53 protein-coding genes (1 of these 53 cut by a window edge) are annotated in these 55,477 nt (G+C 73.6%); 29 read left to right on the top strand and 24 right to left on the bottom strand.

Annotated elements, in window-relative coordinates; genetic code table 11:
* The 10 genes from M1O15_RS10705 to M1O15_RS10660 all read left to right on the top strand — a co-directional run.
* A protein-coding gene (locus tag M1O15_RS10705) for a Rossmann-like and DUF2520 domain-containing protein (protein WP_248633248.1) crosses the window boundary here: on the top strand, window positions 1-1,038 show its 3' portion. It extends 45 nt beyond the left edge of the window; 1,038 of the gene's 1,083 nt are visible here — the last part of the coding sequence; its start codon lies off the left edge, out of view; its stop codon occupies window positions 1,036-1,038.
* Window positions 1,035-2,174 (top strand): pantoate--beta-alanine ligase, encoded by a 1,140-nt coding sequence (gene panC / locus M1O15_RS10700; RefSeq protein ID WP_248633247.1) that lies wholly within the window; start codon window positions 1,035-1,037, stop codon window positions 2,172-2,174. The genes M1O15_RS10705 and panC overlap by 4 nt, the downstream gene beginning before the upstream one ends.
* Window positions 2,171-3,895: an L-aspartate oxidase gene (locus tag M1O15_RS10695; protein WP_248633244.1), complete on the top strand. Its 1,725-nt coding sequence runs from the start codon at window positions 2,171-2,173 to the stop codon at window positions 3,893-3,895. The genes panC and M1O15_RS10695 overlap by 4 nt, the downstream gene beginning before the upstream one ends.
* A 54-nt stretch (window positions 3,896-3,949) precedes the next feature.
* Window positions 3,950-5,020, top strand: a complete 1,071-nt coding sequence (nadC, locus tag M1O15_RS10690; protein WP_248633243.1) for a carboxylating nicotinate-nucleotide diphosphorylase — start codon at window positions 3,950-3,952, stop codon at window positions 5,018-5,020.
* Window positions 5,020-5,826, top strand: a complete 807-nt coding sequence (locus M1O15_RS10685) for a type III pantothenate kinase (RefSeq protein ID WP_248633242.1) — start codon at window positions 5,020-5,022, stop codon at window positions 5,824-5,826. Before nadC ends, M1O15_RS10685 begins: the two co-directional genes overlap by 1 nt.
* Before the next feature lie 112 nt (window positions 5,827-5,938).
* The gene (locus tag M1O15_RS10680; protein WP_248633483.1) at window positions 5,939-6,559 is read left to right on the top strand and encodes a hypothetical protein; all 621 of its coding nucleotides are present in this window, start codon (window positions 5,939-5,941) and stop codon (window positions 6,557-6,559) included.
* Between the two features lie 19 nt (window positions 6,560-6,578).
* The gene (locus M1O15_RS10675) at window positions 6,579-6,767 is read left to right on the top strand and encodes a hypothetical protein (protein ID WP_248633235.1); all 189 of its coding nucleotides are present in this window, start codon (window positions 6,579-6,581) and stop codon (window positions 6,765-6,767) included.
* Between the two features lie 176 nt (window positions 6,768-6,943).
* A complete protein-coding gene (locus M1O15_RS10670) occupies window positions 6,944-7,393 on the top strand; it encodes a BlaI/MecI/CopY family transcriptional regulator (protein WP_248633233.1) in 450 nt (149 codons plus the stop codon).
* A 9-nt stretch (window positions 7,394-7,402) separates the two neighbouring features.
* The gene (locus tag M1O15_RS10665; protein WP_248633231.1) at window positions 7,403-7,954 is read left to right on the top strand and encodes an amino-acid N-acetyltransferase; all 552 of its coding nucleotides are present in this window, start codon (window positions 7,403-7,405) and stop codon (window positions 7,952-7,954) included.
* 198 nt (window positions 7,955-8,152) lie between these two features.
* Window positions 8,153-8,494, top strand: coding sequence for a histone-like nucleoid-structuring protein Lsr2 (locus M1O15_RS10660; protein ID WP_248633229.1), 342 nt, complete (start codon window positions 8,153-8,155; stop codon window positions 8,492-8,494).
* Here the strand turns inward: M1O15_RS10660 and M1O15_RS10655 are convergent.
* Window positions 8,473-9,285, bottom strand: a complete 813-nt coding sequence (locus tag M1O15_RS10655) for an SCO3374 family protein (protein ID WP_248633227.1) — start codon at window positions 9,283-9,285, stop codon at window positions 8,473-8,475. The genes M1O15_RS10660 and M1O15_RS10655 overlap by 22 nt on opposite strands.
* Before the next feature lie 408 nt (window positions 9,286-9,693).
* Between M1O15_RS10655 and M1O15_RS10650 the strand changes: the two genes are divergently transcribed.
* Complete coding sequence (locus tag M1O15_RS10650; protein ID WP_248633225.1) at window positions 9,694-12,216, top strand: ATP-dependent Clp protease ATP-binding subunit; 2,523 nt, start codon at window positions 9,694-9,696, stop codon at window positions 12,214-12,216.
* A gap of 95 nt (window positions 12,217-12,311) precedes the next feature.
* On the opposite strand, the gene dacB is transcribed toward M1O15_RS10650, so the two are convergent.
* The 3 genes from dacB to M1O15_RS10635 are packed head-to-tail and all read right to left on the bottom strand — an operon-like array spanning window position 12,312 to window position 14,846.
* Entirely contained in the window at window positions 12,312-13,928 is a 1,617-nt protein-coding gene (gene dacB / locus M1O15_RS10645) for a D-alanyl-D-alanine carboxypeptidase/D-alanyl-D-alanine endopeptidase (RefSeq protein WP_248633224.1), read from the bottom strand.
* A gap of 55 nt (window positions 13,929-13,983) precedes the next feature.
* Window positions 13,984-14,535, bottom strand: a complete 552-nt coding sequence (locus tag M1O15_RS10640) for an ATP-binding protein (RefSeq protein WP_248633222.1) — start codon at window positions 14,533-14,535, stop codon at window positions 13,984-13,986.
* Window positions 14,532-14,846 (bottom strand): recombinase family protein, encoded by a 315-nt coding sequence (locus tag M1O15_RS10635; RefSeq protein WP_248633220.1) that lies wholly within the window; start codon window positions 14,844-14,846, stop codon window positions 14,532-14,534. Before M1O15_RS10635 ends, M1O15_RS10640 begins: the two co-directional genes overlap by 4 nt.
* A 221-nt stretch (window positions 14,847-15,067) precedes the next feature.
* Here M1O15_RS10635 and M1O15_RS10630 point away from each other — a divergent pair, with 221 nt between their 5' ends.
* Both M1O15_RS10630 and M1O15_RS10625 read left to right on the top strand, forming a co-directional pair.
* The gene (locus tag M1O15_RS10630) at window positions 15,068-15,946 is read left to right on the top strand and encodes a helix-turn-helix domain-containing protein (RefSeq protein ID WP_248633218.1); all 879 of its coding nucleotides are present in this window, start codon (window positions 15,068-15,070) and stop codon (window positions 15,944-15,946) included.
* Complete coding sequence (locus tag M1O15_RS10625; RefSeq protein WP_248633217.1) at window positions 15,943-16,149, top strand: DUF397 domain-containing protein; 207 nt, start codon at window positions 15,943-15,945, stop codon at window positions 16,147-16,149. The genes M1O15_RS10630 and M1O15_RS10625 overlap by 4 nt, the downstream gene beginning before the upstream one ends.
* A 457-nt stretch (window positions 16,150-16,606) precedes the next feature.
* On the opposite strand, the gene M1O15_RS10620 is transcribed toward M1O15_RS10625, so the two are convergent.
* The 7 genes from M1O15_RS10620 to M1O15_RS10590 all read right to left on the bottom strand — a co-directional run bounded on the left by M1O15_RS10620 (window position 16,607) and on the right by M1O15_RS10590 (window position 22,849).
* A complete protein-coding gene (locus M1O15_RS10620; protein ID WP_372499433.1) occupies window positions 16,607-16,867 on the bottom strand; it encodes a hypothetical protein in 261 nt (86 codons plus the stop codon).
* A gap of 42 nt (window positions 16,868-16,909) precedes the next feature.
* Window positions 16,910-17,473 carry a hypothetical protein gene (locus M1O15_RS10615; protein WP_248633215.1) on the bottom strand — a complete coding sequence of 188 codons (564 nt, stop codon included), beginning with the start codon at window positions 17,471-17,473 and terminating at the stop codon, window positions 16,910-16,912.
* Window positions 17,460-17,936 (bottom strand): hypothetical protein, encoded by a 477-nt coding sequence (locus M1O15_RS10610; RefSeq protein ID WP_248633211.1) that lies wholly within the window; start codon window positions 17,934-17,936, stop codon window positions 17,460-17,462. Before M1O15_RS10610 ends, M1O15_RS10615 begins: the two co-directional genes overlap by 14 nt.
* A 148-nt stretch (window positions 17,937-18,084) precedes the next feature.
* The gene (locus M1O15_RS10605; protein WP_248633209.1) at window positions 18,085-18,696 is read right to left on the bottom strand and encodes a TetR/AcrR family transcriptional regulator; all 612 of its coding nucleotides are present in this window, start codon (window positions 18,694-18,696) and stop codon (window positions 18,085-18,087) included.
* Window positions 18,697-18,783: 87 nt separating this feature from the next.
* The gene (locus M1O15_RS10600) at window positions 18,784-19,173 is read right to left on the bottom strand and encodes a hypothetical protein (protein ID WP_248633207.1); all 390 of its coding nucleotides are present in this window, start codon (window positions 19,171-19,173) and stop codon (window positions 18,784-18,786) included.
* 95 nt (window positions 19,174-19,268) lie between these two features.
* Window positions 19,269-19,844, bottom strand: coding sequence for an HAD domain-containing protein (locus tag M1O15_RS10595; RefSeq protein ID WP_248633205.1), 576 nt, complete (start codon window positions 19,842-19,844; stop codon window positions 19,269-19,271).
* Window positions 19,841-22,849 carry an NACHT domain-containing protein gene (locus M1O15_RS10590; protein WP_248633203.1) on the bottom strand — a complete coding sequence of 1,003 codons (3,009 nt, stop codon included), beginning with the start codon at window positions 22,847-22,849 and terminating at the stop codon, window positions 19,841-19,843. The genes M1O15_RS10595 and M1O15_RS10590 overlap by 4 nt, the downstream gene beginning before the upstream one ends.
* 526 nt (window positions 22,850-23,375) lie before the next feature.
* On the opposite strand from M1O15_RS10590, the gene M1O15_RS10585 reads away from it, so the two are divergent.
* Window positions 23,376-23,975 (top strand): M23 family metallopeptidase, encoded by a 600-nt coding sequence (locus M1O15_RS10585; RefSeq protein ID WP_248633201.1) that lies wholly within the window; start codon window positions 23,376-23,378, stop codon window positions 23,973-23,975.
* Window positions 23,976-24,048: 73 nt separating this feature from the next.
* On the opposite strand, the gene M1O15_RS10580 is transcribed toward M1O15_RS10585, so the two are convergent.
* A complete protein-coding gene (locus tag M1O15_RS10580) occupies window positions 24,049-24,612 on the bottom strand; it encodes a TetR/AcrR family transcriptional regulator (protein WP_248633199.1) in 564 nt (187 codons plus the stop codon).
* Window positions 24,613-24,730: 118 nt separating this feature from the next.
* On the opposite strand from M1O15_RS10580, the gene M1O15_RS10575 reads away from it, so the two are divergent.
* The gene (locus M1O15_RS10575; RefSeq protein WP_248633197.1) at window positions 24,731-26,335 is read left to right on the top strand and encodes an MDR family MFS transporter; all 1,605 of its coding nucleotides are present in this window, start codon (window positions 24,731-24,733) and stop codon (window positions 26,333-26,335) included.
* Between the two features lie 63 nt (window positions 26,336-26,398).
* Here the strand turns inward: M1O15_RS10575 and M1O15_RS10570 are convergent, their stop codons facing one another.
* The 7 genes from M1O15_RS10570 to M1O15_RS10540 all read right to left on the bottom strand — a co-directional run bounded on the left by M1O15_RS10570 (window position 26,399) and on the right by M1O15_RS10540 (window position 33,737).
* On the bottom strand, window positions 26,399-27,787 hold the full coding sequence (locus M1O15_RS10570) for a phytase (RefSeq protein WP_248633195.1): 1,389 nt from the start codon (window positions 27,785-27,787) through the stop codon (window positions 26,399-26,401).
* A gap of 219 nt (window positions 27,788-28,006) precedes the next feature.
* Window positions 28,007-29,596: a two-component system sensor histidine kinase CseC gene (cseC, locus tag M1O15_RS10565; protein WP_372499456.1), complete on the bottom strand. Its 1,590-nt coding sequence runs from the start codon at window positions 29,594-29,596 to the stop codon at window positions 28,007-28,009.
* A 39-nt stretch (window positions 29,597-29,635) separates the two neighbouring features.
* Complete coding sequence (gene cseB / locus M1O15_RS10560; RefSeq protein WP_248633192.1) at window positions 29,636-30,340, bottom strand: two-component system response regulator CseB; 705 nt, start codon at window positions 30,338-30,340, stop codon at window positions 29,636-29,638.
* Between the two features lie 128 nt (window positions 30,341-30,468).
* Window positions 30,469-31,098: a hypothetical protein gene (locus M1O15_RS10555; protein WP_248633481.1), complete on the bottom strand. Its 630-nt coding sequence runs from the start codon at window positions 31,096-31,098 to the stop codon at window positions 30,469-30,471.
* Window positions 31,099-31,190: 92 nt separating this feature from the next.
* Window positions 31,191-31,805: a SigE family RNA polymerase sigma factor gene (locus M1O15_RS10550; RefSeq protein WP_248633190.1), complete on the bottom strand. Its 615-nt coding sequence runs from the start codon at window positions 31,803-31,805 to the stop codon at window positions 31,191-31,193.
* A gap of 227 nt (window positions 31,806-32,032) precedes the next feature.
* On the bottom strand, window positions 32,033-33,058 hold the full coding sequence (locus tag M1O15_RS10545; protein ID WP_248633188.1) for an iron-sulfur binding domain-containing protein: 1,026 nt from the start codon (window positions 33,056-33,058) through the stop codon (window positions 32,033-32,035).
* Between the two features lie 25 nt (window positions 33,059-33,083).
* Window positions 33,084-33,737, bottom strand: a complete 654-nt coding sequence (locus tag M1O15_RS10540; protein WP_248633186.1) for a phosphatase PAP2 family protein — start codon at window positions 33,735-33,737, stop codon at window positions 33,084-33,086.
* 254 nt (window positions 33,738-33,991) lie between these two features.
* On the opposite strand from M1O15_RS10540, the gene M1O15_RS10535 reads away from it, so the two are divergent.
* Window positions 33,992-34,858, top strand: a complete 867-nt coding sequence (locus tag M1O15_RS10535) for a hypothetical protein (protein WP_248633178.1) — start codon at window positions 33,992-33,994, stop codon at window positions 34,856-34,858.
* Between the two features lie 57 nt (window positions 34,859-34,915).
* Here the strand turns inward: M1O15_RS10535 and disA are convergent, their stop codons facing one another.
* Complete coding sequence (disA, locus tag M1O15_RS10530) at window positions 34,916-36,040, bottom strand: DNA integrity scanning diadenylate cyclase DisA (protein ID WP_248633176.1); 1,125 nt, start codon at window positions 36,038-36,040, stop codon at window positions 34,916-34,918.
* A 349-nt stretch (window positions 36,041-36,389) separates the two neighbouring features.
* Complete coding sequence (gene radA / locus M1O15_RS10525) at window positions 36,390-37,814, bottom strand: DNA repair protein RadA (RefSeq protein ID WP_248633168.1); 1,425 nt, start codon at window positions 37,812-37,814, stop codon at window positions 36,390-36,392.
* 113 nt (window positions 37,815-37,927) lie between these two features.
* On the opposite strand from radA, the gene M1O15_RS10520 reads away from it, so the two are divergent.
* From M1O15_RS10520 to M1O15_RS10510, 3 genes are all read left to right on the top strand, one after another.
* On the top strand, window positions 37,928-38,509 hold the full coding sequence (locus M1O15_RS10520) for a YciI family protein (RefSeq protein ID WP_248633160.1): 582 nt from the start codon (window positions 37,928-37,930) through the stop codon (window positions 38,507-38,509).
* 7 nt (window positions 38,510-38,516) lie between these two features.
* A complete protein-coding gene (locus M1O15_RS10515; protein ID WP_248633479.1) occupies window positions 38,517-39,323 on the top strand; it encodes a class I SAM-dependent methyltransferase in 807 nt (268 codons plus the stop codon).
* Between the two features lie 166 nt (window positions 39,324-39,489).
* A complete protein-coding gene (locus tag M1O15_RS10510; protein ID WP_248633158.1) occupies window positions 39,490-41,262 on the top strand; it encodes a BACON domain-containing protein in 1,773 nt (590 codons plus the stop codon).
* Window positions 41,263-41,392: 130 nt separating this feature from the next.
* Here the strand turns inward: M1O15_RS10510 and M1O15_RS10505 are convergent, their stop codons facing one another.
* Window positions 41,393-42,280, bottom strand: coding sequence for a DUF3109 family protein (locus M1O15_RS10505; protein WP_248633156.1), 888 nt, complete (start codon window positions 42,278-42,280; stop codon window positions 41,393-41,395).
* Between the two features lie 39 nt (window positions 42,281-42,319).
* Here M1O15_RS10505 and M1O15_RS10500 point away from each other — a divergent pair, with 39 nt between their 5' ends.
* The 4 genes from M1O15_RS10500 to ilvD all read left to right on the top strand — a co-directional run bounded on the left by M1O15_RS10500 (window position 42,320) and on the right by ilvD (window position 46,978).
* Window positions 42,320-43,252 (top strand): Ppx/GppA family phosphatase, encoded by a 933-nt coding sequence (locus M1O15_RS10500; protein WP_248633154.1) that lies wholly within the window; start codon window positions 42,320-42,322, stop codon window positions 43,250-43,252.
* 109 nt (window positions 43,253-43,361) lie between these two features.
* The gene (locus M1O15_RS10495; protein ID WP_248633152.1) at window positions 43,362-44,189 is read left to right on the top strand and encodes a sugar phosphate isomerase/epimerase family protein; all 828 of its coding nucleotides are present in this window, start codon (window positions 43,362-43,364) and stop codon (window positions 44,187-44,189) included.
* Entirely contained in the window at window positions 44,186-44,893 is a 708-nt protein-coding gene (locus M1O15_RS10490) for a TetR/AcrR family transcriptional regulator (RefSeq protein WP_248633150.1), read from the top strand. Before M1O15_RS10495 ends, M1O15_RS10490 begins: the two co-directional genes overlap by 4 nt.
* Before the next feature lie 231 nt (window positions 44,894-45,124).
* Entirely contained in the window at window positions 45,125-46,978 is a 1,854-nt protein-coding gene (gene ilvD / locus M1O15_RS10485) for a dihydroxy-acid dehydratase (RefSeq protein WP_248633149.1), read from the top strand.
* A gap of 42 nt (window positions 46,979-47,020) precedes the next feature.
* On the opposite strand, the gene M1O15_RS10480 is transcribed toward ilvD, so the two are convergent.
* Entirely contained in the window at window positions 47,021-49,246 is a 2,226-nt protein-coding gene (locus M1O15_RS10480) for a serine/threonine-protein kinase (RefSeq protein WP_248633147.1), read from the bottom strand.
* Between the two features lie 180 nt (window positions 49,247-49,426).
* On the opposite strand from M1O15_RS10480, the gene M1O15_RS10475 reads away from it, so the two are divergent.
* The 6 genes from M1O15_RS10475 (at window position 49,427) to proC (ending at window position 53,719) form a co-directional block, all read left to right on the top strand.
* Window positions 49,427-49,741 (top strand): SH3 domain-containing protein, encoded by a 315-nt coding sequence (locus M1O15_RS10475; RefSeq protein ID WP_248633146.1) that lies wholly within the window; start codon window positions 49,427-49,429, stop codon window positions 49,739-49,741.
* A 127-nt stretch (window positions 49,742-49,868) separates the two neighbouring features.
* A complete protein-coding gene (locus M1O15_RS10470; protein WP_248633144.1) occupies window positions 49,869-50,411 on the top strand; it encodes an MFS transporter in 543 nt (180 codons plus the stop codon).
* A 34-nt stretch (window positions 50,412-50,445) separates the two neighbouring features.
* Complete coding sequence (locus M1O15_RS10465) at window positions 50,446-51,192, top strand: class I SAM-dependent methyltransferase (protein ID WP_248633142.1); 747 nt, start codon at window positions 50,446-50,448, stop codon at window positions 51,190-51,192.
* Window positions 51,193-51,252: 60 nt separating this feature from the next.
* Window positions 51,253-52,065, top strand: coding sequence for an ABC transporter ATP-binding protein (locus tag M1O15_RS10460; RefSeq protein WP_248633140.1), 813 nt, complete (start codon window positions 51,253-51,255; stop codon window positions 52,063-52,065).
* Window positions 52,062-52,799 (top strand): ABC transporter permease, encoded by a 738-nt coding sequence (locus M1O15_RS10455; protein ID WP_248633139.1) that lies wholly within the window; start codon window positions 52,062-52,064, stop codon window positions 52,797-52,799. Before M1O15_RS10460 ends, M1O15_RS10455 begins: the two co-directional genes overlap by 4 nt.
* An 89-nt stretch (window positions 52,800-52,888) precedes the next feature.
* Complete coding sequence (gene proC / locus M1O15_RS10450; protein ID WP_248633137.1) at window positions 52,889-53,719, top strand: pyrroline-5-carboxylate reductase; 831 nt, start codon at window positions 52,889-52,891, stop codon at window positions 53,717-53,719.
* A gap of 107 nt (window positions 53,720-53,826) precedes the next feature.
* On the opposite strand, the gene trpS is transcribed toward proC, so the two are convergent.
* Window positions 53,827-54,888, bottom strand: a complete 1,062-nt coding sequence (gene trpS / locus M1O15_RS10445) for a tryptophan--tRNA ligase (protein ID WP_248633133.1) — start codon at window positions 54,886-54,888, stop codon at window positions 53,827-53,829.
* Window positions 54,889-55,477: the final 589 nt, after the last annotated feature.

Below are 55,477 nucleotides of genomic sequence, written 5' to 3'. Positions count from 1 at the left end.
CTCGCCGGGCACCACCCGGTGGCCGTCTCCGCCGTCTCGGACGCCTCGGTACGCCGGGCCGGCGAGCTGCTGCCGGAGGTGCCGATCGTCGAGCCCGCCGAGGTGCTGGCCCGCGCCGAGCTGGTGCTGCTGACCGTCCCCGACGATGTGCTGCCCGCACTGGTGCAGGGGCTCGCCGACACCGGAGCGGTACGCCCCGGGCAGCTGCTGGTGCACACCTCCGGGCGGTTCGGCGCCGGGGTGCTGGACCCGGCGCGGCGGGCCGGTGCGCTGCCGCTGGCCCTGCACCCGGCGATGACGTTCACCGGGACCTCGGTGGACGTCCAGCGGCTGGCCGGCTGCTCATTCGGCGCCACCGCCCCCGAGGAGCTGCGGCTCGCCGCCGAGGCGCTGGTCATCGAGATGGGCGGCGAACCGGAGTGGATCGCCGAGGAGGCCCGCCCGCTCTACCACGCCGCCCTCGCGCTCGGCGCCAACCACCTGGTCACCCTGGTCGCCCAGTCGATGGAGCTGCTGCGCACCGCGGGGGTCACCGCCCCCGACCGGATGCTCGGCCCGCTGCTGGGCGCCGCCCTGGACAACGCCCTGCGCTCCGGGGACGCCGCGCTCACCGGGCCGGTCGCCCGCGGCGACGCGGGCACGGTCGCCGCGCACGTCGCCGAGCTGCGCCGGCACGCCCCGGCCGCGGTGGCCGGCTACCTCGCCATGGCCCGTACGACGGCGGACCGCGCCCTCGCCTCCGGGCTGCTCAAGCCGGAGCTGGCCGAGGACCTCCTCGGCGTCCTGGGCCGCGCCCCCGAGGACCGGGGCCAGGGCCCGGAGGGACGCGAGGACCCGCACGGCCCCGGCCCCGAGGGCCCCGTGGACCCGGAGTCCCCGCGCACCGGCCCCGCGGGCTCCGCGGACCCGGGATCCCGGCGCACCGGCTCCGCGGGGGGCCGTGACGAGGACCCCGAAGACCCGTACGGCCCCGGTCCCGGTCCCGGCCCCGGCCATGACGGCCCCGAGGACGACGCCCAAGGAGACGGTGACCGATGAACCACGACACCGCCCCGACCGCCGGGGCCGCCGCCTCTCCCGACCCTGTCCCGGAGACCGCCCCCGCCCCCGACAACACCCCCAACACCCCCAACGTCCCCGACTCCCTCGCCCTCCTCCGTACCCGGGCCGAGCTGGACGAGGCGCTGGCCGCCGCCCCCCGCGGCCGTACCGCCGTGGTGATGACCATGGGGGCGCTGCACGAGGGGCATGCCACGCTGGTGCGGGCCGCGCGGCGGTATGTGGGGCCGGACGGGTTCGTGACCGTCACCGTCTTCGTCAACCCGCTCCAGTTCGGCGCCGGCGAGGACCTGGACCGCTATCCGCGCACCCTGGACGCCGACCTGGCGACCGCCGCCGGGGCCGGAGCGGACGCGGTGTTCGCGCCCGGCGTGGACGAGGTCTACCCCGGCGGGGAGCCGCAGGTGCGGATCACCGCGGGCCCGATGGGGGAGCGGCTGGAGGGCGCCACGCGGCCCGGGCACTTCGACGGGATGCTCACCGTCGTCGCCAAGCTGCTCCACCTCACCCGCCCCGACTCCGCGTTCTTCGGCGAGAAGGACGCCCAGCAGCTGGCGCTGATCCGCCGGATGGTCCGCGACCTGAACTTCCCGGTGGAGATCGTCGGCGTGCCGACCGTACGGGAGCCCGACGGGCTGGCCCTCTCCAGCCGCAACCGCTACCTCTCCGCCCCCGAGCGGCGCACCGCCCTCGCCCTGTCCGCCGCGCTGTTCGCCGCCCGCGACCGGCTGGCCGCCCAGTACGCGCTGCTGGAGCGGGCCGGGGCGGCGCCCGCCTCGGAGAGCCGGGCCGAGGCGCTGTCCAAGCTCGGCGAGTCCCGGGCCGCGGCGGACGCCCACGCGGTGGCTATCGCCGGACCGGGCGGGGCAGACGCGGTCCGGGCCGCCGCCCGCGCGGTGCTCGCCGACGCGGAGAAGGCCGAACCGGCGCTGGTCCTGGACTACCTGGCCCTCGTCGACCCGGCCGACTTCCGCGAGGTGCCCGGCGGCCACAGCGGCCCGGCGATCCTCGCGGTGGCCGCCCGGGTCGGCACCACCCGGCTGATCGACAACCTGCCCCTCACCCTCGGCCCCGCCCCCGCTGCCGCCGCCGAAGACCTCGGAGCACCCGTATGACCGGCACCCGCACCACCGCCAGCCGCACCCCCGGCACCGGCATACGCCTGAACGCCCCCGCCCCCGGCTGGGCCATCGAGGCCGACGTGGTCGTGGTCGGCTCCGGGGTCGCCGGGCTCACCGCCGCGCTGCGCTGCACCGCCGCCGGACTGCGTACCGTCGTCGTCACCAAGGCCCGGCTGGACGACGGCTCCACCCGCTGGGCCCAGGGCGGCATAGCCGCGGCGCTCGGCGAGGGCGACACCCCCGACCAGCACGAGGCGGACACCCTGGTCGCCGGGGCCGGGCTCTGCGACGAGCAGGCGGTGCGCGCCCTGGTCACCGAGGGCCCGGACGCGGTGCGGCGGCTGATCGACACCGGCGCCCGCTTCGACACCTCCCCCGAGACCGGCGCCATCGAGCTGACCCGCGAGGGCGGCCACCACCGCCGCCGGATCGCGCACGCCGGCGGGGACGCCACCGGCGCCGAGATCTCCCGCGCCCTGGTCGACGCGGTCCGCGCCCGGGCCGTGGACACCATCGAGAACGCCCTGGTCCTCGACCTGCTCACCGACGCCGCGGGCCGTACCGCGGGCGTCACCCTGCACGTCATGGGCGAGGGCCAGCACGACGGCGTCGGCGCGGTGCACGCCCCGGCGGTCGTCCTCGCCACCGGCGGCATGGGCCAGGTCTTCTCGGCCACCACCAACCCGGCCGTCTCCACCGGCGACGGCGTCGCCCTCGCGCTGCGGGCCGGCGCCGAGGTCAGCGACCTGGAGTTCGTGCAGTTCCACCCCACGGTGCTGTTCCTGGGCCCGGACGCCGAGGGCCAGCAGCCGCTGGTCTCGGAGGCGGTACGGGGTGAGGGCGCCCATCTGGTCGACGCGGACGGCGTCCGGTTCATGGTCGGGCAGCACGAGCTGGCCGAGCTGGCCCCCCGGGACATCGTCGCCAAGGGCATCATGCGCCGGATGCGCGAGACCGGCGCCCCGCACATGTACCTGGACGCCCGGCACTTCGGCGCCGGGATGTGGGCCACCCGCTTCCCGACGATCCTGGCCGCCTGCCGGGCCCACGGCATCGACCCGGTGACCGAGCCCATCCCGGTCTCGCCCGCCGCGCACTACGCCTCCGGCGGCGTCCGCACCGACCTGCGGGGCCGCACCACCGTCCCGGGCCTCTACGCCTGCGGAGAGGTGGCCTGCACCGGGGTGCACGGCGCCAACCGGCTGGCCTCCAACTCCCTCCTGGAGGGCCTGGTCTTCGCCGAGCGGATCGCCGACGCCATCGCCGAAGACGTGCGCGGTCAGGCGGCGGCCCCCGCCCCGCATCCGGCACCCCGGGTGCTGCCGCTGCTGGACCCGGCCCTGCGCACCCGCGTCCAGCAGGTGATGACCGCCGGAGCCGGGGTACTGCGTTCCGAGGCCAGCCTCGCCGAGGCGGCCGGACTGCTGGACGTCCTGCGCACCGAGGCGGTGGCCGCCGGCGACCCGCTCGACGGGGCGGTCAAGGCCGCCGAGCCGGGCGTGGACGCCTGGGAGACCACCAACCTCCTGTGCGTGGCCCGGGTGCTGGTGGCCGCCGCCCGCCGCCGCGAGGAGACCCGCGGCTGCCACTGGCGCGAGGACCACCCCGAGCGGGACGACGACGGCTGGCGCCGCCATCTCGTCGTACGGCTGAGTCCGGACCGCACCCTGGACGTCACCGCCACCGCCACCCAGGATTTCCCTCCGACGACATAGCACCACGCAGCACCTGTACCGACCTTGCCCAGCACGCCCCAGGGAGCCGTAACCGTGAGCACGCCCGAAGAACGTCCGCAGCCCGTGGACGTCCCTCTGATCAGCATCGGCGCCCCCGCCGCCCAGGGCTGCGGCGACGGCTGCGGCTGCGGTGAGGCCGGCGAGGAGGTGTACGAGTGCGGGCTGGACCCCGCGCTCGCCGCACTGCTGGTGAACGCCGGACTCGACCCCGTACTGGTCGAGGACGTCGCCTACCGCGCCATCGAGGAGGACCTGGACGGCGGGGTGGACGTCACCTCCGCCGCCACCGTCCCCGAGGACGCCGTGGCCACCGGTGACTTCACCGCCCGCGAGGCCGGCACCGTGGCCGGCATCCATGTCGCCGAGGCGATCCTCTCCGTGGTGTGCGAGGAGGAGTTCGCCGTCGAGCGGCACGTGGCCGACGGCGACCGGGTCGAGGCCGGGCAGAAGCTGCTCTCGGTCACCACCCGCACCCGCGACCTGCTCACCGGCGAGCGCAGCGCGCTCAACGTGCTGTGCCGGCTCTCCGGCATCGCCACCGCCACCCGCGCCTGGGCCGACGCCCTGGAAGGGCACAAGGCGCAGGTCCGCGACACCCGCAAGACCACCCCGGGGCTGCGCGCGCTGGAGAAGTACGCGGTCCGCTGCGGCGGCGGCGTCAACCACCGGATGTCCCTCTCGGACGCCGCGCTGGTCAAGGACAACCACGTGGTCGCGGCCGGTGGCGTGGCCCCCGCCTTCACGGCCGTACGGGAAGCCTTCCCGGACCTGCCGATCGAGGTCGAGGTGGACACCCTGCACCAGGTCCGCGAGGTGCTGGAGGCCGGCGCCGACCTGATCCTGCTGGACAACTTCACCCCGGCCGAGACCGAGGAGGCCGTCACCCTGGTGGCCGGCCGCGCGGTCCTGGAGTCCTCCGGCCGGCTCACCCTGGCCAACGCCGCCGCCTACGCCGCGACCGGCGTCGACTACCTGGCCGTGGGCGCCCTCACGCACTCCTCGCCGATTCTCGACATCGGCCTCGACCTGCGCGAGGCCGGCGACCTCACCGAGGGCGGCGGCCTCACCAGCGCCGGAGCGGACGCAGAGGCGGACCGGGCCTGATGCTGCTCACCATCGACGCGGGCAACACCCACACCGTGCTGGGCCTGTTCGACGGCGAGGAGATCGTCGAGCACTGGCGCGTCTCCACCGACCCGCGCCGCACCGCCGACGAGCTGGCGGTGCTCTTCCAGGGCCTGATGGGCATGCACCCGCTGCTCGGCGACGAGCTGGGCGACGGCATCGAGGGCATCGCCATCTGCTCCACGGTGCCCTCCGTCCGGCACGAGCTGCGCGAGGTCACCCGCCGCTACTACGGCGACGTCCCGGCGATCCTGGTGGAGCCCGGCGTCAAGACCGGGGTGCCGATCCTGACGGACAACCCCAAGGAGGTCGGCGCGGACCGGATCGTCAACTCGGTGGCCGCCGTCGAGCTGTACGGCGGCCCGGCGATCGTGGTCGACTTCGGCACCGCCACCACCTTCGACACCGTCAGCACCCGAGGCGAGTACGTGGGCGGGGTGATCGCCCCCGGTATCGAGATCTCCGTGGAGGCCCTGGGCGCCCGCAGTGCCCAGCTCGGCAAGATCGAGCTGGTCCGCCCGCGCAGCGTGATCGGCAAGAGCACCGTCCACGCCATGCAGTCCGGCATCGTCTTCGGCTTCGCCGGCCAGGTGGACGGCATCGTGCGCCGGATGAAGCGCGAACTGGCCGGCGCCCACGGCGACCCCGACGACATCACCGTCATCGCCACCGGCGGCCTCGCGCCGATGGTGCTCGGGGACGCCGAGGAGATCGACGAGCACGAGCCCTGGCTCACCCTGATCGGCCTCCGCCTGGTCTACGAGCGCAACATCTCCCGTATGTGACGCTCCCGGAGCCGGGGTGGGCAACGCGCCCGCCAACGCCGCAGTTCAGACGGTTTGTCCTGTCGGCGCGTATCGTCGGCCCATGCCCACCCCCTACGGATCCCGCGGCGGACTGGCCTTCGCGCCGGAGGAGCTGAGGGTGCTCCGCCGCGCCCTCAGCCACGCCCTCCACCCCGCGCCGCTCGCCGACGAAGACGTGCAGGACTGCCTCCGCCTCGCTGGCACCGTGGCGGAGGCGGTCAGCGAGGCCGAGCGGATGCGGGAGTTCGTCCTCGACGACCTGGGGCGCTACCGGGCCGCGCTGCCCGGCTCGGCGGCCGGTTACCTGGAGCTGCTGCGCGACGCCCTGGCCGCCGGGTACGACCCGGGCTCCGACGACCTGGCCGCCCTGCGCGCGCTGCGCCACCGGCCGGCCGCGGCGGCCCTGCTGGAGCGCTGCCGGGTGCTGGCCGAGCACTCGCTCCGCGCCCGCCTCGCCGGGCGGCCCGTCACCCCCGGCCCGCGCTCCCCACTGCGCGCCCTCCCCGGTGGCCGGGCCGCCGCGGACCCGGCCGGGTCCGACGACGGCGAAGAGTCCGCGCCCCGCCCGGCGCCGCCCGCGCCGCATCCCGACCGCCCCTCGCCCACCCCGGCGGGCCGCCCGGTGCCCAAGCCCACCGAGGTCTTCCCGCCCCGGCGCCGCCCGGACGCCCCATCGCCGGAGCGCCGCCCCGACCGCCGGGTGGCCGGATAGCCGGGGCTACCCTGGTCGCATGGACTACGTATCCGCGCTCCTGCCCCCCGTCGTGATGGCCGTGTTCTTCATCGGCCTCGTCGTGACGATCATCAAGAGCCAGGGCGGACCGAACAAGGCCAAGGAGGACGCCGCGGTGGACGCCGCGCTCGCCCGCGCCGAGGCCGCCCGCCAGTCCGACGGCACCGCCGCCCCCGGCCGCGGCTGACCCGGCGGGCCCACGGCCCGCGGCCCGGCCCCCGAGGGCGTACGACCGTCTCACCGTCGTACGCCCTTTTCGCGCGTCCGGTGCCGCGCCCCTTCCAGCGCTCTCCCCGGCCGCGCGCGGACCCCTCTCCCGGTCAATAAGCCATGGGCCCGAATTGTCCCACTATGGTGGGTACTGTGCCGCGCCAATTGGGAGACCTCGAAGACGCCGTGATGACACGCGTCTGGCAATGGAACCGCCCGGTCACCGTGCGGGAGGTCCTGGAAGACCTCCAGCGGGAACGGCCCATCGCCTACACCACGGTGATGACCGTGATGGACAACCTCCACCAGAAGGGCTGGGTCCGCCGGGAGGTCTCCGGCCGCGCCTACCGCTATACGGCGGTTTCCACCCGCGCCGCCTACTCGGCGGCACTGATGAACGAGGCCTGGTCCAAGAGCGACAACCCGGCGGCCGCGCTGGTCGCCTTCTTCGGCATGATGTCCGCCGAGCAGCGGCAGTTCCTCCAGGACGCGGTCCGTATCGTGCAGCGGGACGCCCCGGAAAGCGCCCCCGCCCCCGAGGAAGGGGAAGGCGCCGGGGAAGGGGGAGAGCCCGGGGGTCCCGGGAGTGCCGAAGGGCGATAGCGTCCAGCCATGTCGACCAGCCAGCGCCCCCCTGCCCATCCGGCCGCCGCAGGCGGGAAAGCCGTCACGGTGCGCCGTGCCCGTACCACCGACGTACCGGCGCTCCGCAGACTCCTCGACTCCTACGTCACCGACGGCATCCTGCTCGACAAAGCCAACGTGACCCTTTACGAGGACATCCAGGAGTTCTGGGTCGCCGAACGCGACGAGGACGCCGCGGTCGTCGGCTGCGGCGCACTGCATGTGATGTGGGAAGACCTCGCCGAAGTGCGCACTCTCGCCGTGGACCCCTCCTTCCTGGGCGCCGGAGTAGGCCACCGGTTGCTGGGGAAGTTGTTGCATACGGCCCGCTGGCTGGGCGTGCGGCGGGTATTCTGCCTCACCTTCGAAGTGGACTTCTTCGCGAAGCACGGCTTCGTGGAGATCGGTGAGACTCCGGTGGACGGAGATGTCTACAGCGAGCTCCTCCGCTCCTATGACGAAGGCGTCGCCGAGTTCCTCGGTCTCGAACGGGTGAAGCCGAACACCCTGGGGAACAGCCGTATGCTGCTGCACCTCTGATGGGAACCCCCGGGAACCCGCGGGAACCCCTGGGGAAGCCTCACCCGAAGCCCCCGGGCCCGCCATCCCCCGGCTGAATGTCCGAAACGCGCACCTTTCCCGCGCTGTCGGGGAACTGAACCTCTCCCAGGGGTTTGTGTTTTCGCGGGAAAAGCGGTTTCCTTTCCGCGTACTGCTTTTTCGATGAAAGGAAATCCGGTGGCACAGAAGGTTCAGGTCCTTCTTGTCGACGACCTCGACGGCGGCGAGGCGGACGAGACGGTGACGTTCGCTCTGGATGGCAAGTCCTACGAGATCGATCTCACCACCGCGAACGCGGACAAGCTCCGCGGTCTGCTGGAGCCGTACACCAAGGGCGGCCGCCGCACCGGCGGGCGTTCGGCGACCGGCCGCGGCAAGGCCCGCGTGGCGGCGGCGTCCGGCGGCAGCCCGGACACCGCGAAGATCCGCGCGTGGGCGAAGGAGAACGGTTACGAGGTCAACGACCGCGGCCGCGTTCCGGCGACCGTCAAGCAGGCCTACGAAGCCGCGAACGGCTGAGCCGGCCACCCGGCCGGTTCCGCCCCGGGCCGCCGGTGCCGCCCGCACCGGACCCGGTGGCACTCCGCGGCGGCCGCGGCCACCAGGCGTACGAGGCAGGGGGCGCCGTCACCAGCTGCCGCCGCGCCGCCCGGCCGCCCGGGGCCGTCCGGCGTTCCGGGTACGGCCGGCAGCACCCGCTCCAGCGCCACCCCCGGCAGCGGCGGCCGCAGCCACCGCCCCCCGGGCGCCGCGCTCCCGCTGCGACCGCCCTGCGGCCCCGCGGCCCATCCCGGCGGCAACGGGGCGTCCATCAGACCGCCGGCGCCCAGCGCCGTCAGGTCCAGCGTGATGCCGCGCCACTCCAGCCAGTCCAGCAAGGCCGGCAGCTCCTCCGCCCCGCCCGGCGCCACCAGCACCCGCATCCGCCCCCCGGCGACCGCCACCGGCCACCCCGGCCGCCCGCCGCCCAGCAGCCGCAGTACGGCGTGCCCCGCCTCGGCCGGCAGCTCCAGTACATCGAAGCGCACCCCGGTCACCAGCCGCGCCCGGTCCCGGTCCGCGCCCCCCTCGACCTCCACCGCCCAGCCGAGCCGCTCCGCGTACCACCGCGCCACCTCCCGGCCCCCCGCCGCCCGCGCCTCCGGAGCCTCCCCCCGGCGCGGACGCGGCACCGGAACGGCCCGCACCAGCGGCGGACCCGCGCCGACGGCCCGTACCAGCGGCGGACACACCCCCACGGCATGTGCCACCGGCGGATGCCCGTCCGCACGCGGCCCGGTGACGGAGTTCACGACCATGTCCACGACCATCTCGCCAGGCTACGCAGGGTGTTCGGGTCGTCGCCCGGCGTACGCGTCAGGGCGGCACTCATGTGAGTGACGGGACGCAAGGGTGTTCGCCCTTAGCTGAGGGAACCGGGGTACACCGCATGGACTGTCAGACCATGCGGGTAAGACATCCCTTGTGGGGAGGGGCGACACGCAGCCAGCGGCGTCTCACGTTCGCGCTCGGCGTACTGCCGTTGCGGGTATCTGTCTGGCCTGCGGGAACATCGTCTCGCACCATCGGGTTGGAGCATTTGTCGGCGTTCGGGTCAGGAGGCCATCGACGGGTGTCGGCAGTTGGAATGAGCGGTCCCCGCTTGCGGGACTAAGCTGCGGAAGGACAGGGAGGGGACCGACCCCTTACTGCCTGACCGCTCTGAGGAGCGATTAACGATGTTCGAGAGGTTCACCGACCGCGCGCGGCGGGTTGTCGTCCTGGCTCAGGAAGAAGCCCGGATGCTCAACCACAACTACATCGGCACCGAGCACATCCTCCTGGGCCTTATCCACGAGGGTGAGGGTGTCGCCGCTAAGGCCCTGGAGAGCCTCGGGATTTCGCTCGAGGCGGTCCGCCAGCAGGTGGAGGAGATCATCGGCCAGGGCCAGCAGGCCCCGTCCGGCCACATCCCCTTCACGCCCCGTGCCAAGAAGGTCCTGGAGCTGTCGCTCCGCGAGGCCCTCCAGCTCGGCCACAACTACATCGGCACCGAGCACATCCTGCTCGGCCTGATCCGCGAGGGCGAGGGCGTCGCCGCCCAGGTCCTGGTGAAGCTGGGCGCCGATCTCAACCGGGTGCGGCAGCAGGTCATCCAGCTGCTCTCCGGATACCAGGGCAAGGAGGCCGCCACCGCCGGCGGTCCCGCCGAGGGCACCCCCTCCACCTCCCTGGTCCTCGACCAGTTCGGCCGGAACCTCACCCAGGCGGCCCGCGAATCCAAGCTCGACCCGGTCATCGGGCGCGAGAAGGAGATCGAGCGGGTCATGCAGGTGCTGTCCCGCCGCACCAAGAACAACCCGGTCCTCATCGGCGAGCCCGGCGTCGGCAAGACGGCGGTCGTCGAGGGCCTGGCGCAGGCCATCGTCAAGGGCGAGGTGCCCGAGACCCTCAAGGACAAGCACCTCTACACCCTGGACCTGGGCGCGCTGGTCGCCGGCTCCCGCTACCGCGGTGACTTCGAGGAGCGCCTGAAGAAGGTGCTCAAGGAGATCCGCACCCGCGGCGACATCATCCTGTTCATCGACGAGCTCCACACCCTGGTGGGTGCGGGCGCCGCCGAGGGCGCGATCGACGCCGCCAGCATCCTCAAGCCGATGCTGGCCCGCGGTGAGCTCCAGACCATCGGTGCCACCACGCTCGACGAGTACCGCAAGTACCTGGAGAAGGACGCCGCGCTGGAGCGCCGCTTCCAGCCCATCCAGGTCGCCGAGCCGTCGCTGCCGCACACCATCGAGATCCTCAAGGGTCTGCGCGACCGGTACGAGGCCCACCACCGGGTCTCCATCACCGACGAGGCCCTCGTCCAGGCCGCCACCCTGGCGGACCGGTACATCTCGGACCGCTTCCTGCCGGACAAGGCGATCGACCTGATCGACGAGGCCGGTTCCCGGATGCGCATCCGCCGGATGACCGCGCCGCCGGACCTGCGCGAGTTCGACGAGAAGATCGCCGGCGTCCGCCGCGACAAGGAGTCCGCGATCGACTCGCAGGACTTCGAGAAGGCCGCCTCCCTGCGCGACAAGGAGAAGCAGCTCCTCGCCGCGAAGGCCAAGCGGGAGAAGGAGTGGAAGGCCGGCGACATGGACGTCGTGGCCGAGGTCGACGGCGAGCTGATCGCCGAGGTCCTCGCCACCGCCACCGGCATCCCCGTCTTCAAGCTGACCGAGGAGGAGTCCTCGCGGCTGCTGCGCATGGAGGACGAGCTCCACAAGCGCGTCATCGGCCAGAAGGACGCCATCAAGGCCCTGTCGCAGGCGATCCGCCGTACCCGCGCCGGTCTGAAGGACCCCAAGCGCCCCGGTGGCTCGTTCATCTTCGCCGGCCCGTCCGGTGTCGGTAAGACCGAGCTGTCCAAGACGCTCGCCGAATTCCTCTTCGGCGACGAGGACGCGATGATCTCCCTCGACATGTCGGAGTTCAGCGAGAAGCACACCGTTTCCCGCCTCTTCGGCTCCCCGCCCGGATACGTGGGTTACGAGGAGGGCGGCCAGCTCACCGAGAAGGTGCGCCGCAAGCCGTTCTCCGTCGTCCTCTTCGACGAGGTCGAGAAGGCCCACCCCGATATCTTCAATTCCCTGCTCCAGATCCTGGAGGACGGTCGCCTGACCGACTCCCAGGGCCGGGTCGTGGACTTCAAGAACACGGTCATCATCATGACGACCAACCTCGGGACCCGGGACATCTCCAAGGGCTTCAACCTCGGCTTCGCGGCCCAGGGCGACGTCAAGACCGGTTACGACCGGATGAAGGCGAAGGTCAACGAAGAGCTGAAGCAGCACTTCCGGCCCGAGTTCCTCAACCGAGTCGACGACACGGTCGTGTTCCACCAGCTCAGCCAGGAAGACATCATCCAGATCGTCGACCTGATGATCGCCAAGGTGGACGAGCGTCTGAAGGACCGCGACATGGGCATCGAGCTCAGCGGTGACGCCAAGAACCTGCTGGCCAGGCGCGGCTACGACCCGGTGCTCGGCGCCCGGCCGCTGCGCCGCACCATCCAGCGTGAGATCGAGGACCACCTCTCCGAGAAGATCCTCTTCGGCGAGCTGCGCCCCGGTCACATCGTGGTCGTGGACACCGAGGGCGAGGGTGAGGAGAAGAAGTTCACCTTCCGCGGCGAGGAGAAGACGGCCCTCCCGGACGCCCCGCCCATCGAGGCGGCCGGCGGCCCCGGCCCGAACCTCTCCAAGGAGGCGTGAGCCGACGGCTCACGCGGTCTGAGGTTCCTGACGGTCCGAAGGGGCCGTCCCGGTACTCCCGGGGCGGCCCCTTCGCCGTGCTCGCCCGTCGTCCCTCAGCAGCGGGCCGGCTTCCGCCAGGAGCACTCCACATCGGCGGGCGCAGGGGCCGTCCGCGTACGCTCCGGCCTCACGGCCTCTACCGTCCCCTTCCCCGTGTCCGACCCGGCCAGCGTCACCACCACCGCGTCCTCCACGCTCTTCACCGAGGACGCCAGATAGTCGGCGAGCACCACGGAGAACACCAGCTTCCGCCCGCCCTTGTCCATCACATACCCGGACAGCGCCGAGGCCCCGGTCAGCGAACCCGTCTTGGCATGCGCGTTCAGCGCCGCCGGGGTGCCGCACATCCGGGTCCGCAGGGTGCCGCCCTCCGCCCGGTCCGGCGCGCAGGCCACCGGCAGGGCCGCGTACCAGTCCCCGAACCACGGCTCGTCCTGCACGGCCAGCAGCAGCTTCGACAGCTCGGCGGCCGGGAACAGGTTCATCCGCGACAGCCCCGACCCGTCCACCTGCCGGATCGTCCCCGTATCCACCCCCTGCCCCCGCAGATATCTCCCCACCGCCGCCAGCCCGTCCCCCCAGTTCCCCGCACGGCCCGTCGCCTGGTGCCCCATCGCCTTGGTCAGCGCCTCCGCGTGCATGTTGTTGGACAGCTTCATGAACGGCCGCACCAACTCGCGCAGCGGCATGGAGCGATGGGCGGCGAGCGTCTTCGCGGTCGCGGGAGTCAGGCGTCCGAGTCGGATCCGGTCATCCTCCACCCGTACGCCGTGCCGGGCCAGCGCCGCCGCGAACACGGTGGCCGCGTAGCGGGTCGGGTCCTGGACGGTGATCCACTCCTTGACGGCGGCGGCCTTCAGCGGCAGCGAACCGGTGACCGCGATGGTGTTCGTCCCGTGCTCCCGCTCCACGCTCAGCGTGTTCGAGAATCCGGCCGCCCCGGTCGTGGCCCGGTTGGCCACCCGTATGCCCCCGTCGGCGGGCGTCAGCCGCACCCGGGGCCGAGCGCCCTCGGTCCCGCCCGGCACCACCTCCACGACCACCGTGCCCGCGTCGTAGTCGGTGTCCGGCGCGAGGGTGAGCGCCGAGATGGGGGCGGAGTAGTACGAGGACTCGTCGTCCGCCGCCCAGGAGCGGCCCAGCCGGTTGGCGTCGAACCGGGTGTCGTCGGCGACCAGTTGCCCGGTCACCCGCCGCACTCCCGCCGCCGCGACCCCGGCCGCCAGCCTGTCGTAGTCGGCCGCGAGGACGGTCGGGTCCCCCGTACCGCGCAGATACAGATCCCCGCGCAGTGTCCTGCCCGTCTGCCGCCCCGCAGCCAGCACATCAGTGCTGAAGCGGTGATCGGGGCCGAGGACCCCCATCGCCGCCAGCGAGGTGGCGATCTTGGTGTTGGAGGCGGGCATCAGCCGGTCGGTGCCGTTGCGCTGGTAGAGGGTGGCCCCGGTGGCCGCGTCCGCCACGACGGCGCTCACCCCGCCGCCGTCCAGCCGGGGGTCGCTGAGGATGGTGTCCAGGGCCCCCTTCAGCCCGCCGTCCGAGGGCCCCGCCCCGGCGGGCACGGCGCCGGTGCCGAGGAGCGCGGTGACCGCGAGGCCGAGGACGAGGGCGGTCAGCCGCCGGGCCGCGCGTCCGGGATGTCTCCCGAGGTCTCTCCCGTGAGTGGTCATGCCCGGAGGATGACGGAGGACGGGGGAGTGCGGAAGGAGGCGGGGCGGGAGCGGGCTAGAGGGTGGCGTGCAATCCGGCCAGTACGCGGTGGAGCAGGTCCAGGTCGTAGGGGGTGGCGGGACGTCGCCACGGTCTTGGCTGCGTGGTGGGTTCGGTGGAGTGGGGTTGTACGAAGGGGAGTTCCGCCCAGACGGCCTTGCCGCCGCCCGCCGTGTACGAGCCCCAGCGGCTGGCGAGGCTGCCGACGAGCAGCAGCCCGCGCCCGCCCTCGCTCTCCTCGTCCGGCTCCTTGGCGGCCGGGCGGGCGGTGGAGAGGTCCCACACCTCGATGACCACGCTGGCGCGCAGCCCCAACAGCCGCACCGTGACCAGGCTCAGCCCGTCCGGCTCCGCCAGGGCTGTCGTCGTCGCCGTGACGGCATTCGTCACCAACTCCGAGACGACCAGCAGCGCGTCGTCCTGTACGGGCCCGGCGCCCCACTTGGCCAGCGCCAGTCCGGTGAACGCCCGCGCGTAACCGGCGGCGGTGCGAGTGGCGACCAGGTCCAACTGGTCCCGTACGAGCAGCGGTTCGCCGTAGTAGAACGGCAGCCCGGGCCCGTTCACAGCTCGTCCAGGGAGACGACCTGGGCGTGGGCCTCGCACTCGATCTGCAGGACTAACGCGTCCTGGAGCCGGTCGGTCAGTGCGAGGTCGCGGAGGGAGGGGACGATGACGTGGCGGGCCTCCGTCCGCCTCAGCGCCTCGATCAGCTCCGCGAACGCCGAGCGCTGGACGGCCTCGAACTCGTGGAAGATCGTCGCGAGCGTGAAGACGTTCGCCTGGGCGTAGGCCTCCATCTCGCCTTCCCTGCGCCGGGCTTCCTCGTCGGGCATGTCCCGCGGCACCCGCATATAGCCGAAGATCAACGGTTTCACGGTCGCTCTCCTTGGATGACCACCCGTAGGCGTGCTTGTTCAACGCTCAGCCACTACGCGGTCGCTGAGCGTGCCATGCTTGCGCAGGCTTAGAGTGCTCCCAAGTCGGGCGTAATGCAAGCCGTTCGAATGCGTTCATTGCATCTGTTCGATACTTGCTCACGGCGTGGGGAGTCAGGGAGACTCGCCTTGGCGAGCCGTGCAAACGAAGGGACGAACCAGTGCCCACCAAGCGGCAGTTGCCGACCGCTCGTCTTCGGAGGCTCGCGCGCGAGATGCGCCGCCTGCGCAGCGAGGCCGGTCTGACCCGGGAAGAGATCGCGGCCAGCACGGCCATCAACCAGGCGACGCTGTACCGCCTGGAGTACGCGAAGGGCCGGCCGCAGAAGCGTACGCTGCTGACGTTGCTCAAGGAGTACGGCGTCGAGGAGTCGCAGCGCGAGGCGATCCTGGCCCTGTCCAGCCAGGCCGACGAACAGGGCTGGCTGCGCCCGTACCACGCCGATCTGCCGGACGAGTTGGTCGGCTACATCAGCTTCGAGTCCGAGGCGCGGAGTGTTCGGAACTACGAGGCCTCGTGCGTTCCTGGCCTGCTCCAGACGGAGGACTACGCGCAGGCGGTCGTCCGTGGCATTCTGCCCAACGTCACAGCGGGGGAGCTGGACAGGCTCGTCCGGGCTCGCATCGACCGCCGGGCGGTGTTCGAGAGCGACGAGCCCCTTGAGCTGTGGGCCATCATCGACGAGGCGGTACTGCGGAGAGGAGTCGGCGGAACCGAGGTCATGGTGGAGCAGTTGAACTACCTGACCAAGCTTGCGGCCGAGCCCTATGTGACCTTGCAGGTCATCCCGTTCAGCGTCGGAGCACACCCCGGCATGCCAGGCGGCTTCGTGGTGATGGACTTCCCGGACGCCGAGGACCACTCGTTGGTCTATATGGAAACCATGACCGGTGATCTGTTCCTGGAGACGGACGAGGATGTACGCCGGTGCAGTCAAACCTTCGACCACTTGCGAGCACAGGCGCTGAGCCCCGATGACTCCACGCGCCTGATTGCTTCAGTGGTTCGCGAGTACGTGAGAGGACGACAGCAGGGATGAACGACATGGATCTCTCCAGCGTCGAGTGGCGCAAGAGCAGCTACTCCGGCGGCACCGGGCAGTGCGTGGAGGTTGCCCGGCTTGCCGACGCCGTGGCGCTGCGGGACAGCAAGGACCCGCAGGGCCCGGCCCTGGCGTTCGCGCCGGCCGGGTTCTCCGCGTTTGTGCGCGGGGTCGCGGGCGGCGGGTTCGAGGAGCGGTAGCCCGCCCCCGTACCGCCGCGTCCGTGCGGCGCGCCCCGAGCGGCCGGGTGGCGGCTCGGGGCGTCCGCGCGAGGTCACCTCAAGGGCTCAGAACAGGTCGCGGTACTGGTTGAAGCCGGTGCCGATCCTGACCTTGGCCTTGAAGGGGGCCGCCGCCTTGCCGGTGCCCTTGTACAGCCACAGCACGCCCTGCTTGTCGCGGGCGACGATGTCGGGCTTGCGGTCACCGCTGAGGTCACCGAGGCCGGCGATCTGGGTGAACTGGCCCCAGCCGGAGCCGATCCGGGCGCGCGGGGCCAGGGTGCCGTTCGCCTTGGTCTGGAAGCGCCACAGCGCCGCATACGACGGGCGCGAGGATCAGGTAGTCGGTGGCATGTCCGTCGCGCTCCTGGTGCACGGCGAACCGGAGCGAGGTCGCCGTACCGCGCCGATGCGGATAGTCGGCGAGGCGCACCGCTCAGCGGGCCGCCTGCCGGTCGGGCCGGCCGACGTCATGGCGGAAGGGGTCGCGGCTGTCGGGCCGGGCGTACTTCTCCGAGAACGTGTCGTACGTCCGGCTGTTGGCCTCCATCAGGGCGAACAGCGGCCCGTAGAAGTCGCTGAGCTGCTGGTTGACGCGGGTGAGCCGGGCCTGCCGCTGGGCCAGGCGCAGTCCGTTGAGATACGTCAAGAGGTAGCCGACGAACGCCAGTCCGATGGTCACGATCACGGTTGCCATGGCAGGGGATGGTAGAGGGCCGCTCCTCGTGCTCCTCCCGGGTCAGTCCTTGGGTGATCCGCTGCTTTCCGCCGCCGACCACCAGGACGGGGCCAGGGAGATGGACCAGACGTCTCCTCGCGCGCGTCTGGCGGGCTCGTGCGGATCGGACTCGCCGTATCCGTGGGGATCGGGGTCGGCGACGACGAAGATCCTCGCTCCGGACTGCGGCACCCGGTACTGGTGGACGTCCTCGCCCGTCCCGTCTTCGAGCTCGATCGAGAGTCCGCGGGCGGTGAGGGCGGCGCTGAGCTGGTCGAACGTGAGCTTGGTCGCGAAGGGCCCGTACGCGGAGCGCAGCGGCTCCGGTGCCGTGGAGGCGTCGCCGGTAAAGAGGCGGTGCGCCCGCACGCTGATGCCGAAGCAGGACCACGTACCCTCGTCGTCCTCCGCGAAGGAGAGCTCCACCAGGCCGTGGTCTCGGCGCATGAGTCCGGGTGAGGTGTCGTCCAGGTAGCCGGGCCCCAACGCTGCCTCCCACTGGGCGGGCGGCGCGGAGATCCCGGCGCCCAGTATGTCGCCGTGGGTGGCCACATGAGCGTAGAAGTCCAGGTCAGTGGGGTGCATGTGATCCACTGTCCTGATCGGGGGGAGGAGGGTTCAGGAGTCGGAGCGTTGACTCGGTCACCGCCGACCCTGATCCCTCGTCCTCGTGGAGGAGGAGCCATTCCCGGACCGAAGGGGAACGGCCATACAGCTCACTGACCCTCATGCCTTCTTCGCGTGACATCAGCCTCGGCAGCGGGCCGAAGTCGTCGGGAAGTATGTCGAGCAGGCTCTGCACATGGTCACCGGTGCGCAGCGCGATCAGCAGCTCGCACCGCAACTGACGGGGAAGCGCGGGGCGATGGGACAGACTGTGCCACAGGGCGGGCCACAGGTAGTGGGTTCCGTCGGGCGCCGCGTTCGCTCGCACCCATGCCGGGTCCAGCCGCTGGCTCAGACGGAGGGTGCCTGCCCGCTCTTCCAACCTGACCAGCGAGGCTGAGTCGATGACTTTCGCCTCACGCGGCAGTTGATCGATGTTCATACGCCCATGCTGTCCCAAGCGATACGGCGAGAGCGGCCTTAGGTGTCTGATTCAGTGGGAGTGGTGTCGTAGGTCACCGGACCGATCCAAGCCTCTTGGAGGCCGCCGCCCTGGGATGGCCAGACCGCGGCGGCCACTGGTCCGCGGCTCACTCGGCGCTCCCCGAGAGTGCTCCGTGCAGGAAGACGTCCACCAGTTCCCGTGGGGTCAGGTCGGGCTCGCCGTCGGTGCGGGGTTGGGTGAAGAGCAGCCCGATGAAGAGGGCCGCGATCTGCTCCGGCGGTCGGCGCAGGGTGGCCTCTTCGGGCTCCAGCAGCTCCGCGAGGGCCGCGCGGATACGGGTGGTCGAGTCGTCGCGGCCTGCGCCGCGCACCGTGCCGGGGTGCTTGCCGCCGCCGTGCCCCAGCGAGCCGATGATCGCGCCGAGCCGGTCCATGTGCGCTTGCAGCGCCTCGGCCGCCTCGGCGAGCCGGTCGGGCAGCGGCTGGGACACGTCAATGGCGTCCAGCTCGCGGATCGCGTGCTCGGGGGAGAGCGCCTCCGCGATGCAGGCTTGCAGCAGCTGGTCCTTGTCGGCGAAGACGCGGAAGATCGTGCCCTCGCCGATGCCCGCGGCGCGAGCGATCTTCGCGGTGGTCACGGCGGAGCCGTACTCGGTGATCAGCGGGATCGCGGTGCGGATGATCATTTCGCGGCGCTGCTCCGGCGACATTCCGGGGGCGCGGCGGCGGGTGGTCTGATTCTCCTTGGGTGCTGTCATGACGACGAGCTTACGGAGTGAGCACTCACTCCGTCAATGAGTGAGTGCTCACTCCGCTGGATGGATCCGGGAGTCGGCGAAGCGCTACTAGGCCAGCCAGAGCGAGCCGCGCCGGTGCCGGGTCGGGGGGATGTCCACGGTCTCGGCGGCGTGGCGGGCCAGTCCGGTGGGGGAGTTGACCAGGCGGAGGGAAGCGCCCAGCCGGCTCCGCAGCCGTTGCCGGGCGCGGCGTTCCTCCTGGGCCGACCACCGGGCGACGGAGGGGTCATGGGTGTGCCGGGGAAAGGAGCGGAAGTCCACCTGGCGGCGGATCGCGCGGGGGCGGGGTCGGCGGGACTCGCGTACGGCGTCGGCGAGTTCGCGTGCGCTGTAGCGGAGGTCGTGGACGACGACCGAGCGGAGGGGGCTGCCGCCGGGTGGGCGGTCGGGGGTAAGGCGGTTGAGGGACAGGGGGAGGTGGTGGGCGGTGCGTGCCATCGGGCTCTCCGGGGTGACGACCGCCAGGTGTGTCCTGGCGGGGCTACCGGAAGCCGGAGGGGCCGGTCGAGCGGGTGTGGTGCATGGGGGCCACTTCAGGTCTGGGCTTGTGGGGCGGGGTTGGGGGAGGCGGCGAAGGTTGCGAGGGCGGTGAAGTCGCGGTCGCGGAGGCCGAGGCGCGGGTTGACGTGGCGGAGCAGGGCGGGGGCGGGGTGGTGGGCGGCCACGTGGGTTTCGTCGGCGGCGCTCTGCTCGTCGTCCACCCAGGCGAAGGGGCGGCCGTCGGCGTAGGCGAGCAGGGGGTCCGTCTTCCAGTGCACCCCGTCGGGGCGCTCGCGGTGCAGGGCGTCGCCGAAGTCCACGAAGGGGAGGGCGGGCAGGCCGATGACGGGGGCGATCCAGCGGTTGGCCTCGTCCATCCAGGTGGTGGCCCAGCAGAGCTCGAAGCCGAGGCGGAGGAGGGCGGGGCCGTGGGCGGGGTTGAGCCAGAGGCGCAGGGGCTTGCGGCTGGACCAGGGCCGCCCGGACACTAGGGCGGAGTCGGTCGCCCGGGGGACGCGGATGGTGGTGTAGCCCTCGGGGCGCCGCTCGGGCTGGGCCGCGTAGGGGTTGAGGGGGCCGTCCACGTCGAGGAAGAGGAGGGGGCGGCGGGGCTTGGCGGTGTGGGTCATACGTCGACCCGGACATGCGGGGGGAGGAGGTCTCGGCCGCGCAGCTCAGAGCCGGCGCTTGTGACGTGTTCCAGATGGGGCAGGTTGGCCAGATGGGAGAGATCGACCGTCACCGAGTCGATGAAGGTGAGGCGGCGAAGCGAGGGGAACACCTCTGCCAGCCGGTTCGTCGTCATCTCCTCGCTGGCGCCTCCGACGACCGCGTGCTTGACACCCTCAAGTCGCACATCAGCCGGGCACGCCGCGAGCGAGTCGGCATCGAGGGCGATGGCCTCCAGGTGCGGTAGTTCCGCCATCGCCCGCCAGTCCTCCTCCGCTATGGCCGAGGCCGGAGCGCCGATGGTACGCAACGTGGGGAAGAGCCTGAGCGCGGCCGCGAACCCCTCGCTCGGTGAATGGAGCAGCCGGAGCTGGTTCAGCGGGACGCCAGGGGGCAGGCAGCCCACGCTCCAAGACCGATTGCCGATGTGGACGGCCAGGTAGCGCAGTGCGCTCTGCGCGCCTAGTTGCCGCAGGGCACCGGCGGATTGCCCGCCCCACAAACGAAGTTCGGTGGGGGAGTGGTGGGCGAGGAGGCGGGAGAGGCGCGCCTCCGACACCTCCCTGCGCACATCCAGGTTGGCGGGATGCAGCCCCATCCGCACGATGGCATCGGCGTGGTCGTCGGAGGCCACGGTCAGCTGGAGGCCCGCCATGTCCAGCGGGGTGATGATCTCGTCTCCGTACGCCGTCGTGTCGAACCGGTGCCAAGCCCAGACGAGTTGCGAGCGCACTCCCAGGCTCGGGTGCCGGACGAACCGCGCCAGATACGGCAGCGCCGCGTCGGACTCGATGTGTGTCGCGGCGATCACGGCCATCCGGGCCTGCTCATCGTCCAGGCCGTCCGGGCCCGGGAGGAGGTCCAGCACCACCGTCCCCACGGCCGCCAGCTCCCGGGCCTCCTCCGGGGAGCCTGCCGGGATCACCTCCGCCGTGCGGTCCAGCACCTGCTGCCGTAGCGCCGGGTCCAGTTCGGCCGCCTGGTCGAGCGAGGCGGCGGTGACGCACAGGACGCGCAGGCGGGTACGGCGGTCGGGGGCGGCCTCGGCGGCGGCGAGGAGGTCGCGGACGATGTCGGCGCAGTCGCGGGGGCGGCCGTGGGCGACCGCCAGGCGGATCACGTCCTCCCACTCGTCGTCGGCGGCGTGCCCGGCGAGCAGGCCGAAGGAGCCGGTCTCCACGAGGGCCTTGGCGGCCAGGTAGTCCTTGAAGGTGCGGTGGACGAAGTCGACGGTGTCGGCGGTGGGGGCGCGGAGCAGGCCGCTGCGGTGGAGGAGGTGGCGGAAGACCGCCTCGGGGTCGCCGATCGCGGCGACGTCCGGGATGGCGGGGGCGGCCTCGGTGATGAGGGCGAGGGCGCGGGAACCGTCCATGACGTGGCGGCCGTTGACCGTCAGCCAGTAGGCGAGGCGCTGGAGGAGGCGGATCTGGGAGGCTTCGGTGAGATCGACCCCGGTGGGCGTGCCCATGTCCCGCTCGCGGTCGCGGCGGACCAGCAGCATGTCGAGGGCGGCGTCGTAGAGGGCCTTGCGGCCCCGAGGGAGGAAACCCCTGCGGTCGCGATGCAGGGCGCAGATCAGGCCGCACATGAGGGGGTTGGTGGCGAGCCTGGCCAGGTCCTGTTTGGTGCGGAGGGCGGAGAGCAGGGCCTGCTCGTGCGGGGCGTCCTCGCCCGCCGCGGTGTGCCAGCGGTGGACGAAGGCGGCGGTCTCGGCGCGGCCCATGGGGGTGAGGGAGAGGTCGGTGAAGCCCTCGGTGCGCAGCCACTCGTCCCGTACCGCCGAGGGGCGGGAGGTGACCAGCCAGCGGTTGGGGCCCTCGTAGAGGGCGAGCAGGTCGCGGAGCCAGCGGCGGGCCCGTTCGCGTTCGGGCTCGGGCACCTCGTCGATGCCGTCGATGAGGACCAGGCCCCGGCCGGTGGAGAGCACCCGGTCCACCCAGCCGTCGGGCGGGGTGAGCGGGCACCCTGCGGCGGAGAGGAAGCGGTCGGGGGTGGGCAGGCGCTCGCCGTGGCGGCTGAGGATGCGGAGGGGGAGGACCAGCGGGACGCGGTCGCGAAGGTAGGACATCCGGGGGTCGGTGGCGTCCGGGGAGGCGGAGACGGCCAGCCACTGGACCAGGGTGCTCTTGCCGGACCCCGCCACCCCGCGCAGCAGCACCCGGCCGTGCTGGGCGAGTGCCTGGTCGGCGGGGAGGGGGCCGGAGGGGAGTGCCTGGATCCAGGGCTCACCAAGGCGCGGCTCGGGGGAGGCCGTCTCCAGGGCCTCCAGGGAGAGGTACGCCCCGTCGAGCGGCCAGCGGTCGGGGGAGTTGTGCAGGTCGATGCCGTAGATCGTCAACTGGCCGTGCTTGCGGGCGATGTACTCGTGGTAGCGGCGCTCGAAGGCCGCGTCCTCGGCGAGGGGGGTCGGGAGGCGGGAGAGGAGCAGGTCGGTACGGGCGATCAGTTCGTCCTGGCCCCGGGCCTGCTCGACCAGGGCGCGGGCTACGAAGGTCGAGCGCTGGGTGAAGAACTGGAGGATGTGCAGGCAGGCCCACTCCGTGAGGGTGTCCAGGAAGCGGGCGGCGTCGGTGGAGAAGCCGTCGGGAGGGCCGGCGGCGGTGCGGAGGCGGGTGGCGAGCTGCTGGTGGCCCAGGCGGACCGCCTGGACGTCGTCCATGTCGAGGTCGCCCAGGGCGAGCAGCCGGCGGGTCAGGGCCTCGGTGACGGGCTCCGCCTCGGTGGGAGGGAAGGGCGGCTCACCGGGGCCGGTCACGGCGTCCTGGACCAGGGTGGCGGCGAGCTTGCGGACGTCCTTCTCGGTGAGGCTGCGCTTCTCGCCGCGGAAGGAGACCAGGGAGGAGAGGCGGATCCGGCGGTGGTGACCGGTGAGACCGGCGCCGGGACCGTCCGACACAAACAGCTTCTTGACCAGCGGCCCCATCACGCTGGACGCCAGACGGGTGCCGATCAGTGCGGGCTCCATGCGTCTATCCCCCCGGGTGCGTGGACAACCGATCCGAGCCTATCGGGGAGCGGGGCCGCCGGGAGGGGCGTATCCAAGAGCCCTCACCGGTGACCGGGGCCACACCGGGAGGGGGTACGGCGGTGACCGGGGCCACAGGCTCCCGGGGGTCGGTGGTGACAAGCCGCACAGGCGGTTTGGGCGGTACTACGAGGAATAGTGCTGCCGGAGGGGCGCAAGGGGCCCGCCGGGGGTGTCCTCCGCGGCCTGCTGGGGCCCGCCTGCTCCGAGATCCGGGTGAGCTGGGGGGAAAGCCGCAGATGGAGGCGTACTACGACGCGCTAAACCTTACTTTGTTAGGACATTTCGGGCATACGGCTTCGGGTTCCGCTCCTCGTCAAGAGCCCTCGTCACACCGCCTTCGCTACGACCGAATGTCGTAGATGGGGGGTTTGAGGCGGGATGGGGGGTCGGGTTACCAAGGATGAGCAACCAGCCCGGTGCACCGCTCGCACCGGGTCCGCTCTTGTCCGGAGGACTTCCCCGCATGTCGAAGCGCGTTTCGCACCCCGCCCGCAACACCGTCGTCGCCCTCGCCGCCGCCGGTCTGGGAGCGTCGATGGTGTTCGGAGGCGGTGCCGCCTTCGCCGCCGACGGTCAGGCCGCCCCCGCCAAGCAGGTCGCCGCCCAGGCCGCCGCCAAGAAGAAGCCGGCTGCCAAGAAGGCCCCCGCCTGGGTCAAGCCGGTCGCCCAGTACACCCTGAGCGCCAGCTACAACCAGGGCGGCGCCATGTGGGCCCACAAGCACTCCGGCCAGGACTTCGCCGTCCCGACCGGTACCACCGTCAAGGCCGCCGCCGCGGGCACCGTGGTCAAGGCCGGCCCCAACGGCGCCGGTGACGGCCCCGCCTACGGCAACGCCATCGTGATCAAGCACGCCAACGGCAAGTTCTCGCAGTACGCCCACCTGTCCAAGGTCAACGTGCGCATCGGCGAGACGGTCAAGGCCAACGAGGCCATCGCCAAGTCGGGCAACACCGGCAACTCCTCGGGCCCGCACCTGCACTTCGAGATCCGTACCACCCCGAACTACGGCTCGGCCCTGAACCCGGCCGCCTTCCTGCGCACGGTCGGCGTCACCATCTGACGACAGCGGGACCGATGCGCGCTGTGATGCGCTGAGAGGCGGGTGCCCTGCACGGGCGCCCGCCTCTCCGTGCTCAGCCCGCCTCGGCGCGGTGCGCCTGGGTCACCAGGTCGATGGCCACGTCCAGGACGGCCTGGCGCTTCTCGGCCTCCTCGCCCTCGACCGTCTGCATCAGCCACAGTCCGGCGTGCATGGTGAACAGCGCGCTGACGCAGCGCACCCGGTCCACCATGGAGGCGCCCGGGTCCTGGATCATCCCGGCCAGCGTGGTCATCCGCGCCTTGAAGGTCTCGCCGATGCTCAGCTCGCGCACCGTCGCCTGGTTCTCGTGCATGAAGCGGAAGAGGGGGAGCGCCCCCATCAGGGCCACGTGGTAGCGGCGCAGGATCTCCTGCTTGGTCGCCAGGGTGCGCGGCTGCTCCTCCGCCCAGGCGATCAGCTCGTCCACCGGCCTGCCCAGGTCGGCGAAGAGGCTGATGACGATGTCCTCCTTGGTCTTGAAGTGGTAGTAGAGCGCCGCCTTGGTGACATCCAGCCGCTCGGCGATCTCGCGCAGCGAGGTCTTCTCGTAGCCCTGTTCGGCGAAGAGTTCGAGGGCCACGTCCTGGATGCGCTGACGGGTGTTGCCTCTGCTCATGGTCGCCTCACGGGTGCGAATCGGTCCGAACAAAACTTACTTGACGCCCGGCTAGTAGCCAGTCTACCTTCCAGTGTAGTAACTAGCCGGGCGGCAAGTAAGCAACGGGAGACAGTTCATGAGTACGCCAGCTTCACCAGATCGCAGTTCCGGGGCGGCGGCCCCGGCAGCGGCGGCCGACGAGGGCAAGCCCGCCCGGAGCGTACGGGTCGTGCTGCTCGCGCTCATGATCGCGATGCTGCTCGCCATGCTGGACAACATGATCATCGGCACCGCCATGCCGACGATCGTCGGTGAGCTGGGCGGCCTGGAGCACCTCTCCTGGGTGGTCACCGCCTACACCCTGGCCACCGCGGCCTCCACCCCGATCTGGGGCAAGCTCGGCGACCTCTACGGCCGCAAGGGCACCTTCCTCACCTCGATCGTCATCTTCCTGATCGGCTCCGCGCTCAGCGGCATGGCCCAGGACATGGGCCAGCTCATCGGCTTCCGCGCCGTGCAGGGCCTGGGCGCCGGCGGTCTGATGGTCGGCGTGATGGCGATCATCGGCGATCTGATCCCGCCCCGGGAGCGCGGCAAGTACCAGGGCATGATGGCCGGCGTGATGGCCCTGGCCATGATCGGCGGCCCGCTGGTCGGCGGCACCATCACCGACCACTGGGGCTGGCGCTGGTCGTTCTACATCAACCTGCCGCTCGGCGCGGTGGCCCTCGCCATGGTCACCGCCGTGCTCCACCTGCCCCGCAAGGAGCGCACCGGCCGGGCCAGGATCGACTACCTGGGCGCCGGACTGCTGACCGTCGGCATCACCGCGATCGTGCTGGTCACCACCTGGGGCGGCACCGAGTACGCCTGGGGCTCCGCCACCATCGTCGGACTGATCGCGCTCGGCGTCGCCGCCCTCGCCGCGTTCGTCTACGTGGAGACCAAGGCCGCCGAGCCGGTCGTCCCGCTGCACATCTTCCGCAGCCGCAACTTCACCCTGATGTCGGTGATCGGCTTCCTCACCGGCTTCGTGATGTTCGGCGCGGTGCTCTTCCTGCCGCTGTACCAGCAGTCGGTGCAGGGCGCCTCCGCCACCAACTCGGGGCTGCTGCTCCTGCCGATGCTGCTGTCGATGATGGCCGTCTCGCTGGTCGCGGGCCGGGTCACCACCAGCAGCGGCAAGTACAAGGTCTTCCCGATCGCGGGCGGCGCGCTGATGGTCATCGGGCTGTTCCTGCTCGCGCAGATGGACACCGGCACCTCCCGGCTCACCTCGGGCCTCTACATGGCGGTGCTCGGCGCCGGTATGGGCTTCCTGATGCAGATCACCATGCTGGTCGCCCAGAACAGCGTGGAGATGAAGGACATGGGCGTCGCGTCCTCGTCCACCACCCTTTTCCGCACCCTCGGCTCCTCCTTCGGCGTCGCCATCATGGGCGCGCTGTTCAACAGCCGGGTGCAGGACGAGATGGCGTCCCGCGGCGGAGGCAGCCTGGCGTCCGCCCAGCTGGACGCGGCCAGCCTGGCCAAGATGCCCGAACAGGCCCGTGAGGCCTATCAGTTCGCGGTCTCCTCCGGCATCCACGGGGCCTTCCTGCTCGGGTCGGCCATCGCGGTGCTGGGCTTCGTGGCGGCCTTCTTCGTCAAGGAGGTCCCGCTGAAGGGCGCCGGACCCCAGCCCACCCCGCCCGCCGGGGACGGGGCGAAGAACCCGCCGCTGGTGGACGCGGCCATCTGAGCGACAGATGTACGAGGAGGGGGCCGGCCCATGCACCACGGGCCGGCCCCCTTCGGTGTGCGTTCAGCCCTTCAGGGCGCCCCGGACATCCTCCAGGGCGACGAACTTGAAGCCGGTCGAGGCCCGTCCACCGTCCTGCGGGTCCCCGGCCCGGCCGTCCTGGACCACCAGCAGCCCGTGCGGGTAGCGTCGGCCCAGCGGGGCGTTCAGCACCGCCGCACCGTCGCACTCCTCGGCGCCGTCCAGCGGCCCGCGCCCCGCCACGACCCGGAAGCCGCCCGCGTACGCCGTGCCGGACCCGTACCCCGGTGTACGCGCCGCCGTCCGGCGGTCGTACGCGGCGAAGGTGTCGTCCCCCTGGCTGGAGGCCAGCAGCCGGCCGCCCCCGCCGCGCCCGGGGAGCAGGGTCAGCCCCTCGACGTCCGCCGCCAGGTGCCTCCCGCCGAAGCCGGGGTCGGCGCCGGGCGCGCACTCCTCGGTCTCCTCGTCGTAGGTGCCGGGCACGCCGAACTCCCGGACCTTGTCCAGCAGCACCGGGGCGCCGGTCAGGTCGGCGCGGACGCGCCAGATGCCGACGTCCTCCTGGCCCGCGTAGAGCACCCGGTGCGCCGGATCCACCACCATGCCCTCGACCTGCGGCTGCTCGCCCGGCTCGGCGCACGGCGACCAGGAGCGGCCGTTCGGCAGCCGGAAGGAGGCCGGCAGGTCCAAGGTGCGCACGGTCCGGTAGGTGACCGTGCCGCGTGCGGTGGGCAGCAGCTCCAGCAGCGCGATCCGGGTCCGCTCACGCCGGCTGACCAGGGCGTACGAACGGCCGCTGGCCTCGTCGGTCCAGGTGGCGAGCCCGTAGGCGGTGCGCTGCTCGTTGATCTCGCCCTGGCCGCCGGCCGAGAAGACGGGCGGCGCGGCCGGGTCGGTGACATCGGTGAGCGGGGCCGCCCCGGAGCGGCCGGGTGCCGTGATCCGGTACACCCGCAGCCGGTCGCGGCCCCGGTCGGTGGTGACGGCCGCATCGGCAGGGCGGGAGCGGTGTCCGGCCTTGCCACCGGTGCCCAGGCGCAGTCCGTGCACCAGGTCCACGTTGTTGAAGCGCCCCGGGGCGTCCTCGGGTCCGGGCGCCGGGGGCGCGGGGACGCTCTGCACCACCCGGGCGTCCAGGTCGTAGACGCGCAGCCCGCCCTCCTTGGCGGTGGCGACGACCAGACTGCGGTCCGGGTCGGCCGGGTTGCGCCAGATCGCCGGGTCGTCGGCGTCCGCGTTGCCGCCCGCCTCGTCGTCGTGGAGCGTGGGCGTGTCGGCGCGCGGGGTGACGGCGGGCAGGACGGGCCGATCGTGTCGTTGGCCGGGGTGCTCCGGGCCTGCGGCGGTGACCGGGGGCGCGGCGGTCGCCAGGACGGCGAGGGCCGAGCCGAGGAGGGCGAGAGCGGTCAGCCGGGTGGGACGGTGCCTCATCGACGGGACTCCTGACGGAATCAACGGGACTCCTGACGGACGGGGACGGGACTCGTACGGTCGGTGAGGAGCGTCCGGCCGCCGGGTGTACGGGGCGGGTACGGCTCCCCAGCGGCCGGTGTGCCCCCGGTGAACGCGGGGCGGGTGACCTCCGTACGCCTCCGGCCCCGGGGCCGTCCGCCGCCCCGCGCGGGATACCGGGGGGGTGCGGGGCTGTGGCTACCGCTCCTCCCGGGCCCCCGGCAGTCGCAGGACCGGGAAGCTGCCGGTGGCCGTGGGGGCGTGCTCGGGGAGCCACAGCACCGCGATGGCGCCGCCGGACGCCGCTGCCCGCTCCGGGCCCGGCGCCAGACCGCCCGCGGCCGTACCGGCACCCGTCGCCGTCCCGGCACCCGTCCCCGTCCCCGTACCGGCACACGTCCCTGCGGCCGTACCGGCACCGACACCCGTCCTAGTCCCCGTACCGACACCCGTCCCTGCGGCTGTACCGGCCCCCGCCCCCGTACCGGCACCCGCCCCAGTCCCCGTACCGGCCCCCGCCCCCGTACCGGTCCCGGCGCCCCGAGGCTCCGCGGGCTCGGGCGGGAGGTCCGTCGTCGGGGCGGCGTTGCGGAAGGTGAGCCGGGCGCCCAGCACCCGGGCCTGGCCCGCGGCGATGGTGAGGCCCAGCCCGTGGCCGTGTCCTGCCCGGTCGCTGGAGCCGGTGCGGAAGCGGCTCGGGCCCTCCCGCAGCAGCTCCGCCGGGAAGCCGGGGCCGTGGTCGCGGACCCGGACCACCCGGCCCTCGACGGTGACCTCCACCGGGCCCCGGCCGTGCTTGGCGGCGTTGGCCAGCAGATTGCCCAGGATCCGCTCCAGCCGGCGCGGGTCGGTGTTCACCCACGACTCGTGCACCACCCGCAGCGCCACATCCGGGTGGAGGGTCCGCACCCGCCGGGCCACGAACTCGCCCAGCGCGATCTCCTGGAGCTCGGCCCGCTCGGAGGCCCCGTCCAGCCGGGCCACCTCCAAGACGTCCTCCACCAGGGTGCGCATCGCCTGCGCCCGGTCCCGTACCAGCTCGGTCGGCCGGCCCGGCGGCAGCAGCTCCGCCGCCGTGAGCAGCCCGGTCACCGGGGTGCGCAGCTCGTGCGCGATGTCCGCGGTGACCCGCCGCTCGGCCTCGATCCGCTCGTTGAGCGCGTCGGTCAGCGCGTCCACCGCCCGGGCCAGCTCGTCCGTCTCGTCCCGGACGACCCCGCCGACGGCGTCCCGCACCCGTACCTCGGTGTTGCCCTGGGCGACCTTCCCGGCGGCCGTGGCCGCCTTCCGCAGCCGCCGCGAGAGCTGGCCGCCGATCAGCACCCCCAGCGCGCAGCCGCCGAACACGGTGGACACCGAGCCCACCACCAGGGCCTGGTCCAGATCGTTCATGATCGTCGCCGAGCGGTCGGCGAACCGGGTGTGCAGCGACAGCACCTCGCCGTTGGCCAGCGGAACGGCCGCCCAGACGTCCGGCGCCCCGCCGTCCCGCTCGGCCACATAGGTGGCCTTCCGCTGCTGCCCGATCAGGTCGTCCAACGCGGCGGGCAGCGCCGGGTCGTTGAGCTTGGCGCCGAACTTGGGGTCGCCCTTCGGCTTGGCCGACTCGTACATCCGCTGGGCGAACAGCAGCCGCTCCATCTGCACGTCCCGGGCGTTGTCCAGCATGGACACCCGGGCGGCGTTGTGGACGACCAGGCTGAGCGCGGCCGCCACCAGGGCGCCCACCCCCGCGATGGCGAGCGAGATCTTCCAGCGGACCCCGGTACGCGGGACGAACCGTCTCACCATGCCCTCACCACGGCGCCGCGCCGTCATCCCTCGCGCTCATCCCTTGAGTTTGTAGCCGAAGCCGCGGACCGTCTCGATCCGGTCCTGGCCGATCTTGGTGCGCAGCCGCTGCACATGGACGTCCACCACCCGGGTGTCGCCGCCCCAGCCGTAGTCCCACACCCGCTCCAGCAGCTTGTCCCGGGAGAGCACGGTGCCCGGCGCCGAGGAGAACTCCAGCAGCAGCCGCATCTCGGTCGGCGTCAGCGCCACCGGCTCACCGCCGCGGCGCACCTCCATGCCGTCGGTGTCCACCTCCAGGTCGCCGAAGGCCAGGATGCCGCCCTGGTCGTCCTCGGCGTCCCGCTCGGCGGCCGCCGCCCCGCCGCCCGCGTGGCCGAAGCGGCGCAGCACCGCCCGGATGCGGGCCATCAGCACGGCCCCGTCGAACGGCTTGGTGACGTAGTCGTCGGCGCCGGCCTCCAGGCCCAGCACCACGTCGATGGAGTCGGCCCGGGCGGAGAGCATGATCACCGGCACGGTCGACTCGTCGCGGATGCGCCGGCAGAGGCTGACCCCGTCCATCCCGGGCAGCATCACGTCCAGCAGCGCGATGTCCGGCCGGTGGGCGCGGAACGACTCCAGGCCGGACAGCCCGTCCGGCATCGCGGTCACCGCGAAGCCGTCCCGCTCCAGCGCGAGCTGCGTCGCCTCCCGGATGACATCGTCGTCCTCGACGAACAGCACATGGGTCTCGGCCATCCCGGCGGTCTCCCCGTTCGGTTCTCGGTCTCTGTCCCGGGACCCTGCCCGGGGGCCCGGCATCGGTCGCCGCCCGGGCCCTGCGGCCCGGCCACGTTACCCACCGACGGCCGAGACGGACGTCCGGCTCAGCTGACGTCCTGCTGCGCCGGCTCCTCGTCGACCGGGCCGGGGTCGCCGACCGGGTTGTTGTAGTCGTTGTGCACCCGGTCGCGCTCGGAGAACCTGGCGCCGGCCCACCGGTAGGTGATCACGTCCTCACCCGAGGGGTAGGTCACCGGGTCGTCGTCGGCGTACACCTGCTTGGTCACCACCAGGTCGCCGCGGTCGATCGTGGAGTAGACCGCCGGCTCCTCCAGCGCGAAGACGTTCCGGTAGGTGACGTCCGAGGCGTCCTCCACCCGCCCCCGGTACACATAGGTGCCGACCCCGATGGCGTCACCGCAGGTCAGCACGTTGACCACGACATCGGGCACGGTGCTGCCGGTGATGCTCCCGTACGAGGTGTCCACCGGGTACTCGTCCTCGGCGCACGGCTTCAGGTCGCTCTTGACCTGCTTGCTCACCTTGGGGTCGTCCAGCACCAGCCGGACCGGGTCCACCTTGGGCCGGCCCAGCCCGCCGACCCCGGTGAACTGCGGGAACGTGGTGCTCGGCGGGGCGGCGTCGGCGTGGGCCGCCGAGCCTTCGTCACGGGTGCCGGTGCCGCCCGCGGAGCACCCGCCGGCGGCCAGACCGAGGGCGGCCACCACGACCAGTGTCGTGGGGGCCGCCGTCCGCAGTCCGCCGGGGCCGCGCCGCGCCCCCGGTCGCCCGGGTTCGCGTTCGCCGCCCCTGTGGTCCCTGGCACTCAGGCCGCGCACCGCTCCCGCCCCCGTTCGTGGACACCCCCGGCCGTACGCTCCGCACGGCCCGCACGCCCCAGCGGGGTGACCCGGCCGGCGCCGCCGCCCTGGCCGTACTCCTCGCCGGCGGCGGCCCGGTTCTCCAGCTCCTGGCGGAGACGGGCCAGCGCGCGGTGAAGCGTGGACTTCACGGTACCGGTCGACATGCCCAGTGCGGCAGCCGTCTCCTCGGTGCTCATCTGCTCCCAGTGGCGCAGCACGACCACGCTGCGCTGCTTGGGCGCCAGCACCTTCAGCACGTCCATCAGCAGGGCGCGGTCGGCGTGCTGCTCGGTGGCGTCGTCCACGGGCGCCTCGGGGAGCTGCTCGGTGGGCACCTCCTCCAGCTTGCGCGCCCGCCACCACTCCGTACGGGTGTTGATCATGACGCGGCGGAGGTAGGCGTCGGCCAGTGCCTTGTCCGCGATGCCGTCCCAGCGGCCGTAGGTGCGGACCAGCGCGGTCTGCAGCAGGTCCTGGGCGTCGATCGGGTCGGGCACGAGCCGCCGGGCGCTCCTCAGCAGAGCGTCCTGCCGGGCGCGTACGTACTCCTCGAATCCGAGCACCTCGCCGTGCGACATCCCGAACCGCCTCCGTTCCCCGTGATCCCCGTTGGCCTTGCGTCAACTCGACGGGTCGACCCGTCGGCCTTACGTCGGGAGACGCTACGGAGGCGTTGTCACGGGGTTGTCCGCACCGACCGTCGGCGGACGCACGGCTGTCCATCGGTTGTGTAACAGCGGTGATGTCACAGAGGCGGAGGCTGCGGCTCCGGTGGCCGGCACCCCGGGCACCGGAGCCCGTCGGCTCAGCCCGGCAGGCGGTAGCGGCCGCCCTCCAGGGGCTCGACCAGTCCGTCCGCCACCAGCCCGTCCAGCGCCCGGGCGCGCTGCACCGGCTCGTGCCAGACCGCGTCCAGCGAGGCCTGCCCGACCGGTCCGGCCGACTCCCGCAGTACGGCGAGCAGCCGGCCGCGCACCTGGCGGTCGGTGCCGGCGTAGGTCTGGCCGCGCCGCGCCGGGCCCTCGTGCGCGGGCTTCCCGGCCAGCCGCCAGGCGCAGTGGCCGGAGACCGGGCAGCGGGAGCAGTCCTCGTTGCGGGCGGTGCAGACCAGCGCGCCCAGCTCCATGGAGGCGGCGGCCCAGTGCGCGGCGGTGGTGTCGTCGTCGGGCAGCAGGGCGCGGGCGAGCTTGCGCTCGGCGGCGGTGGTGGCGTTCGGCGGGTACTGCACCCCGGTCACCGTGCGGGCGAACACCCGGCGGACGTTGGTGTCCAGCACCGCGTGGCGCTGGCCGTACGCGAAGGAGGCGACGGCCGCGGCCGTGTACTCGCCGATCCCGGGCAGGGCGAGGAGCTGGGCGTGCTCGCTGGGTACGTCACCGCCGTGCCGCTCCGTTATGGCGACGGCCGCCCCGTGCAGCCGCAGCGCGCGGCGCGGGTAGCCGAGCCGGCCCCAGGCGCGGACCGCCTCGCCGGAGGGCTCGGCGGCCAGGTCGGCGGGGCGCGGCCAGCGGGCCAGCCACTGCTCGTACACCGGCAGCACCCGGCTGACCGGGGTCTGCTGGAGCATGAACTCGCTGACCATCACCCCCCAGGCGCCGGCCTCCGGGCGGCGCCACGGCAGATCGCGGGCGTGCTGGTCGAACCAGGCGAGGACCGGGGCGTGGAGGGCGGAGGCCCGGGTGCCGGCCGTCTCGACACCGGCGGCGTCCGGCGCCCCGGCACGGTCGGCGCCGGACCCCGGACCGGGGACGGTACGGGGGCGGGGGCCGGCGGAAGGGTCGTTGACGGCGGCTTCCGGGGTGGACGCGGGGAGGGGAGGGATCGCAGTCATGGCACCCACGATCCTGGCACGGTTCTCAGCCGCGGCGGTGCATCGCCTGCCGACGGCGGCGTCGCACGGGGGGCTCGGGGACGGCCGGACCGGGGCCGGCCAGCCAGTTCGCCAGCGCGGAGCCACTGCCGCGCATCGAGTCGGCCAGGGCCCGGGTGGGGCCGGTCAGCAGCCGGACGAAGAGCACCGCCATCAACGCGCCGAGCACCAGGCCGGCCGCCACGTCGTGCGGGTAGTGCACCCCGACGAAGACCCGGGAGAACGCCATCAGCAGCGCCATCGGCACGGTCAGCCAGACGATGGTGCGCCAGACCAGCACCAGCGCCGCCGCGGCCGCCCCGGCGATCGCCGAGTGGTTGCTGGGGAAGGACCAGTCCCCGTACGGGGGGCAAGCGACCAGCGAGGGGGCGGCGCCCGCCACCGCGCGGCACGGCCGCTCCTCGGTGATCACCGACTTGAGCAGTTCGCTCACCACATAGCCGAACGCGGTGCCCAGCGGGGCGAGGACGGCCACCGCCACCATCGTCGAGTCGGCGCCCCGGCGCTGCCACCAGCCGATGAGGAACAGCACACCGAACAGCAGCAGCCCGGCCTCCGTCCACACCTCGGCGAGCAGCCGCACCCAGCCTGGTGTGCCGTGGGCGAAGTCGGTGATGTCGCGGTACAGGTCCTGGCTCATGGCCCATGACGGTACCCGCAGCCGCGCGCCCCCTCCGCCCCGAGGTCGCCTCCACCGGCCCGGGAGCACCGGCCTCCACCGCCCTCGGTCGACGCTCCGTCAGGAAAGGCTCACGCGCGGTCCCGGGAGCGGCCGGAAGCCGGTCCGCGGGCCCTCGCGAGGCGGTGCGGACGGGATGTGATCATCGGGAAAACTTCGCGCACGGGCGGCGGGTGGCGCGGGAGTTGGCGTCGATCTCTCGTACAGTTCGGTCCGTGGGATCTCTGCGCAATCCGGTCGGGCCGCTTCCCTCCTCCATCTACTGGCGGCGGAGGGCCGTCGCGGCGAGCCTGGGCCTGCTGGTGGCCGTACTGGTCGTGTGGGCCGTCGCCTCCGGCGGCGGGGGCGGTGGCAAGGGCGACGACGCGCGCAACGGCGCCTCGCCCCGACCGTCCGCGATCACACCCGGCCCGTCCGGTTCGGGGCCCGCGATCAGCGAGGCGCCGGGCGGCCGCGAGGAGTCCGGCGGATCGGGCGGGGACTCCGGCAAGAACGGCGACAGCGCGGGTTCCGGCGCGGACGGCGGCCAGGGCGGGTCGGACGGCTCCGACACCGGCTCCGGGTCCGGGAGTTCCGGCTCCAGTGGTACCGGTGGGGCCGGTTCCGGCGGGGGTACGCAGGCGGGGGCCGGTTCCGGCGGTACGGCCGCCGGGGGCGGGCAGGTCCCGGCCGACTCACCGCTGCCCGGCTGCCCGGCCGGCGCGCTGCGGGTGACCCTGGCCACCGAGAAGGTCCGCTACGCGCCGGACGAGAAGCCCACCTTCCGGCTGGTGGCCCGCAACACCTCGGCCACCACCTGCAAGACGGACCTCGGGCCGAAGAACGCGGTGCTCACCATCAGCGCCGAGGACGACGACGTGTGGTCCTCCGACCACTGCCCGCGCGGGGCGGCCACCCTGATGGTGCGCGTCCCGGCCGGCGGCAGCGTCACCCATGTCGTGGAGTGGGACCGCCGCGGCTCCACCCCCAAGTGCGCCGAGGAGGGCCCCGGTTCGGCGGCCAAGCCGGGCACCTACCTGGTGGAGGCGGCCGTGCCGGGGGTCAAGGTGCTCCCCGCCTCCTTCGCCCTGGCCAAGGACTGAGCCTTCCAGCGGGTCGGACGTACCGCTCCAGGATCGAGGACTGAGCCTCTCAGCGGGTCAGACGTACCGCTCCAGGATCGAGGACTCGGCGAGCCGGGACAGCCCCTCCCGTACGCTGCGGGCCCGGGCCTCGCCGACGCCGTCCACGGTCTGGAGGTCGTCCACGCTCGCGGCGAGCAGCTTCTGCAGCCCGCCGAAGTGCTCGACCAGCCGCTCGATGATGGCGCCGGGCAGCCGGGGCACCTTCGCCAGCAGCCGGTAACCGCGCGGCGAGACCGCCGAGTCCAGCGTCTCGGGCGAGCCGCTGTAGCCCAGCGCCCGCGCCACGATGGGCAGTTCCAGCAGCTCGGCGTGGGTGAGCGCGTCCAGCTCGGTGAGCGCCTCGGCGACCGTGCGGGACCGCTTGGCGGTCGGCTCGGGCACGTAGTCCCGCACCACCAGCTCCCGCTCGGGCTCGACGCCCGCGATCAGCTCGTCCAGCTGGAGCGCGAGCAGCCGCCCGTCGGTGCCGAGTTCCACCACGTACTCGGCGATCTCGGTGGCGATCCGGCGCACCATCTCCAGCCGCTGGGCGACCGCGGTGACGTCCCGGACGGTGACCAGGTCCTCGATCTCCAGCGCGGAGAGCGTGCCGGCCACCTCGTCCAGGCGCAGCTTGTACCGCTCCAGGGTGGCCAGCGCCTGGTTGGCGCGGGACAGGATCGCCGCCGACTCCTCCAGGACCCGGCGCTCACCGTTCACATAGATCGCGATCAGCCGCATCGACTGGGAGACGGAGACCACCGGGAAGCCGCACTGCCTGGACACCCGGTCCGCGGTGCGGTGCCGGGTGCCGGTCTCCTCGGTGGGGATGGACGCGTCCGGCACCAGCTGCACACCGGCGCGCAGGATCTTGGTGATGTCCTTGTCGAGGATGAGCGCGCCGTCCAGCTTGCACAGCTCGCGCAGCCGGGTCGCGGTGAACTCCACGTCCAGGACGAAGCCGCCGGTGCACATCGACTCGACGGTCTTGTCCATGCCGAGGACCAGCAGACCGCCGGTGTTGCCGCGCAGGATGCGCTCCAGGCCGTCCCGCAGGGACGTACCCGGCGCGACCGCGCTCAGGGATGCGCGCATCAGCGCCTCGTTGCCGGAGCCTCCGCCGGACTTTCCGGGCGCTGATGCCCGGTCGTTGGCTGCCACTGCACTCCTCCGGCTCGTACGGATGGGCGAGACCGGGGCAAAGTCTAGCGACCCCGCCCGTGCCCGGGTCCGCCCCGAGCCCGACCGGTTCACCCGCGCACACGGTCTCGTGCCCGACGGCCTTCCCCACCGCCGGCCCTCCGAACCCGCCCGCCACCTGCGGTCGGAGCGTCCGCGCACGCCCTGGAGCCGCTGAGCCGCGGCGCCGGAGCCCCTGCGGCGACCCGTGACCCAGGCCACCCCGCCGACCCCACCTCCGGGTGGTGCCGACCCGCCGACGATCCACCACCGACCGGACGTTACGGATGAATCGGGCGCGGCCCCGGCCTGGAACCGCATGGACACCGGCTCATCCGGCGGGGGCCTCCCGGCGGGCGCCCTCCTCCCGAGCGGCGGAGGGGCGGCGGCCACGGGGGAGTACGCGCAGGGCGTCGGCCATGTCCGCCACCTCGACCACCTTCATCCCGGCCGGCACCCGGCCCGGGTCGCTCGGCACCAGGGCGTGGGTGAAGCCCAGCCGGTGGGCCTCGGCCAGCCGGCGCTGCACCCCGGTGACCCGGCGCACCTCCCCGGCCAGCCCCACCTCGCCGATGGCGACCAGGTTCTTCGGCAGCGGGGTGTCACTGGCCGCCGAGGCGAGCGCCAGCGCCACCGCCAGGTCGGCGGCCGGCTCCGAGAGCTTCACCCCGCCCACCGTGGCGCTGTAGATGTCCCGCTTGCCGAGCGCGCTGATCCGGCCGCGCTGCTCCAGCACCGCCAGCATCATCGACACCCGGGAGGTCTCCAGACCGGAGGTGGTCCGCCGGGGGGAGGGGATCTGCGAGTCCACCGTGAGCGCCTGCACCTCGGCGACCAGCGGGCGCCGCCCCTCCAGGGTGACCGTCAGGCAGGTGCCCGGCACCGCCTCCGCGCGCCGGGTGAGGAACAGCCCGCTGGGGTCGGCGAGGCCGGTGATCCCCTCGTCGTGCAGCTCGAAGCAGCCGACCTCGTCGGTCGCCCCGTAGCGGTTCTTCACGCCGCGCACCAGGCGCAGCCGGGCGTGCCGGTCGCCCTCGAAGTGCAGCACCACGTCGACCAGGTGCTCCAGCAGCCGGGGTCCGGCGATGGCGCCGTCCTTGGTGACATGGCCGACCAGCAGGGTGGACATCCCGCGCTCCTTGGAGGCGCGGATCAGCGCGCCCGCCACCTCCCGCACCTGCGCCATGCCGCCGGGCGCGCCGTCGATCTCCGGTGAGGCGACCGTCTGCACGGAGTCCAGGACCAGCAGCGAGGGCTTCACCGCGTCGAGATGGCCCAGCACGGCGGACAGGTCGGTCTCGGCGGCCAGATAGAGGTGGTCGTCGATGGCGCCGATCCGGTCGGCCCGCAGCCGGACCTGGCTGGCCGACTCCTCACCCGTGACGTAGAGCGTGCGGTGCTCGTCGCTCGCGGCCTTGGCCGCGACGTCCAGCAGCAGCGTGGACTTGCCCACCCCGGGCTCGCCCGCCAGCAGCACCACCGCGCCCGGCACCAGTCCGCCGCCGAGCACCCGGTCCAGCTCGTCCACCCCGGTGGAGCGGGCGGTGGCCTGCCGGCCGTCCACCTGGCCGATGGGCAGCGCGGCGTTGGACACCCGCCCGGCGGCGGTGGTCCGGACGGCGGGCGCCCCGTACTCCTCGACCGTGCCCCAGGCCTGGCACTCGGGGCAGCGGCCGAGCCATTTGGCGGTCGTCCAGCCGCACTCGGTGCAGCGGTAGGACGGCCGGTCCTTCGCGGATTTCGTACGGGCAGCCATGAGCCACACCGTAGCGGGGCCCACTGACATCCCCCGTCGGCCGGGCGTCCGGGCGGCTGGGGCCGGTTATTTCCGTTGAGGGGCGGCCGTGCGGTGGGAGAGGGTCGGGGGCCATGGAGTTCTTCTGCTACCACCGGGACCGGCCCGGCTCGGCCGCCCTGCGCCGGGAGCTGCTGGAGGAGCACTGGTCCTACCTGGACCGGTACGAGGCGGAGCTGATCGCCCGCGGCCCGACCTTCGCCGCCGACGGCGAGACCCCCAGCGGCAGCGTGCACATCGTCGAGCTGCCGGACCCGGCCGCCGCCCGGGCGTTCGCCTTCGACGAGCCGGGCTACCAGGCCGGGGCGTACCGGGACGTGCTGCTGCGCCGCTGGCACAACCTGCTGGGGCGCACCATGGGGGACTTCCCCGGCGGGCCGAGCGGCGGCGACCGGTTCCTGGTGCTCGGACTCGGTGCGGAGCCGGTCGGCCTCGATGGACAGCCGGTCGGGGGGCTCGATGTGCCGTCCGCCGACCGGGAGGAGCTGATCGCGTACGGGCCGCTGCTGTCCGACGACGGCACCTCGTGGCTGGGGACGGCGATGCTGGTCCGGGCACCGGACGCGGAGACGGCCCGCCGCCGGCTGACCGCCGACCACCACCGGTACGCCCAGGTCGAGGCGCATGACTGGGAGTTCGGTGGACGACGGACCTGAGGGCCTGGTGACCGCCTTCGACCGGGCCGAGCGCCGCGCCTGGGCGGGGCGGGCCGGTGCCTACGCGGCCGGCTTCGCCAAGCTCTGCGCGTACCCGGTGCCCCGGCTGCTGGACGCCGCCGGGGTCGGGGAGGGGACCGGCGTCCTCGATGTGGGCACGGGCAGCGGTGCGGTCGCCGCGGCCGCGTGCGGGCGGGGAGCGGCGGTGACGGCCGTGGACACCGAGCCGAGCATGGTCGCGCTCGCCGCGCAGACGGCACCGGCGGCCGACGTACGGGTCGCCGGTCTGCCCGGGCTGCCGTTCGCCGACGGGGAGTTCGACGCCGTGGTGGGCAACTTCGTCCTCAACCACGTCGGACGGCCCCGGGCGGCCCTGGCGGAGCTGCGCCGGGTGACGCGTCCGGGCGGCCGGATCGCGGTGACGGTCTGGGCGGCCCCGGCGGCCGCCGGGCAGGCGCTGCTCGGGCGGGCCGTCCAGGCGGCGGGGGTCACCCGTCCCGCCCACCTCCCCACCCTCGCCCCGGAGGACGACTTCCCGCGCACCGAGCAGGGCTTCGCCGCGCTGCTGGGCGGTGCGGGCCTGGGAGACGTCCGGTGCACCGCGCTGCGCTGGGAGCACCGGACGACCCCCGGGGAGTGGTGGAGCGGCCCGGCCGCCGGGGTGGCGACGATCGGGCAGCTCATCACCAGCCGGCCGGCCGCGGTCGTCGAGGAGATCAGGGCCCGTTTCGACGCGCTCTGCTCGGAGTTCACCGGGCCGGACGGTGTGCTGGTCCTTCCGCACGCGGCGCTCCTGGCGTGCGGCCGGGCATGAGGCCGGGTGGCACGGAGCGGGCAAGGCCGGCGGTCGGCGGTCCGGGGGGCGCACGGGCGGCGGGGCGAGAGCTTGCTGTCCCCTTTCGAGCGATAGGTTCACCCGTAAGGAGTAAAACCGCGCCAGGGGTGCCAGGGGCCCGCCCCCCGCTGCCTACGGTCACCAGGTGACGAGCAGCAGGCTGGATTCCCCGACGCACACCACCGGCGCGCACCGTGCTCCGCGCCGCGCGCCCCGGAGCGGGACGCGGACCCTGACGCAGCGTCCGCCCGCGCGGTACGAGCCGTATCTCGACGGGCTGTTCACGTACTGCCTCGCCGTACTGAGCGATCATGACGCCGCGACGGCGGTGCTCGGTGACGTACTGGCCGTCTCCGAGCGGCAGTTCGGCCGCTGCCCGACCGAGGAGCCGGAGCGCCGCGCCTGGCTGTACGCGATCGCCCGCTGGGCCTGTCTGCGCCGGCTGGCCGAGCGGCGGAGTGCGCGGCAGGGGGCGCACGCCGGGCGCACAGGAGCCCGTACGGCCCCAGCGGCCACCACGGACCCCGCGCACCACACGGGCACCTCTGGCACCACCCGCCCCGCGTCCTCGGCCGCCGTCGCCGAGGAGCGACGCCGCGAGCTGGCGCTGCTCGCCTGGCCGGAGGCGGCCGGGACCACCCCCGAGCAGCGCGAGGCGCTGGAGCTGGCCGTCCGCCACGAGCTCACCGCCCGCCAGGTGGCCACCGTCCTCAGGGTCGAGCCGCCCGCCGCCCGGGAGCTGCTGGCCGCCGCCGCCTGCGAGGTGGAGCGCACCCGGGCCGCCCTCGCGGTGGTCCGCAGCGGCGCCTGCCCCTCGGTCTCCGCGCTCGCCGGGGACGACCGGGTCCTGCTCTCCGCCGCCCTCCGCAACGAGCTGGTCCGGCACGTGGACGACTGCCCGCGCTGCCGCCGCGCCGCCGAACGGGCCGGCGCCGGTGGGCCCTGGCCCGGCTCCTCGGTCACCCCGGACCGGCTGCCGCTGGTCGAGGCGGAGCGCGCGGCGGCCTACGCGGCCATGCTCGACGTGCCCCGGGCCCGCGCCAGCGGGCCGCGCTTCGGCCGGGACGGCTTCCCGCTCGACCCGAGGGACCAGGCGGCCCGCCGGGAGCGGCTGCGGGCCCGTGCGGTCACCACCACCGTGGTCGCCACCGTGGTGGCCGCGCCCGTCATCGCGCTCTGGGCCGCCTACCGCGGCGCCCCGCTGACCGGGGAGACCCGGGGCGGGCCACCGGTCAGCGCCGCCGACAACGAGGGGTCCGAGACCCGCGACGACGACTCCGGCAGGCCCGAGCGGTACGAGAACGCCGCCAGCGCCCGTAGCGAGCACGCCCCCGGAGGGCCCGCCACCGCGACCGACGGGGTCGCCGTCCAGGTGCTCCAGCCCGGCACGCCCCCGCCGCCGGCCCGCCCGGGCAGCCCCGCCCCGGGCCGGATCACCGTCGCGGCCCGCCCGCACAGCGGCGACACCACCGTGCTCACGCTCACCGCCTCCGGCGGCGCCCCGGTCGAGTGGTCGCTGTGGACGGACGCCCCCTGGCTCTACGCCGACCGGACCTCCGGCACCCTCGCCCCGGGGCAGAGCGCCACGGTGTACATCTCGGTCGACCACGAGCGCGAGCCGGCCGGTCCTTGGAGCGGGCGGGTCGGTGTGGACCCGGTGGGCGCGGTGGTCGGGATCGACGGCCACGGGGACACCCCGCCCCGCCCGGGTCCGGTGCGACCGCCCCGCCCGACCCCGCCCGCGTCCACCCCGCCCCCGACGGACCCGGAGCCCACCACCCCCGCGCCGACCCCGACGCCGACCCAGCCGACCACTCCGCCGCCCTCGACGGATCCGACCCCGGCCCCGACGCCGACGGACCCGTCCCCCACCCCCACCGACACCTCCCCCGGCGACCCCCCGCCGGCCGGCGGCTGATCCGCCCACCGCGCCACCCGCCGACCAGCCGGCAGAACCGGTTCAGCAGCCCGGGGCCCGCCCTCGGCGGACCGAGAACGGGCCGATGGCCGGTCTCAGCGGGCCGAGGCAGCGCGCCCCGGCGAGGGTCTCAGCGGGCCGGGTCGGCCGGATGGGGGGCCACCAGGGGCAGCTGGGAGGAGAGCCGCGCCTCGCACAGCTCCACCAGCACGTCGTACGCCTCCTTGCCCATCAGCTCGGTCAGCTCCGGGCGGTAGGAGACGTACACCGGCTCACCCGCGCCGTGCGCGGAGGTCGCCGAGGTGCACCACCAGTGCAGGTCGTGGCCGCCCGGGCCCCAGCCGCGCCGGTCGTACTCGCCGATCGACACCTGGAGGACCCGGGTATCGTCGGGGCGGTCGATCCAGTCGTAGGTACGCCGTACCGGCAGCTGCCAGCAGACGTCCGGCTTGGTCTCCAGCGGCTCCTTGCCCTCCCGCAGCGCCAGGATGTGCAGCGCGCACCCGGCGCCGGCGGCGAAGCCGGGACGGTTCTGGAAGATGCAGGAGCCCTCCCAGCGGCGGGTCTGCCGCTCACCGTCCTCGTCCAGCTGGGTCCAGCCGCCGCCGGCCGTGCCCTCCTCGTGGAACTGCCACATCTCCGGTGTGAGTCGCGCCACATGGCCGGCGACCCGCCGCTCGTCGTCCTCGTCGGAGAAGTGCGCGCCCAGCGTGCAGCAGCCGTCCGAGGCGCGGCCCGCCTGGATGCCCTGGCAGCCGCTGCCGAAGACGCAGTTCCAGCGGGAGGTCAGCCAGGTCAGGTCGCAGCGGAACACCTGCTCCTCGTCGGCCGGGTCGGGGAACTCCACCCAGGCGCGCGCGAAGTCGAGCCCCTGCTCGTCCTCGGCGGGCGGCACCGCCGCGGCGGGCTCGGGGACGACCACCGTCTCCCGCTTGCGCTCCCGCCCGCGCTGCGCGGCCTGGTCGGGGGTCTTCTCCGGCGCCGTCTTGCCGGACTTCGCCTTCTTCGTCTTTGGCACACATCAAGCGTATGCGCCGCGGGCAGTAGCGTTCCTGCCATGAGACTCGGAGTCCTCGACATCGGATCGAACACCGTCCACCTGCTGGTGGTGGACGCACACCCCGGTGCCCGCCCGCTGCCCGCGCACTCGCACAAGGTGGAGCTGCGCCTGGCCGAACTGCTGGAGGCGGACGGCTCGATCGGCGCGCACGGCGTGGACCGGCTGGTGGACACCGTGCGGGACGCGGTGCGCACGGCCGAGGAGATGGGCTGCGAGCAGGTGCTGCCGTTCGCCACCTCGGCGATACGGGACGCGGCCAACGTCGACTCGGTGCTGAAGCGGGTCCGCGAGGAGACCGGCGTGGACCTCACCGTGCTGAGCGGCCCGGAGGAGGCCCGGCTGACCTTCCTCGCCGCCCGCCGCTGGTTCGGCTGGTCCTCGGGCCGGCTGCTGCTGCTCGACATCGGCGGCGGTTCGCTGGAGGTCGCCCACGGCATGGACGAGGAGCCGGACGCCGCGGTGTCGCTGCCGCTGGGCGCCGGGCGGCTGACCGCCGGCTGGCTGCCGGGCGACCCGCCGGACGCCGCCGACGTCAAGGCGCTGCGCCGCCACGTCCGCGCCGAGATCGCCCGCACCGTGGGCGAGGTCTCCCGTCTGGGCCGCCCCGACCATGTGGTGGCGACCTCCAAGACCTTCCGCCAGCTGGCCAGGATCGCCGGTGCCCCGGCCTCCTCCGAGGGGCTGTACGTACAGCGCGAGCTGAGCCGGGCGTCACTGGCGGAGTGGGTGCCCAAGCTCACCGGAATGACCGCCGAGCAGCGCTGCGCCCTGCCCGGGGTCTCCCCGTCCCGCGCCCCGCAGCTGCTGGCCGGGGCGCTGGTGGCGGAGGCGGCGATGGACCTGTACGGGGTGGAGGTGCTGGAGGTCTGCCCCTGGGCGCTGCGCGAGGGGGTCATCCTGCGCCGCCTGGACCACCTCCCGGCCGACTAGGCCCGCCCGCCGGGCGGCGGGAACCACACCCCCCGTGCCGCGGGCCGCGCCGTCCGGGGCCGACCCGCCGCCTGACGGCCCTCCCGCCGCGCCCCGTACGCTGTCCCTCGTGGCAGATCCTTCGGAACCCGTGGTCCGCGTCCCGGACGCGAAGGTCGCCCTGTCGACCGCCTCGGTCTACCCGGAGTCGACCGCGACCGCCTTCGAGGTGGCCGCGCGCCTCGGGTACGACGGGGTCGAGGTGATGGTGTGGACCGACCCCGTCAGCCAGGACATCGAGGCGCTGCGCCGGCTCTCCGACTACCACGGCGTGCCCGTGCTCGCCGTGCACGCCCCGTGCCTGCTGATCACCCAGCGGGTGTGGTCCACCGACCCGTGGACCAAGCTCCGGCGGGCGCAGGCCGCCGCCGAGAAGCTGGGCGCCGCCACGGTCGTCGTGCACCCGCCGTTCCGCTGGCAGCGGCAGTACGCCCGGGACTTCGTCAGCGGCATCTGGCGGATGGCGGACGAGACCGACGTCCGGTTCGCGGTCGAGAACATGTACCCCTGGCGGTACCGCGACCGCGAGATGCTGGCGTACGCGCCCGAGTGGGACGTCACCAAGGACGACTACCGCCACTTCACGGTGGACCTCTCGCACACCGCGACCGCCCGCACCGACGCCCTGGAGATGGTGGCGCGGATGGGCGACCGGCTCGGCCATGTCCACCTCGCCGACGGGCGCGGCTCCGCCAAGGACGAGCACCTGGTGCCCGGACGCGGCACCCAGCCCTGCGCCGAGCTGCTGGAGCACTTGGCCCGCTCCGGCTTCGACGGCCATGTGGTCATCGAGGTCAACACCCGGCGCGCGATGTCCGCCGCCGAGCGGGAGGCCGACCTCGCCGAGGCGCTGGCCTTCACCCGGCTCCATCTGGCCTCCGCCGCCCGCGTCCGGTGACCGGGACGCCCCGCCGGCGAGGCCGCCCCAGCAAGCGGGCGGAGGACGGCCCCGGCGCCCGGGAGCGCATCCTGGCCGCCGCCCGCGCCGAGTTCGCCGCCCGGGGCTACGACAGGACCTCGATGCGCGGGATCGCCAAGGAGGCCGGGGTGGACGCCGCCCTGGTGCACCACTACTTCGGCTCCAAGGACGAGGTCTTCGCGGCGGCGATCGAGGTCACCTTCGAGCCCGCCCTGGTGGTGCCGGCCGTGGTCGGCGCCGGTCCGGAGGGGGTGGGGGAGCGGCTGGCCCGCTTCTTCCTGGCGCTCTGGGAGGACCCGGCCGCCCGCGCCCCGCTGCTGGCGGTGCTCCGCTCGGCGATGACCAACGAGGCGGCGGCCACGGTGTTCCGCGGCTTCCTGCTGCGCCGGCTGCTGGAGCGGGTGGCCGGCGAACTGGACGTCCCCGACCCCCGGTTCCGGGCCGAGCTGGCCGCCTCGCACATGGTCGGGATCGCGCTGCTGCGGTATGTGATCCAGGTCGAGCCGATGGCCTCCGCGGACCCGGAGCGGATCATCGCCCTGGTCGCTCCGACCCTCCAGCGCTATCTGACCGCCCCCGACCCCTCGGACCCGGGAGCGGACCCCTCGGACCCGGGAACGGGGACGGAGACGGAAGCGGGGCCGGGTCCGGGGCCGGAGCCGGTACGCCCCGAGGGCCCGTAGCCGTACGAGCCGGGGCCCCGTCCTCGTACGAGACGACGGCCCCCGCCGCGTACGAGACGACGGCCCCGTCCTCGTACACCCGCCCCATCCCCGTACAGGCGCCCGCGGCCCCGTACCGCTCAGCGAGCACCCCGTCCCGCCATCCGGACGAGGTGTCCAGAGCTTGGAGGCGGGGCGTACGCTCGAAGGAGGCTCGAAGGGAGCCTGTCTTCACACGAGGAGCGAGCGACGATGCCCGAGCTGAGGTCCCGCACTGTCACCCACGGCCGCAACATGGCGGGCGCCCGCGCCCTTATGCGCGCCTCCGGTGTACCGGGCGCGGACATCGGCCGGAAGCCCATCATCGCGGTGGCGAACAGCTTCACCGAGTTCGTCCCCGGCCACACCCACCTCCAGCCGGTCGGCCGGATCGTCTCCCAGGCGATCACCGAGGCCGGCGGCATCCCGCGCGAGTTCAACACCATCGCGGTGGACGACGGCATCGCCATGGGCCACGGCGGGATGCTCTACTCCCTGCCCTCCCGCGACCTGATCGCGGACAGCGTGGAGTACATGGTGGAGGCGCACTGCGCCGACGCCCTGATCTGCATCTCCAACTGCGACAAGATCACCCCGGGCATGCTGAACGCGGCGCTGCGCCTCGACATCCCGACCGTCTTCGTCTCCGGCGGCCCGATGGAGTCCGGCCGGGCCACCCTGGTCGACGGCACCGTCCGCACGCTCGACCTGGTCGACGCCATCTCCGACGCGGTCAACGACAAGATCTCGGACGCCGACATCCTCCGTATCGAGGAGAACGCCTGTCCGACCTGCGGTTCCTGTTCCGGCATGTTCACCGCCAACTCGATGAACTGCCTGACCGAGGCGATCGGCCTGTCCCTCCCGGGCAACGGCTCGGTGCTGGCCACCCACACCGCCCGCCGCGCGCTCTACGAGAACGCGGCCCGCACCGTGGTCGAGCTGACCGAGCGCTACTACACCGGCGGCGACGAGTCCGTGCTGCCCCGGAACATCGCCACCTTCGCCGCGTTCGAGAACGCCATGGCGCTGGACATCGCGATGGGCGGCTCCACCAACACGATCCTGCACCTGCTGGCCGCCGCCCAGGAGGCCGGCGTCCCGTTCGGGCTGAACGAGATCGACGCCGTCTCCCGCCGGGTGCCCTGCCTGGCCAAGGTCGCGCCGAACGTCGCCAAGGACCGCACGTACTACATGGAGGACGTGCACCGGGCCGGCGGCATCCCCGCGCTCCTCGGCGAGCTGCACCGGGCCGGGCTGCTCAACGAGGACGTGCACTCCGTGCACAGCCCCTCGCTCGCCGACTGGCTCAAGACCTGGGACGTGCGCGGGGGTTCGCCCTCCGAGGACGCCGTGGAGCTCTGGTACGCGGCCCCCGGCTGCCGCCGCTCCGCCGAGGCCTTCTCCCAGTCCGAGCGGTGGGACGACCTGGACACCGACGCCGCCGGGGGCTGCATCCGCTCCGCCGAGCACGCCTACTCCAAGGACGGCGGCCTCGCGGTGCTCAAGGGCAACCTGGCGGTCGACGGCTGCGTGGTGAAGACCGCGGGCGTGGACGAGTCGATCTGGACCTTCGAGGGCCCGGCCGTGGTCTGCGAGTCCCAGGAGGAGGCCGTCGAGAAGATCCTCAACAAGCAGATCACCCACGGCGATGTGGTGGTCATCCGCTACGAGGGTCCCAAGGGCGGTCCGGGCATGCAGGAGATGCTCTACCCGACCTCCTTCCTGAAGGGCCGGGGCCTGGGCAAGAGCTGCGCGCTGATCACCGACGGCCGGTTCTCCGGCGGCACCTCGGGCCTCTCCATCGGCCACGCCTCCCCGGAGGCAGCGGGCGGCGGCACCATCGCCCTGGTCGAGGACGGCGACCGGATCCGTATCGACATCCCGGGCCGCTCGATCGAGCTGCTGGTGGACGAGGCCACCCTCGCCGCCCGCCGGGAGGCGCTGGGCGGGGTGTACGCGCCCAAGGGCCGCGAGCGGAAGGTCTCGGCGGCCCTGCGCGCCTACGCGGCGATGGCCACCAGCGCCGACAAGGGCGCCGTCCGGGACGTCAGCCTGCTCGGCTGAGCCCCGTACGACGACGGGGCCCCGGGCATCACGTCCCGGGGCTCACCAGCGCGCCGGGTCCTGGTCGCTCTGCGCGAAGACCGAGCCGTCCGGTGCCGTCGCGTACACCGCCCCCGGGCCGGTGGCCGGGGCGGGCAGCAGCGCGTTGAAGGTCCCCCGGCCGCCATCCATCCGGGCCCCGGTCGCCCCGAGCAGCACGCCCCGCCCGGCGTCCACCGCCAGCAGCCGGCCGTCCGACGCCGTCAGATAGACCCGGCCGCCCGCGACCAGCGGCCGGGACGCCCGGCTCACGCCCGTCTGCAACCGCCAGCGCTCGCCGCCGTCACCTTCCCAGGTGACCGCGACGAGGGAGCCGCCGCTCCCGATCACATACGCCGCACCGCCCGCCGCCACCGCCTGCGCCTGGTCCACCGGCGCGGTCAGCTCCACCCGCCGCGCCCGGTGCGTCCCGGTGTCCAGCCGCACCACCGCGTCCGTGAACTGCTCGGGGTCCGTGGACAGCAGCAGCACCGCCGACCCGGAGGCCTGCGCCAGCGCCAGGTTCCCGGCCAGCCGGACGCTCCAGTCCACCGAGCCGTCCGCCGCGCCGACCGCGTACACCCGGGTGGACCGCCCGTCCGGCGCGGCCACCGCCGCGTAGACCTCGCCGCCCGGCTCCGCCGCCCACTGCGCCTCGCCCACCGGCAGCCGCTTCGACCAGCGCTCCTCGCCGGTGCGCCCGTCCAGCGCCCGCACCCGGCCGTCCGGCGCGGCCAGCAGCACCACCGCGTCGGTGTGCACCACCTTCGGATACGCGGAGGCGTCCGCGTGCCAGACCTCGGTGCCGTCCTTGGGGTCCAGCGCGGCCAGCCGCCCCGTCCCCGGCTCGGCCACCCGGACCAGCCCGCCGGCGAGCACCGGCGCCGTCTGCGGCTCGGCCGCCTCGGACGGCACCGACCAGGCGATGCGCCCGTCGGCCGCGCCCAGCCGGGCCGCCCGTACACCCGGGGCGGCGCAGTACAGGGCCCGGTCGGCGGCGGTGCACAGCGGCGCCCGGGTCTCCCCGCCGCCCGCCCCGAGGGTGGTCACCCAGGGCCGTACGGTCTGCCCGGCGGACCGGACCACGACCGTGCCGGGCCGCTTCCCGTCTCCGTCGTTCCCGCCGTCCCGGTCATCCCGGTCGTACGAGGCGAACGCCACCACCCCGGCGGCGGCCACCGCGAGCGCGGCCAGCGCCGCCAGGGCGGTCACCGCCCGAGCCCGGCCGCCTCGGCGCTTCGGGGCTTCGGTCTGCGGGGCGGCCACGGGGGTCCCGGTCGACGGGTCCGTACTCGAATCCGTATCCACCGGGCGCCGGGCGGCCAAGGCACCCAGGGCCATGGTCCGGCTGTCCAGGGGGCCGTCCCCCGTGGAGCCGTCCTCGTCACATGGGGGACGTGCGGGCACCTCCCCACCCGCGCCGACCACCCGGAACGCGTCCAGCAGCTCGCCCGGGGACGGCCGCAGCCCGGGCTCCTTCTCCAGGCACCGGCGCAGCACCGGCGCCAGCTCCACCGGCACCCCGGTCAGCTCCGGTTCGTTGTGCACCACCTGGTAGGCGACCACATAGGGGCTGTCCGAGTCGAAGGGGCCGCGTCCGGTCGCCGCGTGCACCAGGACCGCGCCCAGGGCGAAGACATCCGCCGCCGGGCCGACCTCCCGGGGCCGCTGGAACTGCTCGGGCGCCATGAACGGCGGCGTCCCGATCAGCTTGCCGGTCTCGGTGCGCAGCTCCCCGTCGGCCTCGGCGGGGCGGGAGATCCCGAAGTCGATCACCTTCGGCCCGTCGGCGGCGAGCAGGACGTTGCTCGGCTTGAGGTCCCGGTGCACCACCCCGGCCCGGTGGATGTCCCGCAGCGCCTCGGCGAGCCCGGAACCGAGCAGCAGCAGCTCCGCCACGCCCAGCGGCCCGTTCCGCTTCACCCGCTCGGAGAGGGTCGGGCCGTCGATGAAGAGGGTGGCCATCCACGGCCGTTCGGCATCCGGGTCGGCGTCCACGACGGACGCGGTGAACGCCCCGCTGACCCGCCGGGCGGCCGCCACCTCCTGCCGGAACCGCGCCCTGAACTCGGCCACCGCGGCGTGCTCGGCGTGCACCGTCTTCACCGCGAGGCGCCGCCCCGAGCCGGTGATGGCCAGATGGACCACACCCATGCCGCCCGAACCCAGGCAGCGCTGAAGCCGGTACTGCCCGGCGTACTGCGGATGCTCCGCTTCCGGAACAGCCCCGGTGCTGCGCAGCGGCGGCATCGCCCACCCCCGTGTGTTCGTCCGCGAGCGCGCCTCCCGGGTCCCGGTCGCCGTGCTCCGACCGGACGCGCAGGCGCGACGCTCGGAGCCTAGTCGATCCTTCGTACGAAGCCGCCAGGGGTTGCTAGCCTGCGCGCACCGCGCGTGCAGGGAGCACGCGCACCACGGGGGGAGGCCGTCATGGCCTTGGAAGAGATCATCGAACCGGTGCCGATCGAGCCCAGAGCGGCGGCCACGACGTCCGGGGTCCGCCGCTATCCGGTGGCCCCGAACTGCCGGCTGAACGTCCGCAGCGGTCCGGGCACCCAGTACAGCCTGGTGCGGGTGCTGCCGGAGGGCTCCTCGGTGCCCATCAACTGCCAGCGGCCGGGCCAGACCGTCGCCGGCCCGTACGGCACCTCGAACCTCTGGGACAACATCGCCAACGGCGAGTGGGTCGCCGACGCCTACGTACGGACGGGCAGCGACGGCTACGTGGCCGAGCGCTGCACCTGACGCACCGCGCCCCGGGCCCGCACCCCCTGCGCGTACGGGCCCGGGGCCGCACCCTCCACACGTACGGCCCCTAGGGCTATCCGTACGGGCCGGGGCCGCTCGTCCCGTCCCGGGGATAATCGGCACCGTGAGCGAGCAGACCCCCCACCGCGACCAGGCGGCCACCGAGCCCACCACCCCGGCGGGCCCGCGGCCCGAACCCCTGCGCTTCTTCGGCACCACCTGGGTCGAACACGACGGCGGCTACGGGCTGCGCCGGGCCGCGGTCGCCGTCGGCTCGCTCGGCGCGGCCGTCGCCGGAGGGTTCCTGCTCCGCTTCGCCTACCAGGGGCTCACCCTCGCCGAGGTCGGCGGCTTCGTCGGCATCCTGGTCGTCGTCATGTTCGCGGTGTGCAGCGCGATCGCGTTCCGCAAGACCTGGGAGGGCTTCACCCGGCGTCCGGCCGACCCGGCCCGCGAGGACTCCCTGCGCAGCCTGAAGCTGATCGGCTTCGTCGGCTCGCTGCTCGCCTACTTCCTGCGGTCCCTGACCGAGGCCCCCGGCGAGAAGCTGCTGCGCTCCGAGTACGAGGCCGCCCGCGCCGCCTACGAGAAGCGCCGCGCCACCCGCACCGGCAACCCGGCCGCCCGCGGCACCAAGGGCAACCGGCCCCGGAAGGGCCGCCGTTGAGGGCACCTCCGCGCGTCCGGGGAGGACTCAGCGGATGACGGTCTCCCGCGCCCTCTCCTTCGACACCGCCGCCGCCCGGTACGACGCGGCCCGCCCGGGCTACCCGCCCGCCCTGTTCGACGCGGTCGAGGAGCTCGCCGGCCGCCCCCTGGAGGGGGCCGAGGTGTTCGATGTGGGTGCCGGGACCGGTATCGCCACCCGGCTGCTGTGCGCCCGGGGGGCCGGGGTCACCGCCGTCGAGCCGGGGCCGGGCATGGCCGGGCAGTTCCGCCGCGCCACCCCCGGCGTCCGGCTGGTCCGCGCCACCGGGGACGCCCTGCCGTTCGCCGCCGCCACCGCCGACCTGGTGACCTACGCCCAGTCCTGGCACTGGACCGACCCGGCCCGCTCGCTCCCGGAGGCCCTGCGGGTGCTCCGCCCGGGCGGCACCCTCGCCCTCTGGTGGAACACCGCCGACGCCGCCGTGGACTGGGTCGCCGCCCAGGACCAGCGGCTCCGCCGCGACCTCGCCGGCGCGGCCCACGGCGCCCACGGCCGCGAGCGCTCGCTGCCCGCCGGCACCCCGAGGACCGACCGCCGCATCCGCTGGTCCCGCCGGGTCCCGCTGGACACCCATCTCGCCAACCTGGGCAGCCACTCCCTGCTGCTCACCGCCGACCCCGGGGCCGCCCGGGCCTTCCTGGAGCGCGAGCGCGCCGAGCTGCTCGCCGCCTTCCCCGACGGCACGGTGGTCGAGCCGTACACCGTCCACCTCACCACCACCCGCCGCCCCACCGCCTGACGGCTTCCGCATCCGCCCGGTCCCTTGACGGCGCCCTCTCCTCCGCCCCATATTCATCACATGATGAATAAAACCCGACCGGCCGTTCCCGCCACCGGGCCGGCCATCCAGGCGAAGGCCCTCACCGCCGTACGAGGCACCCGCACCGTCCTGCGCGGCCTCGGCTTCTCCGTACCGCCCGGCCGTATCACCGGGCTGCTCGGCCCCTCCGGCTGCGGCAAGTCCACCCTGCTCCGCGCCATCGTGGGCACCCAGGCCCGCACCACCGGCACCCTCACCGTCCTCGGCCGCCCGGCCGGACACCCGGCCCTCCGCGACCGCATCGGCTACGTCACCCAGGCCCCGTCCGTCTACGACGACCTCACCGTCCGCCAGAACCTGGACTACTTCGCCGCCGTCCTCCACCCCGGCCGCGCCCACCGGGCCACCCGCGCCACGGCGGTGGACCGCGCCTTGGCCGACGTGGACCTGAGCGACCGCGCCGACGCCCTGGCCGGCAACCTCTCCGGCGGCCAGCGCAGCCGGGTCTCGCTCGCCGTCGCCCTGCTCGGCACCCCCGAACTGCTGGTCCTGGACGAACCCACCGTCGGCCTGGACCCCGTGCTCCGCCGCGACCTGTGGGACCTCTTCCACCGGCTGGCCGCCGACCGGGGCACGACGATCCTGGTCTCCTCGCACGTCATGGACGAGGCGGAACGCTGCCACCGCCTCCTCCTCATGCGCGACGGGCGGCTGCTCGCCGACGACACCCCCGAGAACCTTCGCCGGGACCACGGCGCCCCGACCGTGGAGGCCGCCTTCCTCCACCTGGTCGACACCGCGAACACCCAGGCCACCGCAGCCGCCCCCGCCCCCGTCCAGGAGCCCCGATGAACACCGCCCGCACCCTCGCCACCGCCGCCCGGGTACTGCGCCAGCTCACCCACGACCCGCGCACCATCGCCCTGATGCTGCTGGTCCCGGTCGTGCTGATCACCCTGCTCCGCTTCGTCTTCGACGGCAGCCCGGCCGTCTTCGACGCCACCGGAGCCTCCCTCCTCGGCATCTTCCCGCTGGTCACCATGTTCCTGGTGACCAGCATCGCCACCCTCCGCGAACGCACCTCCGGCACCCTGGAACGCCTCTTCACCATGCCGATCGGCAAGGGCGACCTCATCGCCGGCTACGCCCTGGCCTTCGCCGCCCTCGCCGCCGTCCAGGCCGCCCTCGCCACCGCGACCGCCCTCTGGCTCCTCGACCTCACCGTCACCGGCTCACCCTGGCTGCTGCTCCTGGTCGCCCTGCTCGACGCCCTGCTCGGCACCGCCCTGGGACTGTTCGTCTCCGCCTTCGCGGCCTCCGAGTTCCAGGCCGTCCAGTTCATGCCGGCGGTGATCTTCCCCCAGCTGCTCCTCTGCGGCCTGTTCACCCCGCGCGACCGGATGCACCCCGCCCTGGAGGCCGTCTCCGACGTGCTCCCCATGTCGTACGCCGTCGACGGGATGAACGAGGTGCTGCGCCACACCGACGCCACCGCCGACTTCCTCCGGGACGTCCTCATCGTCGCCGGCTGCGCCCTGCTCGGCCTCGCCCTGGGCGCCGCCACCCTCCGCCGCCGCACCCCCTGATGCGAGGATGGCCACCGCCCAGCCACTCATTCGAATAAGTGCCTAGGTGCACACCGCACATCCGCGAGCCCGCGAGGTGAGATCCAGCCATGACCCAGACAGTCGCAGCCGCAGCCCAGACGGTGGCCGTCCTCGGCACCGGAAAGATCGGCGAGGCCCTGCTCAGCGGGATGATCCGGGCCGGCTGGCCGACCGCCCGGCTGCTGGCCACCACCCGGCGCACCGACCGCGCCGAGGAACTGCGCGCCCGCTACGGCGTGGAGACCGTCACCAACGACGAGGCCGCCAAGCGCGCCGACACCCTCATCCTGGCCGTCAAGCCCCAGGACATGGGCCGCCTCCTCGACGAGCTCGGCCCCCATGTGGCCGCCGACCGCCTGGTGGTCAGCGCCGCCGCCGGCATCACCACCGCCTTCATCGAGGAACGCCTCGCCGCCGGCACCGCCGTGGTCCGAGTCATGCCCAACACCCCCGTCCTGGTGGACGAGGGCATGTCCGTCATCTCCGCGGGCAGCCACGCCACCGCCGGACACCTCGCCCACACCGAGGAGATCTTCGGCGGCGTCGGCAAGACCCTGCGCGTCCCCGAGTCCCAGCAGGACGCCGCCACCGCGCTGTCCGGCTCCGGCCCCGCCTACTTCTACTTCCTGGTCGAGGCGATGACCGACGCCGGCATCCTGCTCGGCCTGCCCCGCGCCCAGGCCCACGACCTGATCGTGCAGGCCGCCATCGGCGCCGCCGTGATGCTCCGGGACAGCGGCGAGCACCCCGTCAAGCTGCGCGAGGCCGTCACCTCACCCGCCGGCACCACCATCAGCGCCATCCGCGAACTGGAGAACCACGGCGTACGAGCCGCCCTGATCGCCGCCCTGGAAGCCGCCCGCGACCGCAGCCGCGAACTCGCCGGCGGCAACGGCTGACGGCCCCAGCCCCCACCGGAGCGGTCCGCAGGGCAGCAGAGCACCCCACGGACCGCCCACGGACCGCTCCCGGCGCCCCAGGAGGGCGCCCCCTCACTCCCGGCGCCTCACCCCCGCGGCAGCAGGCCCACCGCCCGGTAGGCCCGATCCACCACCTGCCGCGCCACCGCCCGCGCCCGCTCGGCGCCCTCCCTCAGCACCTGGTCCACATGACCGGGATCGGCCGCCAGCTCCGCGTGCCGCGCCCGCAACGGCCGCAGCAGCTCCACCACCGCCTCCGCCACATCCCGCTTCAAGGCCCCATAGGACGAGTACGACGAGGCCAGCGCCGCCGGCTCCCCGCCCGTGCAGGCCGCCAGCACCTCCAGCAGATTCGCCACCCCCGGACCGGCCGCCCGGTCGTAGCGGACCTCCGTCCCACTGTCCGTCACCGCCCGCATCACCTTGCGCCGCACCACATCCGGCTCGTCCAGCACGAACACCACCCCGGGCCCGGCCTCCGCCCCGGACTTGCCCATCTTCGAGCCCGGATCCTGCAAGTCCCTCACCCGCGCCGCCACCGGCGGCCTGGTCGCCCTCGGCACCGTGAAGGTGTGCCCGTACCGCTGGTTGAACCGCACCGCCAGGTCCCGGGTCAGCTCCACATGCTGGGTCTGGTCCTCACCCACCGGCACCTCGTCCGTCTCGTACGCCAGGATGTCCGCCGCCATCAGCACCGGATACGTCAGCAGCGACAGCCGTACGCCCTCCCCGGCCGCCCGCGCCCTGGCCCCCTTCTCCTTGTACTGGACCATCCGCCGCAGCTCCCCGTCGGTGGCGGTGCACTCCAGCAGATACGAGAGCCGGGTGTGCTCGTCCACGTGACTCTGTACGAAGAGGGTGCACCGCTCCGGGTCCAGCCCCGCCGCCAGCAGCACCGTGGCCGCCTGCCGACTGAGCCTGCGCACCCGGGCGGGGTCGTGTTCGACGGTCAGCGCGTGCAGGTCCACCACACAGAACAGCGACTCCGTCCGGTACTGGTCCCTCTCGGCCCACCCCCGTACCGCCCCCAGGTGGTTGCCGAGCGTCAGATGCCCCGTCGGCTTCACCCCGCTGAACGTGCGCCCGCCCGTGCGTCCCGAGCCCGGCGCCACCGCCCGCTCCACCCCTGACTCCACTACTCGCGTCATCCCGCTCCCACTCCGTTCCGTCGGAGCCGCCGCACCCGGCGGGCCCGGCCCCGAGGAGGGGATACGCGAACGGCCGCCGAGGCGGCGGCCGTTGTGTGCGCACATGTGCAGGCGGCCGCCGTCAGGCGGCCCACCACAGCTGGGTACACGTACGCGAGGTCATACGCCCCAGCGTATGGCGGCAGGCCCGGGGTTGACAGCCGTTTTTCCGGTCCGTAGTGTGCTCCGAGTTGTCCGACGTGAGCGCCGACCCAGGTTGGTCCCCGGACGACCATCCCGCAGGAACCACACCAGCTGAACGACTTCTGTCGTGCCGCTTTTCGTGCGCCTTTGCGGAATGAGGAATCCGCGTTCGAAAGGACGCAGCCCCGATTAGCGTCGGGGCCACGGAATCCGCTAAAGTCTCACTCGTCGGAAGGGCCGCAGGGCCTGGATGGCAATCCCACTCCGACTGGGAATCAGGCCCGAAAGGATCTGATAGAGTCGGAACCGCCGGAAAGGGAAAAGCGCGAAAGCGCCGAAACGGACCGGAAAAGCCCGCTCCAGCGGGTGGCGGAAACGGAAAACGGATCTGCTAAGCTGGAGACAA

The organism is Streptomyces lichenis (assembly GCF_023218175.1).
GTDB lineage: Bacteria > Actinomycetota > Actinomycetes > Streptomycetales > Streptomycetaceae > Streptomyces > Streptomyces lichenis.
The sequence above is the reverse complement of the archived record's forward strand: the minus strand, read 5'-3'. Positions and strand labels throughout refer to the sequence as shown.

What these genes read in the sequence shown, in the direction of transcription:
- panC (WP_248633247.1), top strand. Translation starts at nt 1,035, where the DNA reads ATGAACCACGACACCGCCCCGACCGCCGGGGCCGCCGCCTCTCCCGAC.
- M1O15_RS10695 (WP_248633244.1), top strand. Translation starts at nt 2,171, where the DNA reads ATGACCGGCACCCGCACCACCGCCAGCCGCACCCCCGGCACCGGCATA.
- M1O15_RS10685 (WP_248633242.1), top strand. Translation starts at nt 5,020, where the DNA reads ATGCTGCTCACCATCGACGCGGGCAACACCCACACCGTGCTGGGCCTG.
- M1O15_RS10675 (WP_248633235.1), top strand. Translation starts at nt 6,579, where the DNA reads ATGGACTACGTATCCGCGCTCCTGCCCCCCGTCGTGATGGCCGTGTTC.
- M1O15_RS10665 (WP_248633231.1), top strand. Translation starts at nt 7,403, where the DNA reads ATGTCGACCAGCCAGCGCCCCCCTGCCCATCCGGCCGCCGCAGGCGGG.
- M1O15_RS10655 (WP_248633227.1), bottom strand. Translation starts at nt 9,285, where the DNA reads ATGGTCGTGGACATGGTCGTGAACTCCGTCACCGGGCCGCGTGCGGAC.
- M1O15_RS10650 (WP_248633225.1), top strand. Translation starts at nt 9,694, where the DNA reads ATGTTCGAGAGGTTCACCGACCGCGCGCGGCGGGTTGTCGTCCTGGCT.
- dacB (WP_248633224.1), bottom strand. Translation starts at nt 13,928, where the DNA reads ATGACCACTCACGGGAGAGACCTCGGGAGACATCCCGGACGCGCGGCC.
- M1O15_RS10625 (WP_248633217.1), top strand. Translation starts at nt 15,943, where the DNA reads ATGAACGACATGGATCTCTCCAGCGTCGAGTGGCGCAAGAGCAGCTAC.
- M1O15_RS10620 (WP_372499433.1), bottom strand. Translation starts at nt 16,867, where the DNA reads ATGGCAACCGTGATCGTGACCATCGGACTGGCGTTCGTCGGCTACCTC.
- M1O15_RS10615 (WP_248633215.1), bottom strand. Translation starts at nt 17,473, where the DNA reads ATGCACCCCACTGACCTGGACTTCTACGCTCATGTGGCCACCCACGGC.
- M1O15_RS10610 (WP_248633211.1), bottom strand. Translation starts at nt 17,936, where the DNA reads ATGAACATCGATCAACTGCCGCGTGAGGCGAAAGTCATCGACTCAGCC.
- M1O15_RS10605 (WP_248633209.1), bottom strand. Translation starts at nt 18,696, where the DNA reads ATGACAGCACCCAAGGAGAATCAGACCACCCGCCGCCGCGCCCCCGGA.
- M1O15_RS10600 (WP_248633207.1), bottom strand. Translation starts at nt 19,173, where the DNA reads ATGGCACGCACCGCCCACCACCTCCCCCTGTCCCTCAACCGCCTTACC.
- M1O15_RS10595 (WP_248633205.1), bottom strand. Translation starts at nt 19,844, where the DNA reads ATGACCCACACCGCCAAGCCCCGCCGCCCCCTCCTCTTCCTCGACGTG.
- M1O15_RS10590 (WP_248633203.1), bottom strand. Translation starts at nt 22,849, where the DNA reads ATGGAGCCCGCACTGATCGGCACCCGTCTGGCGTCCAGCGTGATGGGG.
- M1O15_RS10585 (WP_248633201.1), top strand. Translation starts at nt 23,376, where the DNA reads ATGTCGAAGCGCGTTTCGCACCCCGCCCGCAACACCGTCGTCGCCCTC.
- M1O15_RS10580 (WP_248633199.1), bottom strand. Translation starts at nt 24,612, where the DNA reads ATGAGCAGAGGCAACACCCGTCAGCGCATCCAGGACGTGGCCCTCGAA.
- M1O15_RS10575 (WP_248633197.1), top strand. Translation starts at nt 24,731, where the DNA reads ATGAGTACGCCAGCTTCACCAGATCGCAGTTCCGGGGCGGCGGCCCCG.
- M1O15_RS10570 (WP_248633195.1), bottom strand. Translation starts at nt 27,787, where the DNA reads ATGAGGCACCGTCCCACCCGGCTGACCGCTCTCGCCCTCCTCGGCTCG.
- cseB (WP_248633192.1), bottom strand. Translation starts at nt 30,340, where the DNA reads ATGGCCGAGACCCATGTGCTGTTCGTCGAGGACGACGATGTCATCCGG.
- M1O15_RS10550 (WP_248633190.1), bottom strand. Translation starts at nt 31,805, where the DNA reads ATGTCGCACGGCGAGGTGCTCGGATTCGAGGAGTACGTACGCGCCCGG.
- M1O15_RS10545 (WP_248633188.1), bottom strand. Translation starts at nt 33,058, where the DNA reads ATGACTGCGATCCCTCCCCTCCCCGCGTCCACCCCGGAAGCCGCCGTC.
- M1O15_RS10540 (WP_248633186.1), bottom strand. Translation starts at nt 33,737, where the DNA reads ATGAGCCAGGACCTGTACCGCGACATCACCGACTTCGCCCACGGCACA.
- radA (WP_248633168.1), bottom strand. Translation starts at nt 37,814, where the DNA reads ATGGCTGCCCGTACGAAATCCGCGAAGGACCGGCCGTCCTACCGCTGC.
- M1O15_RS10520 (WP_248633160.1), top strand. Translation starts at nt 37,928, where the DNA reads ATGGAGTTCTTCTGCTACCACCGGGACCGGCCCGGCTCGGCCGCCCTG.
- M1O15_RS10500 (WP_248633154.1), top strand. Translation starts at nt 42,320, where the DNA reads ATGAGACTCGGAGTCCTCGACATCGGATCGAACACCGTCCACCTGCTG.
- ilvD (WP_248633149.1), top strand. Translation starts at nt 45,125, where the DNA reads ATGCCCGAGCTGAGGTCCCGCACTGTCACCCACGGCCGCAACATGGCG.
- M1O15_RS10480 (WP_248633147.1), bottom strand. Translation starts at nt 49,246, where the DNA reads ATGCCGCCGCTGCGCAGCACCGGGGCTGTTCCGGAAGCGGAGCATCCG.
- M1O15_RS10475 (WP_248633146.1), top strand. Translation starts at nt 49,427, where the DNA reads ATGGCCTTGGAAGAGATCATCGAACCGGTGCCGATCGAGCCCAGAGCG.
- M1O15_RS10465 (WP_248633142.1), top strand. Translation starts at nt 50,446, where the DNA reads ATGACGGTCTCCCGCGCCCTCTCCTTCGACACCGCCGCCGCCCGGTAC.
- M1O15_RS10460 (WP_248633140.1), top strand. Translation starts at nt 51,253, where the DNA reads ATGATGAATAAAACCCGACCGGCCGTTCCCGCCACCGGGCCGGCCATC.
- M1O15_RS10455 (WP_248633139.1), top strand. Translation starts at nt 52,062, where the DNA reads ATGAACACCGCCCGCACCCTCGCCACCGCCGCCCGGGTACTGCGCCAG.
- proC (WP_248633137.1), top strand. Translation starts at nt 52,889, where the DNA reads ATGACCCAGACAGTCGCAGCCGCAGCCCAGACGGTGGCCGTCCTCGGC.
- trpS (WP_248633133.1), bottom strand. Translation starts at nt 54,888, where the DNA reads ATGACGCGAGTAGTGGAGTCAGGGGTGGAGCGGGCGGTGGCGCCGGGC.